Source organism: Hoeflea marina, assembly GCF_003182275.1.
GTDB lineage: Bacteria > Pseudomonadota > Alphaproteobacteria > Rhizobiales > Rhizobiaceae > Hoeflea > Hoeflea marina.
In genome coordinates this window covers 1-57,671 of record NZ_QGTR01000004.1, presented here as the reverse complement: position 1 = coordinate 57,671, position 57,671 = coordinate 1, and the positions used below count along the sequence as shown (strand labels likewise).

Sequence of the window (57,671 nt, the reverse complement as noted above, 5' to 3'; positions counted from 1 at the left end):
AACCCGGCCTTCCGGACGGGCACCGCCCGGGAGGGGCGCGATGTGAAACCGGTTGCTGAGTGATGCACCGGCGGATCATTCTGAAGGCCCTGGCCGGGTGTTGAACGTCCGCTGGGCTTCGAAGGCGCGGCGATAGGCCGGGCGCGCCTCGCCGCGGGCGAGATAGGCGGCGAGCCCCGGATGCTTGTCGAGCAGACCCGAAGATCCGAGCCTGAGCAGCACCGACACCATCATCAGGTCGCCGGCGCTGAAGCCGCCGTCGAGCCATTCGTCGTCGCCGAGCCGGGCAGAGAGCTGGCCGAGCCGGACATCGATGCGCTGGTCGATGCTGCGCAGCCGTTCTGCCGTCCAGGGTTTGTCGGATTCGAGCAGGACGGCGGTCTGGCGCTCGAGGATCGGCGGCTCGACGGTGTTGAGGGCGGCGAACATCCAGGCGATGGCACGCGCCCGGGCGGCGGCGTCGACCGGCAGCAGCCCGTTGTGGCGTTCGGCGATGTGCAGCACGATGGCGCCGGTCTCGAAGAGCACGAGATCGTCCTCCTCGTAGGTGGGGATCTGACCGAAGGGATTGAGGGCCAGATGCGCCGGCTGCCGCAAGGATGCGAAGGAGACCGGGCGCACGTCGCACGACTGTCCTGCTTCCTCCAGCGCCCAGCGGACGCGGGTGTCGCGCGCCAGTCCCTTGCCGCCGTCGGGAGAGCGGTCGAATGCTGTGATGACGGGGATCATGACGAGGCTCCCGGGGCGCGTGCTAGTGATTGATCTCGGGCTGGACGAGCCTGGCAAGTTTGTTGAGCGAGTCCTGCCAGCCGAGGTAGCAGGCGTCGGACGGGATCACGTCCGGCACGCCCTCCTGCACGATGCTGACTTCGGTTCCCATGGACACCGCCTTCAGGGTTACGGTGACCAGCATCTCGCCGGGCAGGTTCGGGTCGTCGAACCGGTCCGTATAGACCAGGCGTTCGCCGGGCACGAGTTCGACATATTCGCCGCCGAAGGAATGGCTCGCGCCGGTGGTGAAATTCCGGAACGACATCCTGTGGCTGCCGCCGACCTTCGCATCCAGTTCGTGGACCGTGCACAGATAGCCGTAGGGCGGCAGCCAGTTGGCGACGGCATCGGCCTCGAGAAAGGCGCGATAGACCTTCTCAGGCCTGGTGGTGATCATCCGGTGCAGTCTGATCGTGGTGGGCATGTGGTTTCCTCCGCGTCTGATGGCCTGTCCGAGGCCTCCGCTCCGGACCCGATAGACATACCGACCAGTTGGTATGGTGTCAATTCCTTCGTGGCCGTTGGCGACGGGGGCTGCGGCATTGGGCCTCGCGCCTGCGTCACGACCAGGCGGGGAGCGGGGCCTCGCTTTCATTGAGCGGACGAAGCAGTTCCATGACGAGGCTCCGAAACCAGATGTGCAGCGGATTCCTGCCCGACTTGCGATGCCAGGCTCCGATCATCAGCGTCGGCTCGATGGGCGTGGGAGGGACGAACAGGTCGAGGCTCGTGCCCCGAGCCAGGTTTTCGCCCAGTTGCCTGGGGACAAGAGCCACGAGATCACTTTCGCTGACTGCCCGTGCCACACCCGAGAACACCGGCAGCGTCATGAGGACGTCGCGTTTTCGACCGACCCGCGCCAGGGCGGCGTCCCCCATCGCCTCGAGGTTTCCTTCCGGAGAGAACAGCACGTGGCCCAAGCTGCAGAATATATCGAGCGGCAAGACCTGGCCTGGCCGGATTCCGCCGGCGGCGATGGCGGGGTGGCCCTTTCGTGCGATGACCGCGAAGCTCGAATGGAACGCCGGCGCCTTCTCGATCCAGTCCGGCACCTCGGTGTCGGGAATCAAGGCCAGGTCTGCCCGGTACTGCTCGAGGCTGGTGACGTAGCTGGCGGGCACAAGATCGACGAGTTGCACCTTTAGTCCGGGAGCCTCCTGCCGCAATCGCCTCGCAAGCTGTGGCATCAGGATCTCGGCAAAGAAATCACTCCCTGCAATCCGGTAGATGCCTTGCGCCTTCGCGGGCTGGAAGGCCCGCGGCGGAGACAACATGGCTTCGACGCTCCTGAGGTGAGTCCTCAGTTCCACCGCCATGGCTGCGGCGTAATCCGTGGCGACCAGCCGGTTGCCGCGGCGCACGAAAAGCTCATCGTTGAGTGCAAAGCGCAGACGCGAAAGCGCACCGGACACGGCCGATTGCGACATGGCGAGTTTCTCGCCCGCCTTGACCGTGGAACCTTCCGTCAGAAGCGCGTCCAGAATCCGCAAGAGATTGAGATCGAAGGTCGCAAAATTCATCTGGGCGATAGCTCATATGAAAACATACGATTTGCCGGAGTCCGTACCACGATTTATGTCCCCCTTCAACGAACGCGGTCTCGCGTCGTCACGTCAGGAAGGAGAAACCCATGCAATGTCCGTCAATCGACTCCGGCGACATCAAATGGCTCGGAGTGAGCTACAAGACCATTCTCTCGACAGCCGCCAGCGGAGGCGCGATGGCGATCCTGGACAGCGTCGCGCCCGTCGGCAGCGGTCCGCCGCGGCACGTGCACCAGGCCGAGGACGAGGCCTTCATCCTGCTCAGCGGTTATTGCCGGTTCTGGCTGGACGGCCAGGAGTTCACCAGGGGGCCGGGGGAAACAGTCTTTGTCCCGCGCGGCAGGGAGCACACGTTCCAGGTCGTCGGCAGCGAGCCTTCGCGTCACCTCGTCATCCTGACGCCGGGCGGATTTGAGGGCTTCTTCACGGAGATGGCGGCCGGCCAGTTCGCCATTCCCGACGACATGAAGCCCATCGAGGCGGCTGCCGTTCGGCACAATCTGACATTCACCGGTCCCCCCTTGCTCGCCGCCTGACAGCGCCGGCCGCCAGGAGGCCACCGGGGTTCGTCCCGGTGGCCGTCGGCCCCGTCGCGGGGCCGGCGGGTGCATGGCTCCGGCATCCGGATGTCCGGCGACGGACCGGTCAAGCCGGCTGGTCAGGTCGGGTTGTGCCCCATCACCACGGAGCGGTCGACCTCGCCCCTTTCCGCCGACCCGAGCGCCGCGAAGATGGCCGCGCGATCGTCAAACCGATGGACGCCGAGCCGGTGCTGGCGGCCGATGCCATGCGGCCAGTGGGCTGGTATGGCTTGGCCGATCGGCGTGGCCCAGCCGTAATCGATAAGGTGGATCTTTCCGTCGGCGACCGTCAGGTTGTCGCACTTGATGTCGTTGTGAGCGCAACCGTGCGAGGTCAGCGCCGCGAGAATGGCTTCCGCCTGCACGGGCCAGTCCGAGGGCAGGTTGCCCCGGCGCACGGGTTCGCCGACGTAATCGAGAAACAGCCGGTCGGCGGTCGCGGACCGCAAGGGTGGTGCGATGCCGCTTGCCGCCAGGCGGCGAAGCCAATCTACCTCGCGTTCGAGAATGCCGAATTCGCTGTAGGCGGCGACATGCTTCGTCACCAGTCGGCGTTCGAGGTCAATGCTGATCGAACTCAGCGCGTGTTCGTCGGCCACCACTCTGTAGCCAATGGCTCCGCTGACGCAGAATGCCACCTTCCTGTGTGCAACAGGTGTCGATGCTTCCTCACGGCGCACAACCTCCACCACCACGCCGACATCGGGATCGATGGTGGCGAGATAGCGGCCGAACAGCGGTGGATAGTCGGCGGCCACGTTTCTCATCTGGTGGCACTCGGCTTGGGCAAGAAGATCTTCTTGAGCGCCGTTGATATCAGCGGCGTGCGCGGCAGGTAGACGAGTTCCACGCCATGATAGTTTCGCACGGCCTCGAAGCGGGGATGATTGGCCCAGTCGTCGCCGACCACCAGGAAGCTTGCGCCGTAGCGGTCGATGTCGAACTCCTTCTGGTCAAGGGTCCGTTGAATGAAGACCATGTCGACGCCGGGGAACCTCCTCACCGCTTCGGCTCTTCGATCCTCGTTCTGCCAGGGGGATTTGCCCTTGACCCGGCACAGCGCGTCGGACACCACGCCGACTACCAACTGGTCACCCAGTGCGCGCGCTCTGTTCAACAGCCGCTTGTGGCCGAAATGAAACAGGTCGAATGTGCCGTAGGTCAGCACCGTGGCAAGCGGCAGCTTTTCGATGCATTTCGTGTCGATAGGTCCGAGTTCCGAGTTCTTCTTCTTGATCCGCCACTCCGGCCCGAACCGCCATTCGAGGTAGTCCTCGACGGGTGACGGAACATAGACGCCGATCTCCGGATGGCCGGGCCATGTCACCCGGGACTTGTTGCGGACCAGACGCTCCGGCTTGCGCCGAAATCCATGCTCGTTGAAATTCACGAAGACCTCCTCGTAAATTCCCGAATAGAAATAGTAGATGTCGACGATGACCCCGTCATTCGTCTCGTCGGCGAAAGCGGTCTGCATCAGCAGGCCGTTCCAGAAGGTTTCGCGGATGAGGCGAAAGCCGTTCGCCTCGAACCGGTCGACAATCTCCCGCGCATAGGCGAAGGCGGCATCCTTCCCGGCATAGGCAAGGCCGATGCGGATGTCGATATCCGTATCTCCCTCGATGAAGCCGCGTTCCCGCGCCAGTCCGAGCGCGGTACCGACGCCAATCCACCAGTCAGCCGGCACCCCGGACGCCAGGGCCCGGCTCAGAAGGCCGGCAGCCCGCTCCAGGCTGATCCGCGGATTGAAGGGATCGAGGGGCCGAATATCGAGCGGAGGCTGATGGCGGGCGACAAAATGATTCGAGATCATCTTGTGGACGTCTGCCCGTGCGGGCTCGATGAATGATTCGGGAAAAGTGTACGAATACATCGAAGGCGATCCCGAAAGTTTGGTCTCGCGAAACATCGCAAAACCCGAATGTTTTGTTCGATATCAATACCTTAAGTGGAGATCGATTTCAACAGACCAAGTGGACGGCGTTGCTGACATCCGGGATCGCTCGGCAGCTGATGGTGGTTTCGAAGCGCCTGTGTGACGGGGAACGGCAACATCACGGAATCACGGATTTCTGGGCCGCGGAATTGCCCTGCGGCGTTCACGTCGAAGCCTCCTGGTGGCTCGGGCCCATCGGCCTGTCGGCTCCAGCCGCTAGCCCCGTCCGCCCAGCCTCAGGCCCGGCGCCGGCCGCTCCTCGAGGATCTTGGAGCGGAAACGGTAGAGCGCGGCGGGGCGGCCGCCGGTGGCCGTGGTCGCCGCGCCCGTGGCTTCCACCAGCTCGGCTCCCTCGACCAGGCGGCGGAAATTCTGCTTGTGAAGATGCCGGCCGGAGATGGCCTCGACGGTCTGCTGCAGGTCGGTCAGCGTGAATTCCGGCGGCATCAGCTCGAAGATCACCGGTCTGTACTTGATTTTCGCCCTCAGCCTCTGGACCGCGGTGGCGACGATGCGGCGGTGGTCGAACCGCAGCGCGCGACCGAGCGGCGAGGCGAGACCGGTGCCGTCTGTGCGCTTGTCGGCCACCGCCTCCTCGACGAGGCCGGCCTCGTAGAGGAGTTCGTAGCGGTCGACGACGCGCTCCTCGTCCCAGGGGAAATCCTTGAGCCCGAAGGCGAGGCGGATGCGGGCGGCCCGCGGCGGCTTCATCTGGCCTGCGGCATCGGCGCCCGGCGCGGTTGCCCAGTCGATCAGCCGTGGCAGGATGATCGCGTCAAGCCTGGCCGGCCGGCCGGTGCGCCAGTCCTCCCACGGCAGCAGGTCGTACCAGTCGCGCCAGCGGGCGCCGGTGGCGGCAAGCGCTTCGGGATTGTCGGCGTCGGTGCGGGTGAGCGCAAGATAGCCGACCGAAACCAGATGGGCGCCGCCGCCCTCCGGGCCGGCGCCGCGCCGGTGGCGTCCACGGTCGCCGAATGTGTAGAGTTGCTCGACATAGCCCAGATGCAGCGCGGTCTGGGTCTCGACGCTGGCACGCAGGCCGGCCTCGAAGGTGCGATGGCGTTCGGGATCGAAGGGGCCGAAAGGCAGGCCGTCGGCGCGGCTGCCGCCGGGCGTGGCGGGCACGGTGAGGATCTGCGGCTCGCGCGCGCTGATGGCGACGATGGCCGCATTGAGGCCGATCTGCACCGGGGTGAGGGGAGCCTCGTCCATCCCGATCAGTCCGGCCCGGCGGCAGGCAGCCCGCCCGGTCGGGCAAGCCGTGGCGGCGGATCGGTCGGGGACAGCGCGACCGAGACCATGTCTCCTTCGTAGGCGTCGGCGCCGCGGCCGATGGCGCGGATGGCGCGGCGCAGCCTCCCGCCGCGGCCGAGCATATGGTCGGCGATCTCGATCAGCTTCTCGTTGGGGGTTACGAAGGGCGATGCGGCCCGCAGCCGCTCGGCCAGTTGCATCTCGTCCTGGTCGGGCTCGACCGCAAGAGCCGCGATGGCGGCGGCAGCCGGAGAACGGGATATGCCGAGCCAGCAGTGGATCAGCAGCGGCGCCTGCCGGTCCCAGTCGCGGGCAAAGCGGATCACCCGGTCGACATGGATTTCGGCGGGCGCCACCAAGCCGTCCCGCGCCTCGGCGATGTCGTTGACACCGAGGATTAGATGTCGGCTGGCGTCGATGACGCCCGGTCTGTGAAAGGTCTGATTCTCGGCCAGCAGGCTGATCATTTCGCGTGCGCCATGGCGGACGGCCGCTTCCGCGATCTGGTTGAGGCGGCAGACGACAAGATAGGGCATGCTCAGCCTCCGTTCGTGCTGCGGATTGCCTCGATGGCGGCGAAGCGGACGAGGAAGCCGCGCTCGGCGTCCACGGCCGGCAATGGCTCGATGCCGAGCGAAGCCAGGGTGATGCCGCGCGGCGCACCGAAGAAGCTGCGAGCCTCCGCATCGGTGAAGCCCGCCAGTTCGGTGGCCTCGAAATAGGCGGCGATCTGGTCGGCGCGCTTGATCAGCGTCTTGTCCTTCGCAGGGGTCCGCGGCGGCAGGCCGAAGCGGATGTGAATGGCGGATTCAAGCCGCGTCTCCACCGTCTTGTAGCCGCCGCCGACCACTGCCTTGAACGGCGAGATCATGTCGCCGATGACATATTCCGGCGCGTCGTGCAGCAGGGCCATCAGGCTCAGATCCGGAGAGCAATCGGCGATCTGGCCGATCACTGCCTCGACCAGCAGGGAATGCTGGGCCACCGAGAAGGCATGGGGCCCGCGCGTCTGGCCGTTCCAGCGCGCCACCCGCGCCAGGCCCTGGGCGATGTCGGTGATCTCGACGTCGAGCGGCGAGGGGTCCAGCAGGTCGAGCCGGCGCCCCGACAACATGCGCTGCCAGGCGCGGGGAGCTTTGTCACGGTGGGCCATGTCAGTCGTCCGCCGCGCTGCCGCGCTGTTCGAAGACCAGCCCACTCCAGGCCGGAAGGGCGAGGCTGACCACGGTGCCGTCCGCCGTCAGCGGCAGCGATTCGGCCAGCGCCTCGGCGACGCGGTCGGTCCGCACCACGGCCAGGCCGCAGCTGCCCTCGACACTGCCGAGCTGTCCCGCCGCACGCTCCCCCGCCATCACCGGGGTGCCGGCTGGCGGCAACGGCAGCGTGCTTTCGACCAGCACCAGCCTGCGGCGGGCGGTGCCGCGGTGCTGCATGCGCGAGACCACCTCCTGGCCGACAAAGCAGCCCTTGCGAAAGTCGACGCCACCGTTCCTGTCCATCAGCACGTCGTGCGGAAAGGCGTCGGCAAGCGCATAATCCTGCCCGGATTCGGCGACGCCGTGGACGATGCGGATGCGGTCCCAGGCATCGACATCCGCCTGCCGGGCGGGAACAGGGCCGTAGATGCGCACCACACCGGCCTGCTGCGGAAAGCGGGCGTCGGCCAGCGCTCCCGGCAGCGCCGCCTCGTCCCAGCCCGCCGACACGGTCAGGCTGTCGTCTCGGGAGAGAGTGACGGCGGCCCGCAGCCGGTACATGGTCAGCCGGCGGATGAAATCGTCGGCCTGGTCGGCGCGGATATCGGCCACAAAACCGCCCCCGGGGCGGCGCGAGATCAGAAAGTCGAACAGGATCTTGCCCTGCGGCGTCAGCAGCGCCGAGGGCGCGACCCGGCCTTCGGCCAGATGGTCGACATCCGATGTGACAAGCCGCTCGAGGAAGTCCCCGGCTGCGTCGCCGCCGATATGGATGACTGTGCGATGGCTGAGATGGGCGATCGGCAAGGTGGTGTCACTCCCGCTCCGGTTGGAGCCTCTACCTGGAGCGCTTCTGCTTTTCATTGAATCGCAGAGGCGCTCTACGTCTTGATTTATCGCATTGTCTACGACGAAGTGAAATTCACTTCCTCTGGAAATGCTCTGATGCATGTCGCCCGAAAGTGTGCAGCGGCTTCGGGATCACGACATGCATAATTACAAAGAGCTAAAGCGCATCGCGTGAATCTGAATTCCTGCGATGTGCTTTAGGCAGTCTCGCCATCGCGGGCAAGAGCGGTGCGGCGGCAGACTGTCAAATCCCGCGGCCGGCCCGATCGGCGCGCTCAGTCGCCGGCGAGGAAGAACTGCCACTCACCTTCGGGGCTGATGCCGAGGCGATAGAAATTGTAGCTGCCAAAGCCGAGCATGTCCTCGACGTCGCCCGCCGTGACGATGCGCAGCAGTTCGACGCGCTGCGGCGGCGTCAGCGATTCGAGCGGCATGGCGGTGAAGTAGGGCCAGACATAGAGTTCTTCCGGCGTGCCGGGATCGATGTGGACAAAGCCCGTGCCGAGGATGTCCAGCATGATGGCCAGGATTTCCTGCCCGCCGGCATCGCCCGACAGCGACCTGAGATACGCGACCGGGTCGTCGTCGGTTCCCGCCAGCGACAACCGCGTGGCGGTCGGGCCGGCGCCGAGCAGAGCCCGCAACTTCTCCGGGTCGCCCGTGGTGGCGGCCTCAATGATCAGCTGCCGCATCCGCGCCACCGGCTCGGGCAGCACGGACACGTCGGTGAGAACGTCGGGCAGGGGCGCAGCGGCATCGGGGGCGGCGGGGACAGTGACCGCCGGGTCTTCGTCGCGCGGCTCGGCGGGCGCGCGGATGACGGGGCCGGGATCCGGCAATCCGCCATCGGGGCCGATCTGCGGCTCCTCCAGCTCCGGCGCCGCCGGCTCGTCGGGGATTTCGGCATCGGGAGCGGCGTCGTCGGCGGCCGGCTTGAGTTCGCTCAGCGCGAAGGCCGGCTTGGGTGAGAGCGCCACGAGGAAGGGCAGGGAAACCAGGGCAACAAGGATCAGGCTCAGAGGCCAGGATAGGCAGACGGCCCGTGTCTGTCTGACATGCTTCGTCACGATGCCCCTCCGCGGGCGGTCTTCACTGCAAGACGCGTTCGGGTGAGAATTCGCCGGTCAGGATGCGCTCGCGCATCGAATTGATCAGCGCCTCGGCCTGATCCTCGCCCAGTGCGCGCACGGTCTCGCGCAGCGCCGTCATCATCGCCGCGTCGGCGAGAATTTCGGGCTCGATGCCGTCGGCCATGCCTTCCGCCCATGCGTCACTCTGGTGACCCAATGCGACGTGCATTTTCTCCTGGACGATCAGATCATCGATTTCGTCGGCTGTGTGCAGTGTTTGCTGGGTCATGCATACCTTCACTTCTTACCGGGACATTAACCACCCTAACACGGCTTGCGCCGTTTCGGCACGGCCGGGAGGCAAATGGAGTTAACAATTCGTCAATTTCCGTAGCGCGCGACGATTTCCGCCGCAAGTGTTGCTCCTTCGCGACGGTATCTTTCATCGGCTGCGACTGCCGCTGCCGTGCACGTCGTGTAGACCGAGGCAAAGGTGCGGTAGCCGCGGTTGAAGCCCGCCGTCAGCTTCGCATGCCGATCCGGTTCGTCAGCGGTCTCGCCGTCGAGCAGCGCCTGCATCGAGGCGCGCCACTCGGTTTCACCGCCGTTCCTGCACAGATTGCGCAGATAATCGATCGAACCGATGATCTCGGCAAGCCGCAGGAGCCGGGCATCGTAAGGCGGCGGCACGCGGGGTTCGACGACGGCCGCCGGAGCTTCCGCCTCGTCCGCCGACTGCGCCGCAACGCTGCCCGGAGCGAGCAGACTGAACGTCAGCACGCAGGCTGCGGCGGCGAATTGGCGGGCGGTCCGGACCATCATGCCAGCCCTATACAACAAAGGCTCGCGGGCGCAAATCCCTGCTTGTGGTCATGGTGTTGCGGCAGGGATCGTGGCAGCTCCAGTGCCGCTGCGGGGGAATCAGGGACGGTCATTGCGGGCGATCAGATCGAGGCATTCGATGACGCTGTCGGGCACGGGCAGGCCATCGAGTTCCTCGCGGGTGTACCAGCCGGCGGTCATCGCGTCGTCGGCGGCGATGATCTCGGCGTCTGCCGCGCCGTCGACCGCAAAGACCGTGAGCAGGAAATGACTGGCCATCGTGCCATCGGCGCGCCGGGTCGGCAGGTCGTAGGTGGCCAGCGGCCGCGGATTGGCGCCCCGAAGCCCCGTCTCCTCCTCCAGTTCTCGCAGCGCCGCCGCCTCCAGGCTCTCGCCCGGCTCCACCCGCCCGCCTGGAAAGGCATACATGTGCTGGGCCGGCGGATTGGCGCGCAGCACCAGCAGGAATCGGTCGCCGCGCCGCACCAGGGCGGAAACGGCGAGCGCCGGGCCTGCGGCGGGTTCGTCAGTGCCGGACATGTCTTGACCCTCCCCGGGTGCGGTGCCATGACAAAGCAATGTGTGGACGATTTGCCCTGACAGCAACGCCGGAAGAAGTACAGGAGCTTTTCGGTCTCGAGGAGATCGACGGCTTCCCGCCGCGCTACAACATCGCTCCGACCCAGCCGATCCTGATCATCGCCGCCGACCTGCCGCGGCGCGAGGGTGACAACCGCTCGGACCGGCGGGCGTTGCTGGCGCGCTGGGGCTTTCTGCCCGGCTGGGTCAAGGATCCGGCGGAGTTTCCGCTGCTCATCAATGCGCGCTCGGAGACGGCCATCGAAAAGGCCTCGTTCCGCGCCGCCATGCGGCATCGCCGGGTGCTGATCGCCGCATCGGGCTTCTACGAATGGCACCGGCCGCCCAAGGAACTCAGGCAGAAATCGACACCCTACTGGATCAGGCCGGCACGCCGCGGCGTCGTTGCCTTCGGCGGGCTGATCGAGACCTACGCCTCCGCCGATGGCGGCGAGATTGACACCGCGGCGGTGCTCACGGTCGGCGCCAGTGCCGGCATCGCGCCGATCCACGACCGCATGCCGGTGGTGATCCATCCACAGGATTTTGCCCGCTGGCTCGATTGCCGCACCCAGGAACCGCGCGACGTGGCCGATCTGATGAAGCCCGCGCCGGATGATTTCTTCGAGGCGATTCGGGTCTCGGACCTGGTCAATAAGGTTGCCAACACCGGTCCGGAGTTGCAAACCGAAGCGGCCGCCCCGGCCGGCGAGGCGGAGGTCGGCAGACCGAAGCCTGCCGCCCGGAAGACCGCCGACCCCGATCCACCCGCCCAGATGAAGCTGTTCTGACCCCATGACCCCCATCCTTGCCCCGGCACTCTCCGGCTTCCTGCTCGGCGGATCGCTGATTCTCGCCATCGGCGCCCAGAATGCGTTCCTGCTCAGGCAGGGGCTGCTCCGGCAGCATGTCTTCATCCTGTGCCTGATCTGCGCCGGTTCGGATGCGGCGCTTATCGCGCTCGGCACCGCCGGGCTCGGCCGGCTCATCGCGCAATCGCCGCTGCTGCTCGACGTGGTCACGCTGGGCGGCGCCGTGTTCCTGGCGGTCTATGCGGCTCTGGCTCTGAAGCGGGCGGTGCATCCCGGCGCGCTGAAGGCGGCCGGGGAAGGCGGCGGCTCGCTCAAGGCGGCCATCGCCACCTGTCTCGCCTTCACCTTCCTCAACCCGCATGTCTATCTCGACACCGTGCTGCTCGTCGGCGGCCTGTCGGCGGCGCACCAGGGGGCGGCGCGGCTGGCGTTTGCCGGCGGGGCGATGGCGGCGTCCTTCGTCTGGTTCTTCGGGCTCGGCTACGGCGCGCGACTGCTGCAGCCGCTGTTTGCGCGGCCGTCGGCCTGGCGCGTGCTCGACCTGATCATCGCCCTGGTGATGGCGGCGCTGTCGCTGTCGCTGGTGGCGCGCTTCGTTGCGGGCCACGGCTGAAGCGGCCATCTTGACCGGCCGCGGGCAACGCGCAATAAGAACAGCATGAAAACGATGCCCGGCGGTCGCGCCATTTGCATTTGCGGTAAGATTATTCGCTAGCGCTTCGCTGGCCCGGCCGTTTTCGTCTCCCATCCAGACAGACAAGACGACCCGGCCGGCGGGATCGCCAGCCATGGGAGTTTGAGATGACGGACGCCACCAAGCCGCAACTGCGCTTCTGGAACACGCTGACGCGCGCCAAGCAGGATTTCGTCCCGATCGACCGGGACAATGTGCGGATGTATGTCTGCGGCCCCACCGTCTACGACTTCGCCCATATCGGCAATGCGCGGCCTGCCATCGTCTTCGACGTGCTGTTCCGGCTCTTGCGCCATGTCTACGGCGAGAGCCACGTCACCTATGTGCGCAACATCACCGACGTCGACGACAAGATCAACGCGCGCGCGCTGCGCGACCATCCCGATCTGCCGCTCAACGAGGCGATCGCGCTTGTCACCGAGAAGACCGCCGCGCAATATTTCAAGGATGTGAAGGCGCTCGGCTGCCTCGAGCCCACCGTGCAGCCGCGGGCCACCGAGCACATCGCCGGCATGGTCAAGATGATCCAGACGCTGATCGATCGCGGCAATGCCTATCTCACGGAGGGCCGCGAAGGCCGGGAGGTCCTGTTCGCGGTGGAATCGATGCCGTCCTACGGCGCTCTGTCCAACCGCCGGCTCGAGGACCAGCAGGCCGGCGCCCGCGTCGCCGTCGAGGAGCACAAGCGCAACCCGGGCGATTTCGTGCTGTGGAAGGAATCGGCCGCCGACCAGCCGGGCTGGCTCGGCGAATTCACCGACAATGGCGCTACCGTCTCCGTCCACGGCCGCCCCGGCTGGCACATCGAATGCTCGGTGATGAGCGAGGCGCATCTCGGCGAGACCTTCGACATCCACGGCGGCGGCCTCGACCTCATCTTCCCGCACCACGAAAACGAGATCGCCCAGTCGGTCTGCGCCCATGGCGGGGCGACGATGGCCAATGTCTGGATGCACAACGGCTTCCTGCAGGTCGAGGGTCGCAAGATGTCGAAATCCGACGGCAATTTCGTCACCATCGCCGAACTGCTGGAGACCGACAAATTCGGCGGCCGCAAGTGGCCGGGCGAAGTGCTGCGGCTGGCGATGCTGATGACGCATTACCGCGAGCCGATCGATTTTAGCGTGAAGCGGCTGGAGGAGGCGGAACGACTGGTCGGCAGATGGCCGACCGACACCGCATCCGGCGGTACGGCGGATGCGACGGTCGTCGCGGCGCTTGCCGACGACATGAACACCCCGGCTGCAGTGCAGTCTCTGCACGCGCTGGGGCAGGCGGCAGCAGGCGATCCCGCTTTGCTGGCAGCATTCACGGCCAGCGCCAGTCTGCTCGGCATCACTCCGCAAGCGACCGTGATCGAAGCGGGCTTCGCCGACCGGGTGCAGCAATTGGTCGACGACCGGCTGGCCCTGATCAAGGCCAGGAACTGGGCAGACGCCGACACGCTTCGCGACGAGATCGTCGGCATGGGCATCCAGCTCATGGACGGCAAGGACCCGGTGACGGGCGAGCGGGTAACGACGTGGGAGGTCAAGCGGTGAGGGCGGAAGACAGACCCCTCCCCAACCCCTCCCCACAAGGGGGAGGGGCTATCCGGCCGCGCCATCTCGCGATCCTTCAGCACATCGTGCGGGGTAGCGCGATGCGGTCCGTACCGGCGGGAAGCATGATGTGGCCCGTACCGGTCGGCTGCACGATGGGGCCCCTGCAGAAGGGAAGCCCGGTGGAATCAAGCGGTCTTGCAGTGGGAGTTTCTCAGCGGCAGGCAGTCAATTTCTTGAGAACCCGGTCAGCCGCGAACTGGATGGTGGAGGGGGGCCGGGAGCGGGCCGCGTCGAGCCCCTCCCCCTTGTGGGGAGGGGTTGGGGAGGGGCCTTTCCTTGTTCTCGCGAGACGACGCGAAACGCCGATGGTGGGGGCTTGACCCATGCCGCACTCCAACATCCCGCCACTGACCCGGCAACGCGCCAAAAAGCTCCGCACCGGGCGGACGCGGGCAGAGGCGGCAATGTGGGACATGCTCAGGGATTTCCGGCCGCGCGGCGCCCGGTTCCGGCGCGAGACGCCAATCGGACCCTATATCGCCGATTTCGCCTGGCTGTCGAAGAAGATCGTCATCGAAGTGGATGGAGACAGCCATGAAACCGAGGCCGGGCTGCTGCATGACCGGGCACGCGACCGCTGGATGCAGGCCCAGGGCTACCGCGTGCTGCGCTTCGACAATTCCGATGTGCTCGATGCGCCCGATCATGTCTTTCTCTCCATCGAAGAAGTCATCCGGAGGTATCTGAGCGATGAATGAACAGAGCTACTCCCTCTCCGGCGGCTGCCAGTGCGGTGCCGTTCGGTTCCTTGTGAGCGGCCGGATCGGCGAGGCGTCGATCTGTCATTGCCGCATGTGCCAGAAGGCGTTCGGCGGTCACTATGCGCCGCTGGTTTCGACGCGGGGCGCCGAGCTCGTCTGGACGCGGGGCGAGCCGAAGCGCTTTGCCTCCTCGAATTTCGTGCTCCGCGGCTTCTGCGCCGACTGCGGCACCCCGCTCACCTACGAGGCGCCCGATGGCGTGGCGCTGGCGACCGGCGCCTTCGACGAGCCGGAGCGTCTGCCGCCGGTGATCCAGTTCGGCACCGAGGCGCGGCTTTCCTTTTTCGCCACGCTGCACCTATTGCCCGAGCGCGTCACCATGGACGACATCGAGGAAGCGCCGTTCCTTGACCGCCTCGTGAGTTTCCAGCACCCCGACCACGACACAGAGACCTGGCCACCGGAGGGCCGACCCCATGACTGACCTGCGCCGCCTCTATCCGGAAATCGAAGCCTTCGAATCCGGCCATCTCGATGTCGGCAACGGCCATCTGATCTACTGGGAGCGCGCCGGCACCCGCGGGACCAAGCCTGCCGTCTTCCTGCATGGCGGCCCCGGCGGCGGCTGCGGCCCGGTGCACCGGAGGCTGTTCGACCCGGCGCTCTACGACGTGCTGCTGTTCGACCAGCGCGGCTGCGGCCGCTCGACGCCGCATGCCTCACTCGAGGCCAACACCACCTGGGACCTGGTGGCCGACATCGAACGATTGAGGGAACTCGCCGGCTTCGACGAGTGGCTGGTCTTCGGCGGGTCCTGGGGCTCGACCCTGGCGTTGGCCTATGCCGAAACCCATCCGGAGCGCGTCAGCGAACTGGTGGTGCGCGGCATCTACACGCTCACCCGCGCCGAGCTCGAATGGTACTACCAGTTCGGCGTCTCGCAGATGTTCCCGGACAAGTGGGAGCGTTTCCTGGCGCCGATCCCGGAGGCCGAACGCTCCGACATGATGGCCGCCTACCGCAAGCGGCTCGTCGGCGACGATCGCGAGGCGCAGATGCAGGCGGCCCGCGCCTGGAGCCAGTGGGAGGGCGAGACCATCACGCTCCTGCCGGAGCCCGCCACCAGCGACAAGTTCCACGAGGACGAGTTCGCGCTGGCGTTTGCCCGCATCGAGAACCACTTCTTCGTCCATGCCGGCTGGCTCGAGGAAGGCCAGCTGCTGCGCGACGCGGGACGGCTCGCCGGCATCGACGGCGTCATCCTCCACGGCCGCTACGACATGCCGTGCCCGGCACACTACGCCTGGGCGCTGCACAAGGCCTGGCCGCGCGCCGAATTCCACCTCATCGAAGGCGCGGGGCATGCGTTTTCCGAGCCTGGAATCCTCGACCAGTTGATCCGGGCGACGGACCGGTTTGCGGGGAAGACCGATGCTTGAGCACTGCGGCCATACCCCCCTCTGTCACTTCGTGACATCTCCCCCGCAAGGGGGGAGAAGGGAACCCGTGAACTCCCGGCACCCACTCTCCCCCCTTGCGGGGGAGATGTCGGCGCAGCCGACAGAGGGGGGTAATCCCCGACACAGCTTCCGGACAAGATCATGAAAAAAGACCGCATCCATCTCTTCGACACCACGCTGCGCGACGGCCAGCAGACACCGGGCATCGATTTTTCCGTCGAGGACAAGATCGCCATCGCCACCATGCTCGACCGGTTCGGCATCGACTACATCGAGGGCGGCTATCCGGGCGCCAATCCGACCGACACGGCGTTCTTCGAGAAGAAGCGCACCGAAAAGGCCTGCTTCGTCGCCTTCGGCATGACCAAGCGCGCAGGCATTTCCGCTTCGAATGATCCGGGGCTGGCGGCACTGATCCAGTCGGAGAGCGACGCGGTCTGCCTGGTGGCGAAAAGCTGGGATTATCATGTGAAGGTGGCGCTCGGCTGCAGCAACGAGGAGAACCTCGAGTCGATCACCGGATCGGTCGAGGCGGTGGTCTCCGCCGGCAAGGAGGCGCTGGTCGACTGCGAGCATTTCTTCGACGGCTACAAGGCCAATCCGGACTATGCCATGGCCTGCGCGCTTGCGGCCCACGCGGCCGGCGCGCGCTGGGTGGTGCTGTGCGACACCAATGGCGGCACCCAGCCGGCCGAGATCGCCGCGATCGTCGCCGCGCTGATCGCCTCGGGCATTCCCGGCAACCGGCTCGGCATCCACGCCCACAACGACACCGGCCAGGCGGTGGCCAATTCGCTCGCCGCCGTCGAGGCCGGCGTTCGCCAGATCCAGGGCACGCTCAACGGCATCGGCGAGCGCTGCGGCAACGCCAACCTGGTCACCCTCATCCCCACGCTGATGCTCAAGCCGATCTGGTCGGACCGCTTCGAGACAGGCATCGCGCCCGACGCGCTGCAGGGACTGACCGCGCTCAGCCATTCCTTCGACGAGTTGCTCAACCGCTCGCCGCAGTCGCAGTCGCCCTATGTGGGGGTCTCGGCGTTCGCCACCAAGGCCGGCATCCACGCCTCGGCGCTGATGAAGGACCCGCGCACCTACGAGCACGTGCCGCCGGAGAGCGTCGGCAACTATCGCCGCATGATGGTCTCCGACCAGGGCGGCAAGTCGAACTTTCTCAATGTGCTCAGGCGGCGCGGCATCGAGGTGGGCAAGGACGATCCGCGTCTCGACACGCTGATCGGAATCGTCAAGGAGCGCGAGGCGATGGGCTATGCCTATGAGGGCGCCGACGCCAGCTTCGAGCTGCTCGCCCACCGCACGCTCGGCCGGGTGCCGGAGTTCTTCACCGTCACCAGTTTCCGGGTCATGGTGGAGCGCCGCTTCGACGCCAACGGCCAGCTGCGCACCGTCTCGGAAGCCGTGGTGAAGCTCACGGTCGGTGGCGTCGACATGATGTCGGTGGCCGAGGGCCATGGCCCGGTCAACGCACTCGACATCGCGCTCAGAAAGGATCTCGGCGTCTACCAGTCGGAGATCGGCGACCTGGAACTGGCCGACTACAAGGTGCGCATTCTCAATGGCGGCACCGAGGCGATCACCCGGGTGCTCATCGAATCCACCGACGGCGAGGGCGCCCGCTGGTGGACCGTGGGCGTCTCCGACAACATCATCGACGCCTCCTTCCAGGCGCTGATGGATTCGATCCTCTACAAGCTGATGAAGAACCGCAAGCTGGCGGGCCGGGTGGCGGCGGAATGAGCTGACTGGACGCAATCTAACAGGCGGAAGGTTCCGATGATCGTGCAGGCATGCCTCAACGGCGCTCGGCCAATTGATTTTCATCCGCGGCTGCCGCTGACGCCCGCAGCGATGGCCACGGATGCGGTCGCCTCCGTGGCCGCGGGGGCTGCGGAACTGCACATCCATCCGCGCGACGCGGATCTCCGCGAAAACCTCTCCGCGGTCGATGCCACCATCGCCGCGGTGCGCGCCGCCTGTCCGGGAACGCTTGTCGGCGTGTCGACCGGCGCCTGGATCGAGACCGACATCCTGCGCACCCGCGCGCTGATCTCCGGCTGGTCGGTGCTGCCCGACTACGCCTCGGTCAACCTGTCGGAAGACGACGCACCGGAGGTGATGGGTATCTTGACGTCCATCGGCGTGGGCATCGAGGCGGGGCTCGCCAGCGTCGCCGACGCCGAGCGCTTCGTCGCCTTGCCCGATCATGCAAGGGTGTTGCGCATCCTCATCGAGATCGGCGAGCAGGAGCGCGAGACGGCATTCGGCGTCGCCGAGGGCATCGCCGCGGTGCTGTCGCGCTCCGGCGTGTCGCGGTCGATCCTCGCGCACGGCTTCGACGCCACCGTCTGGGATTTCGTCCGTCTCGCCCGCGAGCGCAACTGGTCGACCCGCGTCGGCCTCGAAGACGGGCGCGTCCTGCCCGACGGCAGCCTCGCCGGGGACAACGCCGCGCTGGTCGCCGCGGCGGTGGCGATCTACCGCCAGGGCTGACCGCTTCAGGCCGGCCTGCGGACCTAGACTCCGCCGCCCGGCGGCTCGGTCGAAAGCCCCCAGTCCTCTTCCGAATACCATTCTCCGGCCACCTGCGGCGTCTTCCAGCGCAGGCTGCGGACGGCTGCGGCGCCGCCGCCGCGCCGGAGTGCCGCGCCGAGACGGGCGTGGCTTTCGTCATCGGCAAGGGGAATGGCCGCGCTCCAGACGAAGGAGACGCCCTGCAGGAAGCGGGCGGCAAGGCCCTGCGGCGTCCGGGTGACCAGCAGGTACCCGGCGCGGGCGGAATAGGTCGGCGCACTGCCCCGCGCCGGACCCGCCGGCACACCAAGCGGAAACAGCAGCCGGCCGCCGGACGCCAGCATGTCCACCCAGCGCTCCGCCGGACGGTCGACGGCGAAATTGACATAGACGATGTCGGCGGGACGCCGTGGCCAGTCGGCGCCGTTGCCCTCGAACAGCTCGACATTCGCCCAGGGGCGCAGGCAGCGGCGGGCGCGGGCGGCCATCACTGCGTCGACCTCCACCGCCACCACGCGTCCCTCCGGCCCGACCAACTCGGCGAGAATGGCGCTGTAGTAGCCGGTGCCGGCACCGATGTGGAGGGCGGTCTCGCCGGTCCGGGGGACGAGCGCGTGCAGGCCCGCGGCGTGCAGCGACGGGCTGCCGTTGTTGAGTCCCTTGTCGGCGTCGAGCGTCACCAGCACGTCGCGGTAAAGGTCAGCGGGATCGCTGCTCAGGGCGGCATGCTCCCGGCCCCCTCCGCGCAACTCCCATGGCGGAGCGCCGGTGAAATGCTCGCGCGGCACACTGGCGAAGGCTGCGAGCAGCGGCGGGTCGGCGGGGATGCCGGCTGCGGCGAGCAATTGCCCGGCGTAGCTGCTGCGGATTTCCTGCATCGATCTGTCAGCCATGCCGACCTCCGTCGATGGTGCGCTGAGACCGGACCTGGCAGCGGGCACGGCCTTCAGGACACCCGATTCTTCACCCAAATGAATTTGCCCATTCGTCGCGCTTGGGCTAGTGCTCCGGCTCAAAAAACAACAAGGCAGCACAACCCTATGGCGCAAGATACCGCCGAACCCGTCATCATCGCACCGGTGAAGCCCGCCGACCAGGACACGCTGCGCGGCTTCGGCTTCGCGCTGACAGCCTATCTGCTGTGGGGGTTCCTGCCCTTCTTCATGAAGGCGGTCGCTCATATCCCGGCCACCGAGGTGGTCGCCCACCGCATCGTCTGGTCTGTGCCGATCGCGGGCGCGGTGCTGCTTTGGCTCGGCCGCACCAACGACATCAAGGTCGCGCTGCGGACACCGCGGACGATGCTGATGGCGGTGCTGACGGCGGCACTGATCACGCTCAACTGGGGCATCTACGTCTGGGCCATCGGCGCCGACCGGACGGTGGAAACCGCGCTCGGCTACTACATCAATCCGCTGTTCTCGGTGTTTCTCGGTGCCGTGCTGCTCAAGGAGAAGCTCGATCTGGCGCAGAAGGCGGCCATCGCGCTGGCCGTGGTCGCCGTCGCCGTTCTGGCCAGCGAGGCCGGCGGCCTGCCATGGGTCTCGATCGGCCTGGCGCTGAGCTGGGGTTTCTACGCCTTCTTCCGCAAGACGCTGCCGGTGGGACCGAATCAGGGCTTCTTCCTGGAGATCCTGGTGCTGTTCGTGCCGTCGCTGGGCTACATCATCTACCTGCAGTCGACCGGCCAGGGCCATTTCGGCTCCACCGGCGCCACCGATCTGGTGTTGCTGATGGGTTGCGGCCTGGTGACGGCGGTGCCGCTCCTCATCTATGCCAATGGCGCCAAGCTGCTCCGGCTCTCGACGATCGGCATCATGCAGTACATCGCCCCCACAATCATCTTCGTCATCGCCGTCTTCGTGTTCCGCGAACCCTTCGGCCCGGCCAAGATGGTGGCCTTCGCGCTGATCTGGATTTCGCTCGCGATCTACAGCTCGTCGCTGCTGCGCCAGCACCGGGGCAGGCAGCGGCTTGCCGCCAGCGAGCGCGACGAGGCCCGGCGCGAAGAGGCGCGGAGCCGGGGCTGACGCGCGGCTTGCCGCCAGAGGCGGTTCACAGGCGGCTGATGACTTCCTTGTCGCCGTTGGCCACGGTATTGCCCGCCGCCTCGATGATGGCGGGCAGGATGGCCGAGGCCGTGTCGATGACCAGCGGCTGCACCAGATGCGCCGTGTGCACGAAGCCCTCGTCGGACATGTGACTGATGAGCGTGTTGAGCGGATTCCAGAAGCCGTCGACATTGCCGAAGACCATCGGCTTGGCGTGGCGGCCGAGCTGAGCCCATGTCATGATCTCGACGATCTCCTCCAGCGTGCCGATGCCGCCGGGCAGCGCCACGAAGGCGTCGGCGCGCTCGAACATCATGTGCTTGCGCTCGTGCATGTCCCGGGTGACGACCAGTTCGGTCAACTGCCCGAGTTCCTGGCGCGTGGCTTCCTTGTCCATCAGGAATTCGGGAATGATGCCGATGACCTTGCCGCCGTGCGCCAGCACCGCGTCGGCGACAGCGCCCATGATGCCGCGCGTGCCGCCGCCATAGACGAGGGCGATGTCGTGTTCCGCCATTGCCTTGCCGAGCACGCGCGCCGCCTCCCGATAGGCAGGGTTGCTGCCCATTCTCGAGCCGCAATAGACGCAGATGGTGCGTATTCCGTTTGTGTTCTTGACCATGGCGTGAAGAAGCATAAGCGCGACGGCGCCGTCAAGCCTGCGATTGCTGCATTGCGGTGTTCGCCGGAGCCGGCGCGGTCGAGCGGACGCCATGGCGTTCAGGAATGGCCAGGACTTTATGCGGTTCCGCGGCCTCGCCCGCCGGAAAGGCGGTCCCGGATCTCCGCATCGATAGCGGCATCCAGCGGCAGCGGCGGCTCGCACGGCAAGGCGGCGGGGAAACAGCTGCGGGAAATCATCGCGGCATCTCGACGAAGCTTGTCGATCGAGATGCAGCGGCCCTGTTCCAGCCAGCCTGCAGCATGCAGCACAAAGCCCGCCCGCGAGGAGACCGCAGCCGACAGCACCCGGCCCCCATCGGCACCGGCCTGGGCATCGTCGACCTTGGCCGAGGTGACCGCGCCGTCGGCGCGCACCGGTACGCCCAGCCGGCGGCCGAGGGCGCCGGCATGCAACTGGATCGACTGCGAGACGGGGTCGCCGAAATTCGGCAGCATGCTGCGCATGTCGAAGGGCCATGCGAGAATCCCCATGACGACGGGCGCGCCGGGCCGCCACAGCTGCGCCAGGGCCATGCCGGCCAGAACCTCGGCGTAGCCCTGGATCAGCGCGCCGGCCGCCGTGGCCGGGCCCGTCGCCCCCATCATCATGTAGGACGACACCATGCTGGCTTCGCCAGCCTCGGCGACCACGCGCAGACACTGCAGCGGGCTTTCCCAGTAGGTCAGCGGCGGCGTGCAGTTGATGAGGTGCAGGAGGTTGCATTCACGCTCGGCCGCGGGCCGGTTGACCGCCTGGGCGGTCAGGTCAATGATGTCGCGGGTGGCCGCCGCGCTGGCCACTGTTCCCATGAAGGGCTTGTCGGAAAAGCTGAGATGCGCCCGCAGCATCTGCAGCGGCCGATCGGCCTCCGCGATGTCATTGATGACGCAGATCATCTGCCCGGTGTTGCCGAGGGCCGGCGACAGATGGCACTCTGCCACCAGGCGCTCGTACAGGCCCAGCGTGCCGCGTTGCCGGACTGAGTCGTCGGCCAGCACGTCGGGCGCGCCGTACACCGGCGCGAAGACGGGGGCGCCGGCCCCGCCGACCGGGGTGTCGCGGGCGGGGTTCCTGGCGCGAAGCAGAAACCGCTCCGGGGCGCTCGCGCGGATGATGCGACGCAGTCCCGGCCCGTCCAGCCGAACGACATCCCCCTCCACCGCGCCGCCTGCCGCCTTCAGCCGCTCGATGGAGTCCGGGTCCTGAAAGCGGATGCCGATCTCGCCGAGCACACGGTCGGCCGCCTGCTCGATGGCATCGAGTGCGGAGGACTCCACCGCTGCAGGCGGCGTGAGGAACAGGTCCGCCAGCGTGGGATGGCCGGTCTCGGTGGAGAAATGCATGCGGCGCCCCCGGTTTTGCCGAAAGCCGGCCGTTTGCACAATTCCACCGGGAAGGAGGCGGCGCTGGCGCATTGTCGCCATCGGCTGCGGCATGGGCGACACGGCAGCTGGCGCCCGTCTTCCGTCGTCGCGCCGGCTGCGCATCGGGCTCTGGTTGCGCTGGCCCGCGGCGGTTTCACCGTGCTTGTGCAGCACAGCCAAAACAGCTAGTTTTCAGCGATAAATCGCAATTTGCGGGTCAGGCCCGCCGGAGAATTTTATGTCCAAAGGCACTGCTGGGTTCTTGTCGTTTCTGGCCGGTCTCGTCGCGATCGCCGCCGTCGCCTGGCTGGCGGCGCCGCATTGGTTCGGCGGAGCGGTGCAGCCGCCCGAGACGACGGCCGTGAGCACCTCCTCGGAAACCGCATCCGAAAAGCCGGCCGATGCGGCGCCGGCAGCCACGGAGATGGCCAAGGCGGACACCAAGTCCGATCGGATACAGCCGGGCCCGGTGCCGACTTTCGACGTGCTCAGGGTCGAACCCGACGGCTCGATGGTTCTCGCCGGCAAGGCCGCCGCGGGCAGCCGGATCGAGCTGATGAACGGCGATGCCGTCATCGCGTCGGAGACTGTAGGCGCGATGGGTGATTTCGCCATCATTCTCGACGAGCCGCTGCCTGCAGGCGACTATCAACTGACGCTGAGAAGCACGGCGGGCGACGGCACGACGCAGTTGTCCGAGGAAGTCGCCACCGTGGCGATTCCCGAGGGCGGGCAGGGCGAACTGCTGGCGATGGTGACCCGGCCGGGTGAGCCGAGCCGCATTCTTGCCCAGCCCACCGCGCCCGTCGAGGCTGCGACCGCGACCGAAACGGCATCCGCCGACCCCTCTGCGTCGTCCGGCGCTGCCGGGTCCGCGACTCCGGCGGCCGATGCCGCCACGGCGGCGCCCGCTGCCGGCGGGTCCGAGCCGGCGACCCAGAGCCCGGCAACGGACGCTCCCGCGGACACCGCCGCCAATCCTGCAGCGACAACCGGGGGCGACAGTGCCGCCGTCGTACTCCCCGAACTGCCGGAGACCTCGACGACGCTCGTCGGCACCGCGCCCGAAATGCCCGCGCAGACGACGGAAACTGCGTCGGCGACCACCGCTCCCGAGACGGAGTCCGACGCGCAAGCCTCCGGCACCGGAATGGCAGCGCCCGCCGCCGAGGCCGCTGCGACGGCTCCATCCGCAGCAGAGGCTGCGGCAGCGGCTCCATCCGCCGAAACGGCTTCCGCTGCCGTCACCGCCGCACCGGCCGCTGATGCGACCGTGCGTGTCGATGCGGTTGAAATCGAAGGCGACATGATCTTCATCGCCGGCTCGGCCACCGCCGGCTACACGGTGCAGGTTTCCGCCGACGGCGTGGCGATCGGCAGCTCCGTGGCGGACGCCAATGGCCGCTTCATCGTCGAGGCGAAATCGGCGCTCAGCGTCGGTGACCACACCATCAGCGCCGATTTGATCGCGCCCGATTCGACCGCCGTGGTGCTGCGCGCTTCCGTGCCGTTCACCCGGCCCGAGGGCAATGCCGTCGCCGCCGTGGCGGGCTCGGCGCAGCAGGATGCGGCCGCGGCGTCGGCCGGGTCGTTGCGGCTGCCCGAACTGGCCTCGCTCGACGGTCTGCGCAGCAACGCCTTCGGGGCGCTCACCAATTTGAGCGCCAAGCTGGCCGCGGACGCCCCCAACACGGCCGATCTGGCCGAAGCGAAGGCGGATCTGGTCAGGAAGCTCGAAACGGTCATCAGTGCACCGGTTCCCGACACCGCGTCGGCGGAAGCCCGGGCCGGGGCCGAGGCGGTTCGCGATCAGGCGAGGGTCGCGCTCGCCGCCATCGAGCCGATGGAACTCGGGGCGGACAATCTGCCGGACATGTCCGAGATGCAGGCCATGCGCGACAGCGTCGGCGATGCGATGGCCGGCCTGTCCAGGCCGGTGATGCCCTCAGCACAGGGCACGGAGACGACAGCCGCCTCCACGACCGGTCCGGCGGCGATGCCATCGCCCGATTTGCGCGATCTCGGCGGCATGCGCGAGCAGGCCTACCGGGCGCTGTCGGCCTATGGGGAGCTGCTCGAGGGCGGATCTGCCTCGGACGAGGATCTGGCCCGCGCGCGCGCCGAGGCGGTGGCGAAGCTGCAGGCGGTCATCGATGCAAACGACGCCGCCTCGCAGTCCGCCGAAACGACGATGGCAGCCGACGGCATCCAGGGGCAGGCCGCCGCCGCGCTGGCCGCGCTGCAGTCGGCAGGCGCAACCCCTGACGCGGCATCGACGCGCCAGAGCGTTGCCGCTGCGCTCGGGGCGCTCGCCACACCCTCGGACGCCATGGTCGCCGCCGTGGCCGGCCAGCCTGCCGCGAAGGCCACTGCCGCAGCATCCACGGACGGACCCGCGACGATCAATCAGGCGCCGCTGACGCAGAGCCCGCATGCGGTGATCATCCGCCGCGGCGACACGCTATGGCAGATCTCGCGCCGCACCTATGGGGAAGGCGTGCGCTACACCACGATCTATCTGGCCAACCTGTCGCAGATCCAGAATCCCGACAGGATCAAGCCTGGCCAGGTGTTCAGCGTGCCCGACAAGCCGCTTTCCAACGCCGCCGAGCTGCATCGCAAGCGGCTGGAGGAGATGAAAAAGCAGTAGGCGGACGGGAATTCAGCGCGAGGGCCGGTTGACCGGGGCTTTCCCATCGTATATCGCCGATAAACGATGAAGGCTTTTCCAACTCCCGTTCTGCAGCACGATGCCGACCTTGCCGGCAGGCTTGGCGCGCTGGCTCACCCGGTGCGGCTGACGCTGCTCAGGCATCTGGGCGAGCGCGATGCCTGCTGCGTCAAGGAACTGGTCGGCCGGGTGGGTCTGGCTCAGTCCACCGTATCGCAGCATCTCAAGGTGCTGGTGGATGCGGGGCTGGTGAGCTATCGCGCAGACAGGCAGTCCTCGCGCTACAGCCTTGAGACCGCTGCGCTCGGCGCGCTGTCCTGCGGTCTGGGCGACATCGTTCAGCATTGCTGCGGCGGGTCGTGCCCGCCGCCGGCACAGGCCTTGACATCAACGGATCTGGAATCATCGACGGCGCAGCCATTCTGCGGCCGGACAAAGGACATCTGACTTGGCTTCGAACAAGACCGTGAACTCGGACAGCGGCAATCCGCTGTCCACGTTGAAGAATCTTTGGCCCTATATGTGGCCGGCCGACCGCCCGGACCTGAAGATCCGGGTGTTGTGGGCCTTCCTGTTCCTGATTCTCGCCAAGCTGATCCTGATGCTGGTGCCCTATTTCTTCAAATGGGCCACCGATGCGCTCGATGGCGATGTCTCGGCATTGACATGGATGCCGGCAGCGCTGGCGACGCCGGTGATGCTGGTGGCCGGCTACAACATCATGCGCATCGCCCAGGGCGGGCTCAACCAGCTGCGCGACGCGCTGTTTGCCCGCGTCGGCCAGCATGCCGTCCGCCAGCTCGCGCACCGCACCTTCGTGCACATGCACCAGCTCTCGCTGCGCTTCCATCTCGAGCGGCGCACTGGCGGGCTGTCGCGGGTCATCGAGCGCGGCACCAAGGGCATCGAGGCGATTGTCCGCTTCACCATCCTCAATTCCGCGCCGACGCTGATCGAGTTTGCGCTGACGGCCGCAATCTTCGCCGTCGCCTATGGCTGGTCCTATGTCGCGGTCACCGCGATCACGCTTTGGCTCTACATCTGGTTCACGGTCAAGGCCAGCGACTGGCGCATCAACATCCGCCGCGACATGAACAACTCCGACACCGACGCCAACACCAAGGCGATCGATTCGCTGCTCAACTACGAGACGGTGAAGTATTTCGGCAACGAGGACATGGAGGCGCGCCGCTTCGATTCCTCCATGGCCACCTACGAGAAGGCCGCCACCCAGGTCTGGACCTCGCTTGGCTGGCTCAACACCGGCCAGGGCGTGATCTTCGGCCTCGGCATGATGGCGATGATGATCATGTCGGCGCTGGCCGTGCAGCGCGGCGAGCAGACGCTGGGCGATTTCGTCTTCATCAACACCATGCTGATGCAGCTCGCCGTGCCGCTCAACTTCATCGGCTTCGTCTACCGCGAGATCCGCCAGGGCCTGACCGACATCGAGCAGATGTTCGACCTGCTCGACGTCAATGCCGAGGTGGTCGACAAGCCCGAGGCGAAGCCGCTCAGGGTCAGCGACGGCGCGATCCGCTTCGAGGATGTCCGCTTCAGCTATGACGAGGCGCGACCCATCCTCAAGGGCATCTCCTTCGAGGTGCCGGCCGGCAAGACGGTGGCCATCGTCGGCCCGTCGGGCGCCGGCAAGTCGACCCTGTCGCGGCTTCTCTACCGCTTCTACGACATCCAGGAGGGCCGCATCAGCATCGACGGCCAGGACGTGCGCGATGTCACCCAGAAGAGCCTGCGCGCGGCCATCGGCATGGTGCCGCAGGACACGGTGCTGTTCAACGACACCATCGCCTACAATGTCCGCTACGGCCGCGTCGAGGCCAGCGAGGCGGAAATCCAGCAGGCCGCGGACCTGGCGCAGATCGGCCCGTTCATCCGCGAACTGCCCGACGGGTTCAAGTCGATGGTCGGCGAGCGCGGGCTGAAGCTCTCGGGCGGCGAAAAGCAGCGCGTGGCCATTGCGCGCACCATCCTCAAGGCGCCGCCGATCCTGATCCTCGACGAGGCCACCTCGGCGCTGGACACCGCGACCGAGCAGGAGATCCAGGCATCGCTCGATTTCGTGTCCAAGGGCCGCACCACGCTCGTCATCGCCCACCGGCTGTCGACCGTGGTCAGCGCCGACGAGATCATCGTGCTGAAGGACGGCGTCATCGCCGAGCGCGGCCGCCACGCCGACCTGCTGGAGCAGAAGGGCCTCTATGCCTCGATGTGGGATCGCCAGCGCGAGGCCACCCAGGCCGAGGAGCAGCTCAAGCGGATGCGCGAGGACGACAGCCTGGGCATCGTCACCCGCCGCCGCACGCCGGAAGTGCTCTGAAGCGCCGTCATCGGCGACTTCCGGCCGGATCGGCGACTGCCTGGCGCCTGGCCGGGGCAGGGGCCGGCCGGCGTTGCCTGCCGGGACGTTTCGCGCTACAGCAGCGGCCAACCGAATTGAGATCCGCGACGCGGGACCCGACGGTCCCAAGGCCGGTTCCGACTGGAGCGGCGCGTGGGCGGCCGGACCTCCGGCCATGGCGCGCGGCAGCAAAGGATTGATCAGCATGAGCATACTCCACAGCGTCCGCAATTCGCTGGTTCCCATCCACCGCGAGGGCTACAAGTTCATCGCCATCTTCGCGGCTGTCTCCGTGCTGCTCGGCTTTCTCGCCGAACCGCTGTTCTGGATCGGCATGGTGCTCACGGCCTGGTGCGCCTATTTCTTCCGCGATCCCGAACGCATGACCCCGCTCGACGAGGATCTGGTGATCTCGCCCGCCGATGGCCGCGTCTCCTCGATCGTGCGCATGATGCCGCCGGCCGATCTCGGTCTCGGCAACGAGGAGATGCTGCGTATCTCCGTGTTCATGAATGTCTTCAACTGCCATGTGAACCGGGCGCCGATGGCGGGGTCGATCAGCTCGATCGTCTATGCCAAGGGCGCCTTCCTCAATGCGGAGCTCGACAAGGCCTCGACCGACAACGAACGCAACGGGCTGGTGATTTCCACCAGCCACGGCGACATCGGCGTGGTGCAGATCGCCGGCCTGGTGGCCCGACGGATTCTGTGCTGGGCCCGGCCCGGCGAGCATCTCGCCGCCGGCGAGCGCTTCGGCCTGATCCGCTTCGGCTCGCGGCTCGACGTGTTCCTGCCCGCGGCCGCGCGGCCGATGGTCAGTGTCGGCCAGACCGCGATCGCCGGCGAGACAACGCTGGCCGAATTCGGCTCCGCCAAGGGCGCCGTGGTCAGCCGCCGCGACTGAGCGGTCAATTCAACCTCGCTTTTTGCCGGGCCGCCACTATCATCGCGGTTCGCTCACCGTGTCGCCGTCCGGCAATGGGCCGGACAGCCCCGATCCAGTGCTCCCAGGGAGATCGCCCATGGAAACCCCGTTTCCGCCCTACGAACCCAACGGCCCGAACGACGAGGGCAGGGGGCCGCGGCTGCGCGAGATCCCGATCCGGATGCTCATCCCCAACCTGATCACGGTGCTGGCGATCTGCGCCGGTCTCACCGGCATCAGGCTCGCCTTCGAGAACCGGTTCGAACTGGCCGTCGCCATGGTGCTGATCGCGGCCTTCCTCGACGGCATAGACGGTCGTGTGGCGCGTTTGCTCAAGGCTTCGTCGAAATTCGGCGCGCAGATGGATTCGCTGGCCGACATCGTCAATTTCGGCGTCGCGCCGGCGCTGGTGCTCTATGTCTTCGTCCTCGACCAGGCCCGCTCCTTCGGCTGGATCGCCGCCATCGTCTTCGTCGTGGCGGCGGGGCTGCGGCTCGCGCGCTTCAACGTGATTTCCGAATCCTCCTCCAAGGCCGCCTGGGAGGGCAGCTATTTCGTCGGCGTTCCCGCACCCGCCGGCGCGCTGCTGGTGCTGCTGCCGGTCTATCTCGGCTTTCTCGGCGTCCCGATCGACAAGCTGACCGCGTTTCTTTCGGCCGGCTACACCATGGCCATCGGTTTCCTGCTGGTGAGCCGCCTGCCGGTCTATTCCGGCAAGGGCATCGGCGTGCGGGTGCGCCGCGACCTGGTGATGCCGGTGATCCTGATTGCCGTGGTCTATGTCTCTCTGCTGATGAGCTTCACCTGGGAAACGCTGACGCTGACGGCGCTCGGCTATCTGGCCACACTGCCCTTCGGGGCGATGGCGTGGTCGAAGCAGTACGGACCCAATGCCAAGGGGGGGGCGAAACCGGATCCGGTCGACGAGCAGGACCCGTTTCACTGAGCGTGGGTGGTTCGGACTTTCCGAGGAGCGCTGCCGGAATGAGTGGAGCGGCGCGTGCTCCCCTCATGCCTGCCGTCACTCCGGGCTGCGGTAATCCAGAAAGCGGTTTTCGCGCACCTTGAACAGCTTGCCGCTGACGGTCATGTCCGGGTGGCAGAGCGGCACCAGCCTGGCCGCCACGTCGGCGGGCTTGGGCAGCGTGGCCGGATCCTCGCCGGGCACCGCCTGGGCGCGCATGGCGGTGCGGGTGGCGCCAGGATCGATCGAATTGACGCAGAGCGGCGTCTGGCTCATCTCGTCGGCCCAGACGCGGACCAACGCCTCGACGGCGGCCTTGGAGGCAGCGTAGGGGCCCCAGAAGGCGCGCGCCGAGTGAGCCGCACCCGAGGACAGCACCAGCGCGCGACCGGCGTCGGACTTTGTCAGCAGCGGCTCGAGCGAGCGTATCAGCCGCCAGGTCGAGGTCACGTTGACAGTCATCACCTTCTCGAAGGTCTTGGCCTCGACATGGCCAAGCGGCGAAATCGTGCCGAGCACGCCGGCATTGGCCACCAGAATGTCGAGCCTGCCCCAGCGCTCGTTGATCGCCGCGCCGAGCCGGTCGATGGCCGGCATGTCGGTCAGATCCATCGGCACCAGCGTGGCGGGCAGCCCGCCGGCCGCCTTGATGGCGTCGTCGAGTTCCTCGAGGCCGCCCACGGTACGGGCCACGGCAACGACCTGCGCGCCTTCGGCGGCGAGCGCCAGCGCCGTGGCATAGCCGATGCCGCGGGAGGCGCCGGTGATGAGCGCGATGCGTCCTTCAAGCGATGCCATGCGGATTATCCGTTGTTGGCCAGCAGCGACAGGCTGCGGACATTGCCCATGTCGCCCTGGTCGGTGAGCGTCGTCGGATACTCGCCGGTGAAGCAGGCATCGCAGAACTGCGGGCATTCATTGTTGCGCGCGGGTTCGCGCACGGCGCGGTAGAGCCCGTCGATGGGCAGAAACCCGAGGCTGTCGACGCGGATGAAATCGGCCATCTGCTCCACCGACATGCGCGAGGCGAGCAGCTTGGATTTCTCCGGCGTGTCGACGCCGTAGAAGCAGGACGACATGGTCGGCGGCGAGGCGATGCGCATGTGCACCTCGCGGGCGCCGGCTTCGCGGACCATCTGCACGATCTTCTGGCTTGTGGTGCCCCGCACGATGGAATCATCGACGAGAACCACGCGCTTGCCCTCGATCATCGCCCGGTTGGCGTTGTGCTTGAGCTTGACGCCCATGTGCCGGATCGAGGCAGACGGCGCGATGAAGGTGCGGCCGACATAATGGTTGCGGATGATGCCGAGCTCGAAGGGCAGATTGGAGACCTGGGCAAAGCCGATGGCCGCCGGCGTGCCGGAATCGGGCACCGGGATCACCAGGTCTGCGTCGCAGGGGCTTTCCCGCGCCAGTTCCTCGCCGATGCGCTTGCGCACCTCGTAGACATTGCGGCCCTCGATGATCGAATCGGGACGGGCGAAATAGACATATTCGAAGATGCAGAGCTTCGGCGGCTGCTTCTCGAAGGGGAAATGACTCTCGATGCCCTGTTCGGTGATGACCACCACCTCGCCCGGCGCCACGTCGCGCACGAAGCGGGCGCCGATGATGTCGAGCGCGCAGGTTTCCGAGGCCAGGATATAGGCGCCGTCGAGATCGCCGATGCACAGCGGCCTGATGCCCAGCGGATCGCGGGCGCCGATCATCTTCTTCTCCGACAGGCCGACAAAGGAATAGGCGCCCTCGATGCGGGAGAGCGCATCGATGAATTTCGGCACGATGCGCGTCTTCTCGCTGGTGGCGATCAGGTGCAGGATGGTCTCGGTGTCGGATGTCGAGGAGAAGATCGAGCCGCGCTTCTGCAGTTCGCGCTGCACGGTGAGCGCGTTGGTGATGTTGCCGTTGTGGGCGATGGCGAAGCCGCCGCCGGCAAACTCGGCGAAGAAGGGCTGCACGTTGCGCAGGCCTTCGCCGCCGGTGGTGGAATAGCGGGTGTGGCCGATGGCGCGGTTGCCGGGAATGCGGTCCATCACCGAGCGCTTGGTGAAGGTGTCGCCGATCAGCCCGATGTGGCGCTCGACCGAGAACTGCTTGCCGTCGAAGGCGACGATGCCGGCGGCCTCCTGGCCGCGGTGCTGGAGGGCGTGCAGGCCCAGCGTGACCACGGCGGCGGCTTCCTCCTTGCCGAATATGCCGAACACACCGCATTCGTCATGGAAACAATCAGCCTCATTGTCGACCGGCGGCATGCCATCTTCGATCATCGGATTCAGACCTTTTTTGCTTCAGGTTCTGTCCGGACACGGTCCGGGCAGTCAGTACATCAGCCGTTCGTCGCCGGCACTTCCTCGGCCGGGGTCGGGGCCTCGTCGGAGTTGCCCAGACCCTTGAGCCGGTCGAGGATGGTCGCATCGGCATCGTCGGGCAGCATGTTGACCAGCTTGGCGCCGAGCGAATCGAGCAGCGGCTTGGACTTCGCATTCGAAACCCATTCGGGCTGCTTGGGTGCGGCGACCAGCCAGTTGAAGAACAGCATGGCCACCACGACCAGAAGCACGCCGCGTGCCGCGCCGAAGACGAAGCCCAGCGTCCGGTCCAGCGCGCCGATGCGGCTGTCGATGATGAAATCGGCAATCCTCATGGTGATATAGGACACGATGATCAGGGCGACAAGGAAGATGACGGCGGCCGAGCCGATCAGGGCGATCTTTTCCGAGCTGGTGTATTTCAGCGCGAAGGGCAGCAGATAGGGATAGAGGAAATAGGCTGCCGCGGCGGCTGCAGCCCAGGAGGCAACCGCCAGCACTTCGCGCGAGAAGCCGCGCACCATGGCGAGCACCGCTGAGAAGAGGGTGACGCCAAGGACGATACCGTCAAGAATGGTAATGGGCATGAATTCGGTTTCCGTTCCGGATACGGTCTGCCTGGCGCACGCTGCGGCCCGGGCAGAACCGGGAAATCAATTGTCGTCGTCTTCCCCCGCGGTCAGTTCGGCGGCTTTCGAACCGGCGATCCTGGCCACAAGATCAGGCAGGGATTCCACCTCCGTCCAGGTCGCTCCCCGGGAGGCGGGAAGGTCCGCTGATCCCTTCGGCAGGACGGCGCTGTTGAACCCCAGCTTCTCGGCTTCCTTGAGCCTCAGTCCCGTTTGCGCAACCGGTCTGACTGCGCCCGACAGGCTGACTTCGCCGAAATAGACGCAATCGGCGGGAAGGGCAAGTCCGGCGAGCGACGAAACCAGTGCAGCGGCCACAGCCATGTCGGCTGCGGGCTCCGAAATCCGGTAACCACCGGCAATGTTGAGGTAAACATCGTGGCTGCCGAGCCGGACGCCGCAATGGGCCTCGAGCACGGCCAGAATCATCGACAGCCGCGCCGAATCCCAGCCGACCACGGCGCGGCGCGGCGTGCCGAGTGCCGACGGCGCCACCAGCGCCTGGACTTCCACCAGAATCGGCCGCGTGCCCTCGATACCGGCAAAGACGGCGGCGCCCGGCGACTTGGCGTTGCGCTCGCCCAGGAACAGCTCAGAGGGATTGGCGACCTCGCGCAGGCCCTTGTCGGACATCTCGAAGACGCCGATCTCGTCGGTGGGGCCGAAGCGGTTCTTCACCGTCCTGAGGATGCGGTAGTGATGGCCGCGGTCGCCCTCGAAATAGAGCACCGCATCGACCATGTGCTCGACCACGCGTGGACCCGCGATCTGGCCGTCCTTGGTGACATGGCCGACCAGGACCATGGCGGTGCCGGTCTGCTTGGCGAAGCGGATCATGGCGTGCACGCCGGTGCGCACCTGGGTGACGCTGCCCGGCGCGGACCCCGCCATCTCGCTCCACAAAGTCTGGATCGAATCGATGATGACGAAATCCGGCCGCTTGCCGTCGGCGAGCGTCGCCAGGATGTCCTCGACATTGGTCTCGGCGGCGAGCAGCACGTCGGAATCGGCCGCGCCCAGCCGCTGCGCGCGCAGCCGGATCTGCGCCGTGGCCTCCTCGCCGGAGACATAGATGACGCGCTGGCCCTGCCGGGAGAGGGCGGCGGCGGCCTGCATCAGCAGCGTCGACTTGCCGATGCCGGGATCGCCGCCGACCAGCACCGCCGAGCCGCGCACGAAGCCGCCGCCGGTGGCGCGGTCAAGTTCGGAAATGCCGGTGGCAACGCGGGGGGCTTCCTCGATTTCGCCGGACAAAGTGGCCAGCGCCACCGGGCGGCCCTTGCGCATGGCCGTGCCCGGCCCGCCGCCGATGCCGCCGTTGCCGTCATCCTCGATGATGGTGTTCCAGGCGCCGCAGCCGTCGCACTTGCCGGCCCAGCGCGCATGCACGGTGCCGCAGCTCTGGCAGATGAACTGGGTTCGGGTCTTGGCCAAGGATCGGGTTCCTGATTCCGGGTTCGAGTGGAGGATTTGTCAGGCATGTGGATCAATGTCCACCCCGGGCACGCCTCGGACAAGGCGCGGCGATCGTCGGTTCGGGCGAATGTCGGTCGAGGCACTCACGACCGCTTCCCTCAGGCGAAGCGGTCGATCAGCAATTTGGCCGTCTTCATGATCTCCACCACCACCAGCGCATTTCCCACGCTTGTCATGGCATGTTGGCGCAGATAGCGCACCGCTTCTCGCAGTCCCGGCTTGTCGTCCCGGTTGGCAGTCGCATGCGTGGACAATCCGGCCTCCCGTGGTGGCGACCCTGGCAGCAGCAATCAAGGCAGGAATATAGACCTGCAGCCAGTCGTTTTCAAACCCGGCCTTGGTACCACTCGTCGCCAGCAGGATGCAGGCCACAAAGCAAACGGCCGGGACACCGAGCAGCAGCCAGATGTCCGTGTCGTCGTTCTGCTTCTTCGACAGCAGGGCCACGAAGCCGGTGCCGTAGGCGAGCACCACGACTTCGATCCAGGCCGGACGGAGACAGTGGTCGAAGAAATGCGTCGAGACATCGCCGCTGACCACATCGATCAGGGCGAACGTCAGCCCGGCTCCCACCAGAACCGGGACAAACGGAAGAACTCCGCCCAGGATTCGCCGTCTTGCCTGCATGGGTCATCATCCGGGCCGGTGTGGCAGGATCGTTGCCTCTGCCCGCTGAAATTGCAGGCGGGTGGGTTAATCGCGATACTCCCGCGCGCTGCGCCGTCCCATGGCGGTCAGCAGTTCGTAGCCGATGGTGCCGGCGGCACGGGCGGCGTCGTCAAGCGCGATGGCGGGACCGAAGAGCTCGATCCAGGATCCCGGCTCGACGGCGCCGGGCGCCAGGTCGGTCACATCGAACATGGTCAGGTCCATGGTGACGCGGCCGAGCACGGGCACCCTTTCCCCTGCGATGATGCCGTGGGCGCCGGGCAGGCCGGTGCCGCGCAGCGGCACGCCGCTGCCGGAGCCCGAGCGGTGAAAGCCGTCGGCATAGCCGATGCCGCAGACGGCGATGCGGCTGTCGCGGCCGAGCCGGGCGGTGGCGCCGTAGCTGACGCTGTCGCCGGCGCGGGCCTCGCGCAGCACCAGCACGCGGGTCTTGAGCGTCGCCACCACCGCCATCGGGTTGGGCGTGTCGTTGACCGATTCGCCGCCATAGAGCGCGATGCCCGGCCGGGTGAGATCGAACAGCGCATCGGCGCCGAGATGGATGCCGGCGGAATTGGCCAGACTTGCCTCGGCCTGCGGGAAATGGGCGCGCGCGGCGGCAAAGGCGGCGATCTGGGCGGCGTTGAGCGGGTGGGCGGGCGTGTCGGCGCAGGCGAAATGGCTCATCACCAGCACTGGCCGGAACGACGGGTCGGCCGCCAGTCCCGCCGCTTCGGCCGGCGTCACGCCGAGCCGGTTCATGCCGGTGTCGACATGCAACGCGCAGGCTCGGCCGGCCCCGGCGGATCGCCACAGCGCCACCTGGTGCATCGAATTGAGGACCGGGATCAGGTCATGCGCCACCAGAAGGGCCATGGCCCCGTCGAAGGCGCCGTTGAGCACATGGATGCGTGCCTCGGGGAGGGCACGGCGCAGGGCGGCGCCCTCGTTGGCGTCGGCCACGAAGAAATCCCTGCATCCCTCGCGCTCGAGCCGGCCTGCCACCGGGATCATGCCGGTTCCGTAGCCGTCCGCCTTGACCGCGGCGCCGCAGCGCGCCCTGCCGGATCTGGCCGCCATCTGTCGCCAGTTGGCGGCGAGCGCGCCGAGATCGATCGCCAGCCGCGTCGTGGCGGCGGCCGGCATCAGGGAGGGCGGGCGATCCGTCACGGGCGGCTCAATGCTCGTCGTGGGAGAACTGGTCGTAGGATGTGTCGGCCAGGTCGGTGAAGCGGGTGAACTGCGACTGGAAGGCGAGCTGCACGGTGCCGGTGGGGCCGTGGCGCTGCTTGGCGATGATCACGTCGGCGGTGCCGCGCACCTTGGTCATCTTGTCTTCCCAGGCCAGGTATTCCGGCGTCTTGATGTCGGCGGCCACTTCCTCGGCGGTGCGGCGCGGCTCCATGTTGTTGACGTAGTATTCCTCGCGGAACACGAACAGCACGACGTCGGCGTCCTGCTCGATCGAGCCCGATTCACGCAGGTCGGAGAGCTGCGGGCGCTTGTCCTCGCGGCTTTCGACCTGGCGCGAGAGCTGCGACAGGGCAATGATGGGAACGTGAAGCTCCTTGCCGAGCGCCTTGAGACCGGTGGTGATCTGGGTGATTTCCTGCACCCGGTTGTCGCTCGACTTGCCCGAGCCGGTCATCAGCTGGATATAGTCGATGACCAGCACGTCGAGGCCGCGCTGCCGCTTGAGCCGCCGGGCCCGCGCCGACAGCTGCGCGATCGAGATGCCGCCGGTCTGGTCGATGAACAGCGGGATCTTCTGCATCATCTGCGAGCAGCCGACGAGCTTCTCGAAGTCCGCCTCGGTGATGTCGCCGCGGCGGATCTTCGACGACGGGATCTCGGTCTGCTCGGAAATGATGCGGGTGGCGAGCTGCTCGGAGCTCATTTCCAGCGAATAGAAGCCGACGACGCCGCCGTTCTTGGCCTTCATGGAGCCGTCGGCCTGGACTTCCGGCTCGTAGGCGGCGGCGATGTTGAAGGCGATGTTGGTGGCAAGCGACGTCTTGCCCATGCCGGGGCGTCCGGCAAGCACGATCAAGTCGGAATGCTGCAGGCCGCCCATGCGGGCGTCGAGCGAGGTGATGCCGGTGGAAATGCCCGACAGCCCGCCGTCGCGCTGGTAGGCCGCGCCCGCCATGTCGATGGCCAGCGACACCGCGTCGTTGAAGGACTGGAAGCCGCCGTCGTAGCGGCCGTTCTCGGCGAGCTCGAACAGGCGGCGCTCGGCGTCCTCGATCTGGGTCTGCGGCGGCATGTCGAGCGGCGCGTCGAAAGCGATGTTGACCATGTCCTCGCCGATGCCGATCAGCGCCCGGCGCAGCGCCAGGTCGTAGATGGCGCGGCCATAGTCCTCGGCATTGATGATGTTGACGGCCTCGGAGGCGAGACGGGCGAGATACTGCGCCACGGTCATGTCGCCGACCTTGCCGTCGGCGGGCAGGAAGGTCTTGATGGTCACCGGGTTGGCGGTCTTGCCCATGCGGATGATGTCGCCGCCGACCTCGTAGATCTTGCGGTGCAGCGGCTCCTGGTAGTGTTCGGGCTTGAGAAAGTCCGACACCCGGTAGAAGGCGTCGTTGTTGACGAGGATGGCGCCGAGCAGCGCCTGCTCGGCCTCGATGTTGGACGGCGCCTCGCGAAACAGCGGGGTCTTTTCGGCCCGGGCCGGAACTGTGTCGAATTTGCGCGCCGCGTCGTTCATCGGTGGGTCAGCTTTCCTGTCCGGTGGTCCGGATGTCTGTCTATCTGGTTCGGGACCCGACCTTTATCCAAGTCAGGCGATCCTGTCCGGCCAAAAAACCGCGGCTGCGCGTTCATGCGCATCATCCACAGCCTGTGGATAAGTGCGCGCATCAGCGATGGGTTTCGGCTTGACCTCATTCTAGCACGATTCGGGCGGACGGATGTCGCTCACGGCACCAGGTGGACCGGAGGAATTGCGGAATACGGTCTGACCACGGCGTCGAGTGCCCGATCGCGACGGACTGACTTCGAGAGCCTTCAGTATCCCCACAACCCGGCAAGGTCGCGGCCGATCAGTTCTCCCGCCAGCGCGACCTCCGGGGCAAACAGCGTCCTGAGCTCGCCTTTCAGCTCTTCGGAGATTTCCGTCTCGAAGCCTTCGGCGCGATTCTGCCAGTGGGTCTGGTCCGTGGTGACGCCGAGGAAATCCTTTAGCTGCTGCTCCCACACGCCCTTGCCCGCCGCAGGGGTCGGGCCGGTCAGGTCCTCGTAGATCAGCACCAGGATCCGGTCGCGGGGAAAGCACCGGTAATAGCGGCTGAGATGGCTGCCATAGAGGGAATGACGGATGTTCATGGCGGCTGAGTACCAGGTGTTCTCGGCGGGGCTGTGCCCGCCGATTTCGGCCAGGCCGCGCTTCACATAGGACTCGATGTCCAGCGCAAGGTCGGGGCCCAGCGACGTGTCGACCACGCTTTTCATATGCCTGTACTGCGACACCACGCGGCTGACCGGCTCCCTGAGCGTGGCGATGATCCGTGCGTCGGGATTGTAGGACCTTATGCGCTCGGGCATCTGCTCGTTGGAAAGATAGACCGGCGTGATGTCGGCGAGATAGTGCTGCTCGACGGTCGCCTTGGCGAAGGACATGTCGTAGCGTTCCGCGGTGACGCTCGTGTCGATGCCGAAGCCGTTGAGTTCCTTTTCTTCGGGGACAAAGACCTCCTGCGACGCCTGGAGCATGCGCGCCAGGCTGCTGGTCGCGGTCCTCGGCGCGCCGATGCCGATCAGGTTTGCCTGTCTCGAACCGGTCCCCTTTGGCATCTGCTGTCATTCTCCGAAAAATGTGAGGGCATGGCGGCGAAGATCTTCCTGTTGATGCGCCAGGGAGTTCATTGTCGAGTGCGGATCATGCCACTATGGTGTCCCCGATCATAATGTCAAAGAGGCAAGATCATTGGTGACAGAGGCACGGTCCGCCGATGTCCCAGCCGAGGCAAATGGAGAACCGGTTTTTCGTCGCATTTGCGCTCGTGATGTCCTGGTGGCTTTGCTTCTTGGGACGATGGCCTTCGTAATCTACAACGCGAATCTCCGCTCCATCAGTGCAGCGGACAGCTATGCGGCGCGATATCTGCCGTTTTCGATCTGGCAGAATCATGACCTGTCGCTTGATCCGATCCTCCCGATGGTGGCGCAGGGGCGCAAACCGCCGCCAACGCTGGAGAAGGGCGACACCGCGCACTGGATCGTGAAGGTGGCGGGCGACCGATACGTGTCGAAATTTCCCGTCGTCGTACCGGTGGTTCTTGCCCCCCTCTATCTTCCGGCTGTTATCTATCTGAACCGGTCCGGCTTCGACCCGCTGCTGTTCGACCAGGTAGCCCGCATCATGGAAAAGCTCTGCGCTTCCCTGATGGCGGCGCTGTCCGTCGGCTTGCTCTATCTGCTGCTGAGGCGGCGGACCGATCGCGGATGGGCAGTCATTCTGAGCCTGGTCTATGCCTTCGGGACGACGACCTGGGTCATCAGCAGCCAGGCGCTGTGGATGCATGGTCTCGCGCAATTGCTGATCGTGGCCACGATGCTGCTGCTCACCGGACCGGGCACGATGCCGAGGATCATCCTCGCAGGTTTCCTGTGCGCGCTGATCGCCGCCAACCGCCAGCCGGACGCCATTCTGGCCGCGGGTTTGGGCATCTATGGATTGTGGTGGGCCGGCAGGAGGGTGCCGCTGTTTGTCCTCTCGGGCCTGGTTCCGGTCCTGTTGAGCGTTGCCTACAATCTGGTGGTTGTGGGCAATGTTGCCGGCGCCTACGCGGTTCATGTCCCTGCCGAGAATTTCAACGACAACTTCCTGGAGGGTGTGGCGGGCCTGCTCGTCAGTCCGACGCGCGGCCTGTTTGTCTTCTCGCCGTTCCTGCTGTTCATTGCGATCTTCGTTCGGCGGATCGCGCGTGAGCCCTCCGGACGGGGACTGACGGCGGCGGTCGGCTGTGCCGCCCTCGTGCAGCTGCTTCTCTACGCCATGATCGACTGGCGACAGGGCATGTCCTGGGGGCCGCGCTGGCTGACCGACATGCTGCCCATGCTGATGTGGATGCTGCCGCCCGTGGTGACATCGCTGTCGCGGATCGGCCGCGCCGCGTTTGCGGTCGCGTCCCTGGCGGCCATCCTGGTGCAGGGCATCGGCGCCTTCTGGTACACCGGAGTCTCGGAAATGCCGATCATCTCCGCCGCGGGTCCTGACCGGATGCGGCCTGCCTGGGACATTCGCAACGCCGCCTTCATCGCGGAACTGCGCCATCCGCGGGTGCAACCCGACCTCAATGTCGGTCTGCGCGGCAGCATCGATGTGTCCATTGTCCTGCCCGTTGCGCAGGGCGCCGGCGGCGAGGCCGGCAGGCAGATCGAGGTCCAGGGCTGGGCGCTGACCAACAATCACTCTCCAAGCGATGTCGCCGTCCTCATCGATGGCCGGCAGGTCGCGGGAAGCTCGACGTTCTTCTCGCGCCCCGATGTCGAGGCCGCGCTGGGAGAGACGAGCCCGGCGGGGTGGGCCGTCACCGCCCGGCTCGACGGGCTCGGCCCGGGGGACCATATTCTGGCGGTGCTGGTCCGCGCCACGGAGGGAGGAGAGCCGCGGCTGCTCGGGCAGACAACTTTCGTCCTCGAGCCTCGGCCGGAGGCAATCGAGCCTGTGACCGATCTGCCGAGTGCGGCGCGGCGCGCCAGCCAGGTGCTTTCGAGTGGCCAACAGGCGGACGGCTCCTGGTTGACCGTCTACACCGGCGGTACCCGTTTCGAAGAGCCGCGCCTGGAACTCAACACCTATCTCAATGCCATCATGCTCGACGTCGCCGGACCCGTGGCCGAGGCGGCGGGTCTCGAGGACATGCTGGCGAAAACCCGCGGGTTCCTGTCCGGCCAGATCGAGCAGACCGGCCTAGTCCGGTATCACGGACGCCCCGACGCCGCCACCATCGGCAGGCTCGGCTGCGTGATCACACCCGATTCGGACGACACCGCCCTGGCATGGCGGGTGACAGACGGAGGCAGCGCGGGCCAGCTCGCGTCCGTGCTCGCCACCCTGAAGCAGTACCGGAGACCGGACGGACTTTACAGGACATGGCTTGCGCCGCGGGACCAGTACCGGTGCCTGGATCCGGGACAGGACCCCAATCCGGCGGATGTCGGAATCCAGATGCATATATTCCAGTTTCTGGACCAGGTGGACCAGCCGGCAGCCCATGCCCTGTGCCGGGCGCTGTCCGCCAAGGCCGGCGACGACGACATCTGGGTCTATTACGCCGGTGCGCCGGTGATGGTGATCCTGCGGCTCGCCGACCTCGAGAAGGCCGGTTGCCTGCCGCAGTTTCCGCAGGCGCGCCTGCGCACGGACGTTGCCGGCCAGTACATCTGGGTGCGGGTCGCGGGCGAAATCCGAAGGATCGAAGCCGGCGAAGTCTCACATGAAGCCTACCGACAAACGGCGAGGCTGCTGGAAGACATTGCCGAAGATGATTTTTCCCTGCTAAGCCGGAGCCCACCGCTTCTCTATCACAACGACCTGAGCGCAACCGTCCGGCGTTTCTACTGGTCCCAGGATATCGGCTATGCCCTCTGGTTACGGCTCTATTTCGAGAACGAGCGCACGCTCTCGGCGCTTCCGTGCGATTCGGCCGGCGCTGGTGGGAAGTGCGGCGGAAAATGATGCTGATCGCCGGTGAGATGCGCCGTCGGGCGACAAAGACCCTGTCGCGCTGGCTCTCCTGCATCCGCTTCGATGAAGTGGCGGCGCTTCAGGCAACGCCGTTCATCGGCGCGGTGCTGGCGATCGGCGCCTTTTCGGCGAGCCACGTCTTCGCCCTTGCGCTGCTGATCGCCGGCAATGTCTGCCTGGTTGCCCATGTCTTCGTTCTCAACGACTGGGCCGGAACCGACGGCGATCTCATGGATCCCGACAGGGCGGGCCGCACATTTGCCTCCAGGGGGGTGACGACCGCGGAAGCCGGCTATGTGGCGGCGGCATTGCTCGCGGCCAGTCTGGTCTTCTTCGCGCTCATCAGCGCGACGGCCCTGGGTCTGGCGATCGCCATTGCCGGGCTGAGCGTCGCCTATTCCGGACCGATCCTGGGTCTCAAGGGCGTTCCGCTGTTCAATTCCGGCCTGCATCTCCTTGGCGGGCTCACGCATTTTCTGCTCGGTTACGCGGCATTCGGCCCGATCGATGCGCGGGGCGTGCTGGTGGGCTGCTTTTTCGGCTTGGTGTTCACCGCGGGCCATTTCACCCATGAGGCACGCGATCATGATGTGGATCTGGTCAACGGCATTCGCACCAACGCAGTGGCATTCGGCAAGACCCGGAGCTTCATGGCCGGGCTTGTCCTCTTCATCGCGTCCTATTGCTTCATCGCCGCGCTGGCTGCGCTCGGCTATGTCCCGTTGCCGCTCGTTCTCGCCGCTGCGTTCATTCCGCCGCATCTGTGGGCGTCCCGCCGCGCCGTTCGGACCGGACTGACCCCCGACAGCCTGCGCCGGCTGCAGCGGCTCTACCGGGCATTCTTCGCCATCATCGGCATCGACATGATCGTGACGGTGGCCTTCTTCTGACCGCTCCTGGCCGTTTCCAGCGCCATAGCCCCTGACGGCTTCGAGGTTTCATGCTTTCCATCATCATGCCTGTCTACAATGAAGCCGAGACGCTGCCACACGCCTTGGCGCTGGTGAGCCAGTCCCTGCCGGGCGTGGCGAAGGAAATCATCATCGTCGACGACGGCTCCACCGACGGCGGCCGCGAGTGGCTGCAGGCCAATTTTCCGACCGGCCTTCGCCAGGCCGCGTCCATGGCGGTCGATGCCGCTGGAAACCTCGTCTTTGCCGACGAGCCGTCGCTGGCCCCCGTTACCGTGCGGCTGTTGCATCACCGGTCCAACAGCGGCAAGGGCGCGGCGCTGCAGACCGGACTGGCTGCCGCGACGGGAGACGTCATCGTCATCCAGGACGCCGACCTGGAATACGATCCCGCCGATTGGACGGTGATGCATGACCTTGTCGTCCAGCGCCGGGTCGCCGATGTCGTCTACGGCTCCCGGTTCTACGGCAGGCCGCATCGGTCGCTCTATTTTCACCACTATCTCGCCAACCGCTTCATCTCGCTGATGTTCAATCTTCTCTACAACCAGACGCTCACCGACATCGAGTGCTGCTACAAGATGTTCACGCGCGACGTGCTCGACCAGTTGCATCTGACCTGCAACGATTTCGGCTGTGAAATCCAGATCAGCGCCCAGATAGCGCGCGCGGGGCGCTGGCGCATCTACGAGACCGGCATCAGCTATTTCGGCCGCACCTACGAGGAAGGCAAGAAGATCGGCTGGCAGGACGGCGTCAAGGCAATCTGGTATCTCCTCCGCTTCAGGATGTTCAACTGACTGCCGGCCGGGGATCGCCATGGTCCGGTCGCGCTCTGCCAGACCCTCAGGTCATGCGTCAGGCAGGCGGGATGAGCCCTTCCGGCTGTCGGCGGACCGCATCCTGTCAGCCGGATTCGGGATGCGGACGGCGACGCCGCCGGGTCATCGCGGGGAAGCCGGGCTGAACTTCTTCAACTCTGCCTCGAGTGTGCTCGCGTACTCCTCCGCGCGTGTGCGTGCGCGCTCCAGTCCACGGGCGTATTCGGCGGTGGCTTCGCTGGCCTCCCGAAGTTGCGCCAATGCCTGCTCCAGCGAGGTCGCGTAGCGCGCGGCCTCCCTGGCCGCTCCCGAGCGCTCTTCCAGCGCGGCCTGCAGGCTCTTGATATATCGGCCGGCTTCTGCGCTCGCGGCATTGCTGCCGCTGGCCATCATGGCCCCGGCGACGCTTCGCTCCAGGGCCGCCTGCAGTCGTGTCTGGTCCAGGCTCAGGTTCAACCGGGTCTGCTCCAGCTCGCTGCCGATCAGATAGTCGGAAAGCGCCGACAGGGTCGAACACGGCAACGTGTCGATCGTCGAGGCAATGACGCGCGCGTTGCTGTAGGCCCGGGTCGAACGCAGCATGCTGCCGGCGCGTATCCGGTACCAGAGCAGGGCTTCAGGCAGGCTGACGATGCGAAAGCCGGACGTGGCGATGCGAAGGTGCATCTGCCAGTCCTCGTAGCTGACGCCATGGATCTCGTGGAAGCCGCCGACCGTCTCGAAGACACGGGTTCTGTAGATGGCCGAACTGTCTCCGTAACAGTTGTGAATGGAACCGAGAAGCGTCGGCCCCGCCGAGAAATACTGCTCGGTTCCGTTGCCATGCGCCGCCGCATCGGGCGGTCCGGACTCGTCGGAGAAATGCTTGAGGCCGAAGGTCACCACGTCGGCGCCGGATATTCGAACGGCCCTGCGGAGGGTGCGCACCATGTCCGGAAATGCCACATTGTCGTCATCGAGCAGGATGACGAATTCGGTCGTCGCCGCTCTGATGCCTGCGTTGCGCGCGGCGCCGAGGTACAGGTTCTCCTGCCGGACCAGTTTCAGTCCGAGCGACCGGTACCGCTCCTCGATCGTGTCCAGATATTTCCGCGCCGCCTCGCTCCTGCTGCCATCGTCGACCACGACAACGCAAAACCCCTTCTCGCTCTGTTGCAACAGCCCCTGCAGGCATTGCTCGATCAGCTCCGGCTGCTCGTGATGGGTGATGATGACCGTCGTGTCGGTGGGCCCGGCGGGAGGAGGGGGATCAATCACGGCCCCGCAATCCGCCTTCAGGAGCTGCTGGAGGATCCCGTGCCAACCGCCGTCGCCACCCGCGCTGTCCTTGAGTGAGAGCACCATCTTCGGGTTCCATCCAAGATCGGTCATCCACTGGCTGCTCGCCGGATGCGGCAGAATGATCGAATCGGCGAGCTCGGCGGTGGTCCTTTCCAGGTGTTCGATGCCGATCTTGACGAGGTCCGACAGGAATTCGCCATTGCACCGTCTGAGCCAGCCGGAGCCTCCCGTGGCCAGGACAGCCAGCGACACGTCGGCGAAAGCCAGTCCGGCATGCTTTGCGATCGCGCTGGCATGGCCCAGGCCGCCCCGGTCCTGGAAGACGATCGCCTCGAAATGCTCTGCACGAAGCTGCCGGAACACCTGGATTGCAGGAGCCAGGAAGGACGGCTGGATCGAAGGTCCCGCAAGGTCGACTGTCTCGACGGCAAAACAATGGCGTGCGGCGAAGGCCTCGAAGGCTGCCGCATCCGCGGTGCTCAAGACGCCGATGTCGAGGATGGCAACGTCGATGTCGGCGGCGACTGCGGTTTCGAGGACGGCCCTTGCGGGTCCTGCCGCGTGGGCCGGCTTCCAGTACTGCTCGCCGACAAGGCACAGCTTCCTTCGGCCCGTGCCCCGGCGCATGAGGCGCAGGCGGGGAGGTTCGGACGCTGGCTGCTCGAAAGGGTGCTGAATCTGGCTGTGCACATCGTCGAAGGACTGCCTCACCGCGGCAAGGACGACAGGGTCGGGGACGCGGCCTTCAGCGGCCGCGCGCAGTTCTGAATAGACCGGCGCGATCCATGCCGACCACACGCCCTGGCGGGACTCAAGGTCTTCTGCCTCGCAGTGGTGGCGGAGAGCGGGTGCCAGGAACCTGTCGACTTCAGGGGCCGCCTCCGCAATGGATGTCGGCCACGCGATGGCGAGCTCGTGACCCAGGCGGGACGCCACCGATCTCCAGTCGCCGAGCAGGGCTGAATAGTCGGAGAACGCCCTGTCGACGCTGCGCGAATAGTCCTCGGCCGCGAGATTGTAGCGCAACCACAGCAGGCCCCCGCGCACCAATGGCCAGGCCTGGCGGTCTCCTGCCAGGCCTTGCCGCCGCGCCAGCGAGAGTGCGGCCTCTGCCGGATTGCGTGACATGACGACGGTGACACAACGGATATCAAGCTGCGCCAGCGCCGCGCGCCACAGCGGAAACACCAGCGAGATGCGCGGGTCCTTGAGCACGAAAAGCGGTTCGTCGCCGTATTCATCGACGATGAGAGCTGCCAGCCTGGCGACGAATGCCTGGGCCACGGGCGTCTGCAGCCATTCGCGTGTGGGACCATGGACATCGTTGACCGACGATTGTGCCAGATCCAGGATCTGGTCGTTGATCCGGATCGCGGCCTCCGGTTCCCAATGGCCGGTCTCGTTTCCTGGTCCCGCCGCAAACAGGTTGCGCGGCAGGGCCGCGCCGAGGAGGCTGAGCATACGCGTCAGCGCGGATGTGCCACTGCGATGCGCGCCCAGGACGACGATGGCGGTTCTGCTGGTCATAAGATCTCCCGGAATGAGGGCTTCGCGCTCGCCCGCGATTGAACGTCGGCACCAGTGCGGGATATGTTCCTGATCGGTGCTGGGGGAAGGCGTCGAACCGACGGCAACGCCAAGATCCCAATTATTCTTCGCCGTGTGCTGGCGGAACCGGCTATGACGTTCGGTTCAGACTTACACCTGTTCATTGCGGCACGACCAAGACCGGAGACCGAAGAGATGCACGACGACCTGCAAGAGACGAACCCCGGTGACGGTGACAGGGCAGAGGCGATGGTCTCACTGGTGCGCCACTGGCATCACAAGTTCGAGGTGTTCCCCGGCGTGATCACGCCTGGCAGCTACGATCCCATGTTCCTGCTGGAAAAGCTCCAACTCCCCGACGACCTGACCGGAATGCGGGCATTGGATATCGGCCCGTCGGACGGCTTCTTCTCGATGCATCTGGCACGTCGCGGCGCGCAGGTGACTGCGGTTGATTATCGGGCGAAGAACACCCATGGCTTTGGAGTGATGGAGCAGCTCACCGGCCTCGAGTTCGACTACAGGCAGATGAATTTGTACGACGTTTCCGCCGCCGAGATCGGCCAGTTTGATCTCGTGCTTTTCCTGGGCGTCTTCTACCATCTGCCGGACATGATGCGTGCGCTCAACCTTCTTTCTCAGCTTTGCCGTGCCCGCCTTCTCGTCGAGACGCAGTTTGAGCCAGACCTGATGCCTGGCGTGGCGGTTGCGCGCTACTACGAAGCAGGGACGCTTGCCGACGACATCACCAATTTCTGGGTTCCCAACAAGGAATGCCTCTTTGCCATGCTGCGTGACACCGGCTTTCAGGTCGACCGGGACGACAGCTGGGGCAAGCGTATGCTGGTGGACGCTTCCCTGAGTCCGCTGCAAAGGACGAAGAAGATGGACCTTGCCTATGGACTGGTGCCGGGTTGACGGCAGTGCGGCAAGGCTCACCGCTGGCCTCGACGGGACAGGGTGCAGTCCCATGTGTGGATGTTCCATTGTCGTCCTCCGATAGGTTCGGACCGCATCAGCCCCTTCGGGAATTCCGGTGGCCCTGGATGTCTCCATACCGTTTTGCAATCAGTTTCCCGACCGCCTCGGGGCTGTGGGTCAGCGCCATGTAGAGTCGGGCGCGCTCGCCCGCGGCTGCGATCGCCTCGGCGTTGTCGGCCAGTTGCGCCATGATGCGGGCGGCTTCATCGATGTCGGGATCCGCCCAGGTCTGCCCCTCGATGAAGTAGGGATATTGCTCGGGTTCCACGCCGATCAATTTGTAGGGGACCGGGAATCCTGTCTGGCTGCTCAGGAAGTCCGTGCTTCCGGAAAAGTCGGTTGCCACGACCGCCTTGCCCATGGCCATGGCTTCGGCAATCCCCAATCCGAACCCCTCAGAACGGTGCAGCGAGACGAACACGTCGCATGATTTCGTCAGGCAGTAGGTCTCGGCGCGCGTGAGAACCTCGTCGATCAGCAGGATCCTCTTGTCGGCCTGCGCAAGGCTGCGGATCGAATTGAGAATCCCCCGCTTGAGCGGGCTGGTGCCCATGGTCTTGATGACCAGCGAGACGCGCCGGTTGCGGTCCTGGCCGAACGCCTGCAGATAGGCCTGCACCACCGCATCGGGATTTTTACGATCCGGGTAGGAGGAAAAATCGAACGCAAACAGAAACGCAGTCGAGTCATCCGGAATCTGAAAGCGCTTGCGGTTCGCCGTGACGCTGGAGGGAATGGAAATGGCCACCGGGATGTGCACCACGGGGCGGTACGAGCCGGCGACGAAGGCATCGCGGACGAAGGTGGTCGGGGCCCAGATCTCGTCCACCTGCTTCAGGCTCGCCAGCCATTGCGCAGGGATCAGCGGCAGTTCCCAGAACGGCCGGACGATGTTGTATCTGTTCCTGAGGCACCCCGGGCCGACCCCGTGAATGGTTGAGCCCAGCATGTCGGCGTTGACGCAAAAGACATTCACGATCCTGGAAGGGCGCTCCGTGATCCGGTGCGTCAGGGTTTCGTCCCGGTGCGACGAGCGCACCTGGTCGTCAAAATTTGTGACATCGTAGTCGATGTTCGCCGACTCGATCGATCGCGCCAGCGCGCGCATGGCCTCGCCCACGCCTGTTTCCGAAAGCGGGTAACCGATGAGGGAAAATCCCGGCGCAAGGGCGGTATGGGTCGCTGCATCGGTATCGGAGGGCCAGGCCCGCCTGAACATGGCATCAAGGAATTGCTTTCTCCTGGCCGGTGGCATCATCCGGTAGAGCCAGCGGATATGCGGCTGCGCCCTGACGAGAGTTCGATAGGCGAGGCGGGCGATCCGGGATGCAAGAGCAGACGCAGTCCTGGTGGAAGCAACCGGTCCTGCAGGAGCAACGGCATCAGTCGCCCCGAGCCGATCAATCCTTCTGGCGACCGTGTCAACGAATCTGGACGGAATCCCTGCCGACATTGCGCCGCCGGATACCAACCAGTCGGCATAATTGATCTGCGACTGCGCGTCATGCAGGGGAAAAAAGGGTTGCAGGTCGGGCCTTGATTCCCAGAGCGCATGCGCGAGCTGCGTGACCACGCCGCCAGGATTGGGCGCGATGGCCGCCGGGTGGTCGAGACTGTCGGGCAACAGGACGAAAGGATCGCCTTCGAAGGGCTCGAGCTTCTCGCGAAAGAGGATCCGTGCCACAGCCGGGATGTCGGTGCCATCGGCAAACCTCCCGAAGCCATAGGGCACTGGCGGCGACCTGCCTGAACCATGGGCATCCAGCTGATCATGGTAGTCGGAGAACAGGTCTGCCAGTTCCCTGGTCGACGTGGGCTTCCACCGCTGCTGATGCTTGGAGAGCACGCTCCGGTCGCCGGGCGTGATCCCGCTGAAATGGAAGAAGGCAAGTGGCGAGCCGTTGATCTCGTATCTGCCATCGGCGCGCGCGATCGTGCGCGAATCGAGGTTCCAGTAGGCCACGTTGTAGGCGGGGTCGCGCAGGATGTGCGTGTCCGGACAATAGGCGGGCCACAGGTCCATGAACTTCTGGTCGACGAAGATCCCGTCCCCGATCCGGTTGGAGACGCACTCCGTGCGCAGCCGCGTCTCCCACCATTCCAGCAGGGCTGACGTTTTCGCTGTATTCGTGAGAGCCAAAAATCCAAGATTGTATATTCCTGCCCTCATGAATGTGAGGTCGTTCGGGCTCTCCGCGTGCAGGTTGGGCTCCAGCGCATGCGGCGTCAGGATCGAGGAGGCGCCGTTGTCGAACGCTTCGATGATCTCGTCGAAGCGGCGGTAGGCGAAGATGTCGGGGTCGAGATAGATGACGCGGTCATACCCTTCCGCGAACAGCCGCCGGAACACGGTCGGCTTGATGGCCGTGTTCAACTCCATGACATCATAGCGAAAACTGAAAGACCGGGGGTCGGGGAGATTGAGCTCCTCGAAGTAGACATGGCTGTCGAATTCGGGGAATGCGTCCGCTTCGATGCCTTCCCTGCTTGTGTCGGCGATCACCAGGATGCGGGTGAAATCCGGATGATGACGCGCAAGGGATGCGGCGAGCGTCCTGGAGTAGGGGAGGTAGTTCCATGATGAAATCGTGAAGAACGCGCTCCTCATTTTTCCGAATCTTTCTTTGCCTTTGCCCTGAAACGTTGTCATAGCGCATGTGACTGTGAATCCAAATTCGCTTGGCTGGATACCATCTGTGACAAGAAAGACCGCATTGATTACGGGCGCCACGGGACAGGATGGCGCCTATCTGGCAAAGCTGCTGCTCGGGAAGGGATACCGCGTGGTATGCGCCATGCGTCGCACGTCCGGCATCGGCACCTGGCGCCTGCAGTATCTGCAGGTTCTCGACGATGTGGAATTCGTCTCGATGGAACTGACCGAGGATTCAAATGTGCGGGCGGTGCTGGAGACGGTCAGGCCCGACGAGATCTACAATCTGGCGGCCCAAAGCTTCGTCGGCGATTCGTTCTCCCAACCCCTCTACACCACCCAGGTGACGGCGGTCGGCGCCCTGCGATTGCTCGAGGGCGTCAGGACGGTGATCCCCACGGCCAGGTTCTACCAGGCCTCGACCTCGGAGATGTTCGGCAAGGCGCAGCAGGTCCCGCAGACCGAGAAGACCCCCTTCTATCCGCGCAGCCCCTATGGAGTGGCCAAGCTGTTTGCCCATTGGAGCGTCGTCAACTATCGCGAAGCCTATGGGCTGCACTGCTGCAGCGGCATTCTCTTCAATCATGAATCGCCGCTCAGGGGCGCGGAGTTTCTGCCCCGCAAGGTGACGCTCGGGATGGCGAAATACGCGCTGAGGGGCGAGGGTCCGCTGCGGGTCGGCAACCTCGAGGCGAGGCGGGACTGGGGCCACGCAAACGACTATGTCGATGCGATGTGGCGGATGCTGCAAACCGACGCCGGCATGGATTTCGTCGTGGCGACGGGCCGGACCCATACCGTGCGTGATTTCATCGCCTTGGCCGCGAAAGCCTGCGGCATCTCGCTCGACTGGCTGGGAACGGGACTCGAGGAGCGGGCCCTGGACCGGGCCAGCGGCAAGACAGTCGTCAGCATCGATCCGGCCTTCTACAGACCCGCGGAGGTCGATCTCCTCATCGGCGATCCGTCCCTGGCGGATCGTGTTCTCGGCTGGCGGCCCACCGTCCAGCTGGAGGATCTGGTCGCCGAGATGGTGGACGTGGACATGCGCAGGGTCGCTTCCAACCACGTCTCGGGCGTATAGCACCAGCCGGGAAGGGCCCGAAGCCGATCGCGGGCGACGGCTCCACCGGTCTTGCGGGAGGCGGTTTGCCGCCAGAGCATTTGCAGGGAAAGTGATTTTCACCTCGTCGCAGGACGGTGCGACGAATCCCCGGAGCGCGTCGCCGGATCGATGAACACCAATGCGCTCCGGGCAGCCTGCACAAGCCGGCCGGCCGACATGGCGCGTGCGCCGCCGGCCAGGCATTGCGGCATAGACGGCATTCCGCGGCCGTCCGGCCGGTCATCGCCTGGGGATGGCCGGCCGCGCCATCAGCCTCACCGCATGCGCAACAGGTGCTCGCCCTCAAACGCGATGTGGCGGCGCATGGCCTCGAAGAAGCCGCGCAGCATGTAGCCGATGGCCTCGATGTTGATGCCGGTCTTGCCGGCGCCGAGATCCTGCAGCGCCTCGGTCAGTTCCTCGGCGAAGCATTCGTCCTCGCAATGCTCGAAGCGCAGGCGGTTGAGCGTGGCGGCTATGTCGGGATCGCCGCCGCGCTGGCTCGCCACCAGCGGAAACACCACCTCCTCCTCGAAGCGGTGCAGGCCCTGGATCATCGGGCCGAGCGCGCGCGCCGCATAGATGCACTTCTGGCGGTTGACCTGGGCGGGGAGCGAATCGGCGATTTCCTCCAGCCGGTCGCACAGCGCCAGCTGGTCGAGATGCGCCTTGCGCAGCGCCGCGATCGGGTCCTGGCCCGCCGCGAGCCTGATTGTTGCGTCGTCGCTCATCTGCCGGAACCCGCTCCTCTGTTGCCGCCGTTGCCGGCGTCGTTCTCGTGGCTGAGAGATTATGAGGGGAGAAGGAAAGCGTCCTTGACCTGGATCAAGGCGGGTCTTGCCGGTCTCTGCAAATTGGGGGCTGCCCTGCGCAAGGGGTGCGGTCTGCCGTGGGGGCGGGTCGCGACGTTCGCGCAGCGGAGTGTCCGATACCCCTGGGGGAATACCACCATGAAATACGCATTCGAAACAATCGCCGTGGGCATCGGTGCCTTTGTGGCATTGCTCGGCGCGGCTTTCGCCAAGGATGACCTGTTTGAGGCCCATATGTGGATCCTCTTCTTCGTCCTTCTGTGCGCAACCGTGCTGCTGCTGCGGCGCATCCAGTTCTCGCCCGTCGAGGGCCCTTCGGCGGATGCCGAATCGGGCTACTTCGACGAGGTCGTCCGCTACGGCACCATCGCCACCGTGTTCTGGGGGGTGGTCGGCTTCCTGGTGGGCGTCGTGGTCGCCCTGCAGCTCGCCTTTCCCGACCTCAACATCGAGCCCTGGTTCAATTTCGGCCGGATGCGGCCGCTGCACACCTCCGCGGTGGTCTTCGCCTTCGGCGGCAATGCGCTGATCATGACCTCGTTCTACGTCGTGCAGCGCACGTCGCGGGCACGGCTGTTCGGCGGCGATCTGGCCTGGTTCGTGTTCTGGGGCTACCAGCTGTTCATCGTCATGGCGGCCACCGGCTACCTGCTGGGCATCACCCAGAGCCGCGAATATGCCGAGCCGGAATGGTATGTCGATCTGTGGCTGACCGCCGTCTGGGTGGCCTATCTGATTGTCTTCCTCGGCACGCTGCTCAAGCGCAAGGAACCCCACATCTACGTGGCCAACTGGTTCTATCTCGCCTTCATCGTCACCATCGCCATGCTGCACATCGTCAACAACCTGGCCATGCCGGTGTCGTTCCTGGGCTCGAAGAGCTATTCGCTGTTCTCCGGCGTGCAGGACGCGCTGACGCAGTGGTGGTACGGCCACAATGCGGTGGGCTTCTTCCTCACCGCCGGCTTCCTCGGCATGATGTACTACTTCATCCCGAAGCAGGCGGGCCGCCCGGTCTATTCCTACCGGCTCTCCATCATCCACTTCTGGTCGCTGATCTTCCTCTACATCTGGGCCGGTCCGCACCACCTGCACTACACCGCGCTGCCCGACTGGGCGCAGACGCTGGGCATGGTGTTCTCGATCATGCTGTGGATGCCCTCCTGGGGCGGCATGATCAACGGCCTGATGACGCTCTCGGGCGCCTGGGACAAGATCCGCACCGACCCGATCATCCGCATGATGGTGATCGCCGTGGCCTTCTACGGCATGTCCACCTTCGAAGGCCCGATGATGTCGATCAAGGCGGTCAACTCGCTCTCCCACTACACCGACTGGACCATCGGCCACGTGCATTCCGGCGCGCTCGGCTGGGTCGGCATGATCACCTTCGGCGCCATCTACTATCTGACGCCGAAACTGTGGGGCCGCGAGCGGCTGTATTCGCTGAGGCTCGTCAACTGGCACTTCTGGCTCGCCACCCTCGGCATCGTCGTCTACGCCGCCGTCATGTGGGTTGCCGGCATCCAGCAGGGCCTGATGTGGCGCGAGTACAACGATCAGGGCTTCCTGGTCTACTCCTTCGCCGAATCCGTGGCCGCCATGAAGCCCTACTACATCCTGCGCGCGCTCGGCGGCCTGATGTATCTCACGGGCGGCATCATCATGGCCTGGAACGTCACCATGACCATCCTCGGCCATCAGCGCAACGAGGCCGCGATCCCCGGATCGCTGCCCGCCCTGCAGCCAGCAGAATAGGAGGCACGACCAATGTCCCTGCTAGACAAACACGGAATAATCGAACGCAACGCGACGCTTCTGCTGGTGGCCTCGCTCCTGGTGGTCTCGGTCGGCGGCATCGTCGAGATCGCGCCCTTGTTCTATCTCGAAAACACCATCGAGAAGGTGGACGGGATGCGTCCCTATTCACCGCTGGAACTGGCCGGTCGCGACATCTACATCCGCGAGGGCTGCTACACCTGCCACAGCCAGATGATCCGTCCGTTCCGCGACGAAGTGGAGCGCTACGGTCACTACAGCCTGGCTGCGGAATCGATGTATGACCACTCGTTCCAGTGGGGCTCGAAGCGGACGGGGCCGGACCTCGCCCGCGTCGGCTCCCGCTACTCGAACGAATGGCACGTCCAGCATCTCACCGAGCCGCGCTCGGTGGTGCCGGAATCGGTGATGCCGAGCTACTCGTTCCTGGCCAATGCGCCGCTCAGGATCGAGAACGTCACCGCCAGCCTCAAGGCAAGCCGGATGGTCGGCGTGCCCTACAGCGACGAGATGATCGAGAACGCCGAGGCCGACATCCTGGCCCAGGCCAATCCGGATGCCGACACGTCCGGCGTCGAGGCCCGCTATCCGAAGCTGGTGCTGGGCGATTTCGACGGCAGTCCGGCGGCGCTGACCGAGATGGACGCGCTGATTTCCTACCTGCAGATGCTTGGCACGTTGGTCGATTTCTCGACCTACGACGAAGCATCCGGCTATCGCTGAGGAGGCGGCAATGGAAACCTACACAGCCATGCGCCACTTCGCCGACAGCTGGGGACTCGTCTTCATGCTGGCCGTCTTCTGCGGCGTCATTCTCTTCACCCTCCGGCCGGGCGGCAAGAAGGCCGCCGACGAGGCCTCCCAAATCCCGCTGAAGGAGGACTGAAACATGTCCGAAAAACACATCGACGAAGTCTCCGGCGTCAAGACCACCGGCCATGTCTGGGACGGCATCCGCGAGCTGGACAACCCCATGCCGCGCTGGTGGCTGTGGACCTTCTACCTCTGCATCATCTGGGCGGCGGGCTATGCCATTGCCTATCCGGCCATTCCGCTGATCAACGGCGCCAGCAAGGGGCTGCTCGGCTATTCGAGCCGTGCCGACGTGGTTGCGGAGCTGGCAAACGCCAAATCGGCCCAGAGCGTCTATCTCGACAAGGTGGCGGCGACGCCGCTCGACCAGATCTCGGCCGATCCGGAACTCTTGCGCTTTGCCATCGCCGGCGGGGCCGCGGCCTTCAAGGTCAACTGCATCCAGTGCCACGGCTCGGGCGCGCAGGGCTCGGCCGGCTACCCCAACCTCAACGATGACGACTGGCTCTGGGGCGGAACGGTGGACCAGATCTTCGCCACCATCTCGCACGGCATCCGCTTTGCCGGCGACGACGACACCCGCATCTCGGAAATGCCCGCCTTCAGCGACATTCTCGAACCGGCCGAGGTCCGCCAGGCCGCCGCCTATGTGGTGAGCCTCACCGGCACCGCCGCGGATCCGGCGATGGCGGACGCCGGCAAGCAGGTCTTCGCCGACAACTGCGTGGCCTGCCACGGCGAGAACGCCGAGGGCAACCAGGACCTCGGAGCCCCCCATCTCGGCGACGCCATCTGGTTCTACGGCAACAGCGAGGCCCATATCGCGGCCCAGATCGCCAAGCCAAGGCACGGCGTCATGCCGGCCTGGCTCGGCCGCCTCGGCGAACCCACGGTCAAGGAACTCGCCGTCTTCGTCCACTCGCTGGGCGGCGGGCAGTAGGGGCTGAGGCAGTCACGGAGGCAAGCAGCAACCCCGTCGGTGCGAGCCGGCGGGGTTTTTCGTGGGGGGGAGCGGTAGATTTAGGGTGGAAGGCTGGTCGTTCGTGCGCCGTCTAACGGCTGCTTTGCCCTCGGGGCGACCAAGAACGAAGTTATCGGCAACGGCTAAGCTCGAAAGGGAATAGGCTCTGTCGCGGAATTTACTGAAATGTCGTTACTGGAACCCGAGTATGCCTGTCCATTTTTCGGCTATTGCCATTGACGTGGAGGGCCGAGCCATCATGATGAATAATGCGCGTGAATGCCGACAGTACCTGGAAATTTAGTTGACTCAGCATTCAAACACCAAAATACCTATGCTGTAAGGTAGCATCGCGGTCAAGATATCTAGGCAAACTGGTATGGCTAATAAAATCGGTTATGAGTTCGCGCTTGAGCTTAATGAGGTCGCGGTGGTGGGCTCGAAGCTGAGAGCCGCCGTGGACCAACACAATTTCTTGCCGGATGATTTTCCTAGAGAACAGGTGAATTTTCTCGTGCTGGCTCTGCAGGGGTTATCCAATGGCTCACTAGAGGGAGCGAAACTTCCTTTGGAGCATGCATCGGTACGACTTTCGGAGATAAGGAGGCGCTATTTTTTCCATCAAGACTTAAATTCTGATTCTGATTCTGATGATGTAGTATCATTTCCTGTTTTAGAGCGCGGGGATTCTCTAGATGCTACGTTCTCACAATTGCTGTCTGCGATTTCAACAGCACTTGACGCTTATCGGGAGCAGTCTAGAACCGGCTTTGAGAGTTTGAATACGGATGAATACACGGAAATACTTCCTGGGATCGAAATGTCGACGATGGAAGATCGAGATGTATACAAGCAAATATCAAAATTTGATGATCTTTCTAGATATGCTCGCGAACCCAACTGGATCCAGAGTGTCCAAGTGCAGGAAGTTGCGCGTTCGACCGCTGATGCAAGGAATGCTTTAGCATCAACAAAAGCGGAAGCAAGCTCACAATTCATTATAAGGGGATGGATTAAGAAACTTGCCGGTCTTTCGGCTAATTCTCTCGTTATACTTCGGAGGTTACTCGATGGCGTGGCAGTCGGATCGGGGGTCGCATTAGAGTTTTATATTCGATATAAGAAGACAGTTTCAAGAGTTCGTGATGTGATAATACAGGATGCTCAAGAATGGCTTTCGTTCTTGTCATCAAAGATCGAGAATGCGGAGACGGCTTTAAGAAGATACGCCGATGATCGTGACCGGAAGAATTATGGCATGATTGGTGACGTAATAAGTGGGCGTCGGACTGTCATCAACGAAGATAAGCTTCCCTTCGCGATTACGCCTGACGAACGTCAATTGCCGCGACGCGGGACAATGGTTGAATTTGACATAGATGCTTCGAAAGGCCCCCCACTTGCCAAGAACATTAGGGCAACGACAAGATTTCTAATTGTAAACGATCAACTTATGACTCCGGAGCAGGCGAAAGCTCCAATTCTAGAAAGGATTTTGTATGTTTTAGCTACGCGCAAGAACGATATGATACCGATAAGGCAGTTAGAGCGCCGGATTACATCTAAAAGTGTCAATCCACTGCCTACCGAATTCTGGAAAATATTGGGTTACGGCGATTTTATTGGATATTTGGCATCGACTGGAAAGTTATTTCTGTATCCCCCGAATGAAAATGCGAGTCACGCTAGTCTCAGCCCTATTGCTACTGAGAATATTACCCCGCCTTTGGTGAGGGATTGGGCAGTAAGAGAGTTGCTTCGAGAAGGCGCGCCGATAAGAATTGGGGATATGGCTCTGAGGGCGGCCAAGACTTATTCTGGCGGGAAGGTGCCCGTTCGATTGCAGGTGGGGGTACGGCGGTTCTCAAATATATTCGACAATGATCCACGTTTTCAGCTGAAGGATGGGCAAATATATATGTCAGAGACGACAGTTTGACGAAATTTAATGTCTTTCTGTCGATCATACTATAAATGTCTATATTTCGATTGCGGTAGGTTGATCAACGGATCGGATGTCCGTTCCGTCTGAAATATTGTCCCGGGTGGTTAACCCAAATGCTCTAGATTGGATCAAATTAGCCATTAGAAGTCTATGGCGCTTAGACTTGGATTCGCGCTTGTTAATCTTGAATTTGAGCCGCAGATTTTACGAATAACAGCAAATACCACTTTCTCTCGCTGCCATCCCCCGTAATTTCCATGCCGGAATCGCGCTTTCCCGCCGGCTGCCCTCAGCCTCCCCTTGCGCGAACCTGCCGTGCCGCGCCCATACTTGTTCGCGGGCATTCGGCCTGATTTTGCACATCGCCCCCCAACCACAAACGGCAGGCCATCTTCATGACCTGCCGTAGCGTCTCACGCCTTCGCGTCGATCCACTCAGAATCGTTTTCCAGCCCGTCCTCCCAGAAGGAACCTGCCCGGTTCGAATTCGCTGTCGTCGGTGTCGCGGGCCTTGACCCACTGGTCGCAGCTCTCGGTGTTGGTGCCCTGGGCCCACAGCAGCTTGACGGATGCCGGGGGACAGTTTGCTTCGGCTGCGGACCGGGCCATCGGGCACAGCGCAGGAAGCAAACTGGCCCCCACGGGTCCCCCGCCTCGCGGACGCTCGTCTGCTGGATGCCGGCTCGGGGGCCGGCATGACGGAGGAGGGGATGGTCGCAGCCTCCGCCGGGCTCTCCCCGGCGCCTCCGATCCGGTCCCCCGTTCCTTCATTCTGAGTGGCCACACGGCGCCACCCTTCAGCCTCATCCTTGTACGTTGCCGAAGGTGTATGATTGTCTCCAGCGGCGGAGGTGCGTGTCATCCCCGAACCTTGAGTTCGTACCTCAGCGAGTGCC

General features: G+C 65.2%; 52 protein-coding genes. 25 read left to right on the top strand and 27 right to left on the bottom strand.

All coding sequences use genetic code 11. From position 1 onward, the window contains the following. Positions 1–75 precede the first annotated feature (75 nt). From DFR52_RS15645 to DFR52_RS15635, 3 genes are all read right to left on the bottom strand, one after another. On the bottom strand, positions 76–729 hold the full coding sequence (locus DFR52_RS15645; RefSeq protein WP_110032945.1) for a glutathione S-transferase family protein: 654 nt from the start codon (positions 727–729) through the stop codon (positions 76–78). Positions 730–751: 22 nt separating this feature from the next. Further along, positions 752–1,195 carry an SRPBCC family protein gene (locus DFR52_RS15640; protein WP_110032944.1) on the bottom strand — a complete coding sequence of 148 codons (444 nt, stop codon included), beginning with the start codon at positions 1,193–1,195 and terminating at the stop codon, positions 752–754. Between the two features lie 136 nt (positions 1,196–1,331). Beyond that, a complete protein-coding gene (locus DFR52_RS15635; protein ID WP_110032943.1) occupies positions 1,332–2,291 on the bottom strand; it encodes a LysR family transcriptional regulator in 960 nt (319 codons plus the stop codon). A gap of 110 nt (positions 2,292–2,401) precedes the next feature. On the opposite strand from DFR52_RS15635, the gene DFR52_RS15630 reads away from it, so the two are divergent. Next, complete coding sequence (locus DFR52_RS15630) at positions 2,402–2,851, top strand: cupin domain-containing protein (protein WP_110032942.1); 450 nt, start codon at positions 2,402–2,404, stop codon at positions 2,849–2,851. A 122-nt stretch (positions 2,852–2,973) separates the two neighbouring features. Here the strand turns inward: DFR52_RS15630 and DFR52_RS15625 are convergent, their stop codons facing one another. From DFR52_RS15625 to DFR52_RS15580, 10 genes are all read right to left on the bottom strand, one after another. After that, positions 2,974–3,654, bottom strand: coding sequence for a BUD32 family EKC/KEOPS complex subunit (locus DFR52_RS15625; RefSeq protein WP_110032941.1), 681 nt, complete (start codon positions 3,652–3,654; stop codon positions 2,974–2,976). Between the two features lie 5 nt (positions 3,655–3,659). Then, positions 3,660–4,769, bottom strand: coding sequence for an FAD synthase family protein (locus DFR52_RS24725; protein ID WP_210205854.1), 1,110 nt, complete (start codon positions 4,767–4,769; stop codon positions 3,660–3,662). A 279-nt stretch (positions 4,770–5,048) separates the two neighbouring features. Continuing rightward, positions 5,049–6,044: an NUDIX hydrolase gene (locus DFR52_RS15615; RefSeq protein ID WP_110032940.1), complete on the bottom strand. Its 996-nt coding sequence runs from the start codon at positions 6,042–6,044 to the stop codon at positions 5,049–5,051. 5 nt (positions 6,045–6,049) lie between these two features. Next, on the bottom strand, positions 6,050–6,622 hold the full coding sequence (locus DFR52_RS15610) for a tyrosine phosphatase family protein (protein WP_245415369.1): 573 nt from the start codon (positions 6,620–6,622) through the stop codon (positions 6,050–6,052). Positions 6,623–6,624: 2 nt separating this feature from the next. Next, the gene (locus DFR52_RS15605) at positions 6,625–7,239 is read right to left on the bottom strand and encodes an HD domain-containing protein (protein WP_110032939.1); all 615 of its coding nucleotides are present in this window, start codon (positions 7,237–7,239) and stop codon (positions 6,625–6,627) included. Position 7,240: 1 nt separating this feature from the next. Beyond that, the gene (gene ygfZ, locus DFR52_RS15600; RefSeq protein ID WP_110032938.1) at positions 7,241–8,089 is read right to left on the bottom strand and encodes a CAF17-like 4Fe-4S cluster assembly/insertion protein YgfZ; all 849 of its coding nucleotides are present in this window, start codon (positions 8,087–8,089) and stop codon (positions 7,241–7,243) included. A 317-nt stretch (positions 8,090–8,406) separates the two neighbouring features. Next, entirely contained in the window at positions 8,407–9,198 is a 792-nt protein-coding gene (locus DFR52_RS15595) for a hypothetical protein (protein ID WP_245415368.1), read from the bottom strand. Positions 9,199–9,220: 22 nt separating this feature from the next. Next, positions 9,221–9,490 (bottom strand): hypothetical protein, encoded by a 270-nt coding sequence (locus tag DFR52_RS15590; protein ID WP_110032937.1) that lies wholly within the window; start codon positions 9,488–9,490, stop codon positions 9,221–9,223. A 92-nt stretch (positions 9,491–9,582) separates the two neighbouring features. Next, on the bottom strand, positions 9,583–10,020 hold the full coding sequence (locus DFR52_RS15585) for a TIGR02301 family protein (protein ID WP_110033408.1): 438 nt from the start codon (positions 10,018–10,020) through the stop codon (positions 9,583–9,585). Between the two features lie 102 nt (positions 10,021–10,122). Continuing rightward, positions 10,123–10,563 (bottom strand): NUDIX hydrolase, encoded by a 441-nt coding sequence (locus DFR52_RS15580; protein ID WP_110032936.1) that lies wholly within the window; start codon positions 10,561–10,563, stop codon positions 10,123–10,125. Between the two features lie 38 nt (positions 10,564–10,601). Between DFR52_RS15580 and DFR52_RS15575 the strand changes: the two genes are divergently transcribed. The 8 genes from DFR52_RS15575 (at position 10,602) to DFR52_RS15540 (ending at position 18,384) form a co-directional block, all read left to right on the top strand. Further along, the gene (locus DFR52_RS15575) at positions 10,602–11,393 is read left to right on the top strand and encodes an SOS response-associated peptidase (RefSeq protein ID WP_110032935.1); all 792 of its coding nucleotides are present in this window, start codon (positions 10,602–10,604) and stop codon (positions 11,391–11,393) included. A 13-nt stretch (positions 11,394–11,406) separates the two neighbouring features. After that, positions 11,407–12,027 (top strand): LysE/ArgO family amino acid transporter, encoded by a 621-nt coding sequence (locus DFR52_RS15570; protein ID WP_210205865.1) that lies wholly within the window; start codon positions 11,407–11,409, stop codon positions 12,025–12,027. Positions 12,028–12,215: 188 nt separating this feature from the next. Continuing rightward, a complete protein-coding gene (cysS, locus tag DFR52_RS15565; protein WP_110032933.1) occupies positions 12,216–13,649 on the top strand; it encodes a cysteine--tRNA ligase in 1,434 nt (477 codons plus the stop codon). 386 nt (positions 13,650–14,035) lie between these two features. Further along, positions 14,036–14,410: an endonuclease domain-containing protein gene (locus DFR52_RS15560; RefSeq protein WP_110032932.1), complete on the top strand. Its 375-nt coding sequence runs from the start codon at positions 14,036–14,038 to the stop codon at positions 14,408–14,410. Beyond that, positions 14,403–14,897, top strand: a complete 495-nt coding sequence (locus DFR52_RS15555) for a GFA family protein (RefSeq protein ID WP_110032931.1) — start codon at positions 14,403–14,405, stop codon at positions 14,895–14,897. The genes DFR52_RS15560 and DFR52_RS15555 overlap by 8 nt, the downstream gene beginning before the upstream one ends. Beyond that, positions 14,890–15,852, top strand: coding sequence for a prolyl aminopeptidase (gene pip / locus DFR52_RS15550; RefSeq protein WP_110032930.1), 963 nt, complete (start codon positions 14,890–14,892; stop codon positions 15,850–15,852). Before DFR52_RS15555 ends, pip begins: the two co-directional genes overlap by 8 nt. 162 nt (positions 15,853–16,014) lie before the next feature. Continuing rightward, entirely contained in the window at positions 16,015–17,631 is a 1,617-nt protein-coding gene (gene cimA / locus DFR52_RS15545; RefSeq protein ID WP_110032929.1) for a citramalate synthase, read from the top strand. 36 nt (positions 17,632–17,667) lie between these two features. After that, a complete protein-coding gene (locus tag DFR52_RS15540; RefSeq protein ID WP_110032928.1) occupies positions 17,668–18,384 on the top strand; it encodes a 3-keto-5-aminohexanoate cleavage protein in 717 nt (238 codons plus the stop codon). Positions 18,385–18,407: 23 nt separating this feature from the next. On the opposite strand, the gene DFR52_RS15535 is transcribed toward DFR52_RS15540, so the two are convergent. Further along, positions 18,408–19,298 (bottom strand): protein-L-isoaspartate O-methyltransferase family protein, encoded by an 891-nt coding sequence (locus DFR52_RS15535; protein WP_110032927.1) that lies wholly within the window; start codon positions 19,296–19,298, stop codon positions 18,408–18,410. A gap of 147 nt (positions 19,299–19,445) precedes the next feature. Between DFR52_RS15535 and rarD the strand changes: the two genes are divergently transcribed. Continuing rightward, entirely contained in the window at positions 19,446–20,435 is a 990-nt protein-coding gene (rarD, locus tag DFR52_RS15530) for an EamA family transporter RarD (RefSeq protein WP_110032926.1), read from the top strand. 25 nt (positions 20,436–20,460) lie between these two features. On the opposite strand, the gene DFR52_RS15525 is transcribed toward rarD, so the two are convergent. Beyond that, positions 20,461–21,078 carry an LOG family protein gene (locus tag DFR52_RS15525; protein WP_110033407.1) on the bottom strand — a complete coding sequence of 206 codons (618 nt, stop codon included), beginning with the start codon at positions 21,076–21,078 and terminating at the stop codon, positions 20,461–20,463. 116 nt (positions 21,079–21,194) lie between these two features. Further along, the gene (locus DFR52_RS15520) at positions 21,195–22,463 is read right to left on the bottom strand and encodes a trimethylamine methyltransferase family protein (RefSeq protein WP_158284976.1); all 1,269 of its coding nucleotides are present in this window, start codon (positions 22,461–22,463) and stop codon (positions 21,195–21,197) included. Between the two features lie 259 nt (positions 22,464–22,722). Between DFR52_RS15520 and DFR52_RS15515 the strand changes: the two genes are divergently transcribed. From DFR52_RS15515 to pssA, 5 genes are all read left to right on the top strand, one after another. Further along, positions 22,723–25,134: a LysM peptidoglycan-binding domain-containing protein gene (locus DFR52_RS15515; protein WP_110032924.1), complete on the top strand. Its 2,412-nt coding sequence runs from the start codon at positions 22,723–22,725 to the stop codon at positions 25,132–25,134. A 66-nt stretch (positions 25,135–25,200) separates the two neighbouring features. Next, positions 25,201–25,602, top strand: a complete 402-nt coding sequence (locus tag DFR52_RS24910) for an ArsR/SmtB family transcription factor (RefSeq protein WP_110032923.1) — start codon at positions 25,201–25,203, stop codon at positions 25,600–25,602. A gap of 1 nt (position 25,603) precedes the next feature. Next, a complete protein-coding gene (locus DFR52_RS15505) occupies positions 25,604–27,493 on the top strand; it encodes an ABCB family ABC transporter ATP-binding protein/permease (protein WP_110032922.1) in 1,890 nt (629 codons plus the stop codon). Positions 27,494–27,719: 226 nt separating this feature from the next. Beyond that, positions 27,720–28,418 carry a phosphatidylserine decarboxylase gene (locus DFR52_RS15500; protein ID WP_110033406.1) on the top strand — a complete coding sequence of 233 codons (699 nt, stop codon included), beginning with the start codon at positions 27,720–27,722 and terminating at the stop codon, positions 28,416–28,418. A 118-nt stretch (positions 28,419–28,536) separates the two neighbouring features. Continuing rightward, the gene (gene pssA / locus DFR52_RS15495; protein WP_110032921.1) at positions 28,537–29,385 is read left to right on the top strand and encodes a CDP-diacylglycerol--serine O-phosphatidyltransferase; all 849 of its coding nucleotides are present in this window, start codon (positions 28,537–28,539) and stop codon (positions 29,383–29,385) included. Positions 29,386–29,460: 75 nt separating this feature from the next. Here the strand turns inward: pssA and DFR52_RS15490 are convergent, their stop codons facing one another. The 8 genes from DFR52_RS15490 to DFR52_RS15460 all read right to left on the bottom strand — a co-directional run bounded on the left by DFR52_RS15490 (position 29,461) and on the right by DFR52_RS15460 (position 38,266). Beyond that, positions 29,461–30,201 (bottom strand): SDR family NAD(P)-dependent oxidoreductase, encoded by a 741-nt coding sequence (locus DFR52_RS15490; RefSeq protein WP_110032920.1) that lies wholly within the window; start codon positions 30,199–30,201, stop codon positions 29,461–29,463. A 5-nt stretch (positions 30,202–30,206) separates the two neighbouring features. Continuing rightward, a complete protein-coding gene (gene purF / locus DFR52_RS15485; RefSeq protein WP_170132293.1) occupies positions 30,207–31,673 on the bottom strand; it encodes an amidophosphoribosyltransferase in 1,467 nt (488 codons plus the stop codon). A 59-nt stretch (positions 31,674–31,732) separates the two neighbouring features. Next, positions 31,733–32,302, bottom strand: a complete 570-nt coding sequence (locus tag DFR52_RS15480; RefSeq protein ID WP_110032919.1) for a CvpA family protein — start codon at positions 32,300–32,302, stop codon at positions 31,733–31,735. A gap of 66 nt (positions 32,303–32,368) precedes the next feature. Beyond that, positions 32,369–33,778, bottom strand: coding sequence for a DNA repair protein RadA (gene radA / locus DFR52_RS15475; protein ID WP_110032918.1), 1,410 nt, complete (start codon positions 33,776–33,778; stop codon positions 32,369–32,371). Between the two features lie 39 nt (positions 33,779–33,817). Then, the gene (locus tag DFR52_RS24310; RefSeq protein WP_146215620.1) at positions 33,818–34,447 is read right to left on the bottom strand and encodes a hypothetical protein; all 630 of its coding nucleotides are present in this window, start codon (positions 34,445–34,447) and stop codon (positions 33,818–33,820) included. Positions 34,448–34,513: 66 nt separating this feature from the next. Beyond that, on the bottom strand, positions 34,514–35,614 hold the full coding sequence (gene alr / locus DFR52_RS15470; RefSeq protein WP_110032917.1) for an alanine racemase: 1,101 nt from the start codon (positions 35,612–35,614) through the stop codon (positions 34,514–34,516). Between the two features lie 31 nt (positions 35,615–35,645). Next, the gene (locus DFR52_RS15465) at positions 35,646–37,181 is read right to left on the bottom strand and encodes a replicative DNA helicase (RefSeq protein ID WP_110032916.1); all 1,536 of its coding nucleotides are present in this window, start codon (positions 37,179–37,181) and stop codon (positions 35,646–35,648) included. A 299-nt stretch (positions 37,182–37,480) separates the two neighbouring features. After that, complete coding sequence (locus tag DFR52_RS15460) at positions 37,481–38,266, bottom strand: sulfotransferase family protein (RefSeq protein WP_110032915.1); 786 nt, start codon at positions 38,264–38,266, stop codon at positions 37,481–37,483. Positions 38,267–38,486: 220 nt separating this feature from the next. On the opposite strand from DFR52_RS15460, the gene DFR52_RS24525 reads away from it, so the two are divergent. From DFR52_RS24525 to DFR52_RS15445, 3 genes are read left to right on the top strand one after another with little or no spacing between them, the layout of a single operon-like run. Further along, positions 38,487–41,156, top strand: coding sequence for a hypothetical protein (locus DFR52_RS24525; protein WP_158284975.1), 2,670 nt, complete (start codon positions 38,487–38,489; stop codon positions 41,154–41,156). Beyond that, on the top strand, positions 41,153–42,055 hold the full coding sequence (locus tag DFR52_RS15450; RefSeq protein WP_110032914.1) for a UbiA family prenyltransferase: 903 nt from the start codon (positions 41,153–41,155) through the stop codon (positions 42,053–42,055). The genes DFR52_RS24525 and DFR52_RS15450 overlap by 4 nt, the downstream gene beginning before the upstream one ends. A gap of 50 nt (positions 42,056–42,105) precedes the next feature. After that, the gene (locus DFR52_RS15445; RefSeq protein WP_110032913.1) at positions 42,106–42,876 is read left to right on the top strand and encodes a glycosyltransferase family 2 protein; all 771 of its coding nucleotides are present in this window, start codon (positions 42,106–42,108) and stop codon (positions 42,874–42,876) included. A 144-nt stretch (positions 42,877–43,020) separates the two neighbouring features. Here the strand turns inward: DFR52_RS15445 and DFR52_RS15440 are convergent, their stop codons facing one another. After that, positions 43,021–45,705 carry a glycosyltransferase gene (locus tag DFR52_RS15440; RefSeq protein WP_110032912.1) on the bottom strand — a complete coding sequence of 895 codons (2,685 nt, stop codon included), beginning with the start codon at positions 45,703–45,705 and terminating at the stop codon, positions 43,021–43,023. Positions 45,706–45,921: 216 nt separating this feature from the next. Here DFR52_RS15440 and DFR52_RS15435 point away from each other — a divergent pair, with 216 nt between their 5' ends. Next, positions 45,922–46,644 carry a class I SAM-dependent methyltransferase gene (locus DFR52_RS15435; protein WP_158284974.1) on the top strand — a complete coding sequence of 241 codons (723 nt, stop codon included), beginning with the start codon at positions 45,922–45,924 and terminating at the stop codon, positions 46,642–46,644. Between the two features lie 97 nt (positions 46,645–46,741). Here DFR52_RS15435 and DFR52_RS15430 read toward each other — a convergent pair whose 3' ends face one another. Beyond that, on the bottom strand, positions 46,742–49,438 hold the full coding sequence (locus tag DFR52_RS15430) for a glycosyltransferase (protein ID WP_146215619.1): 2,697 nt from the start codon (positions 49,436–49,438) through the stop codon (positions 46,742–46,744). Between DFR52_RS15430 and gmd the strand changes: the two genes are divergently transcribed. Then, positions 49,404–50,444, top strand: coding sequence for a GDP-mannose 4,6-dehydratase (gmd, locus tag DFR52_RS15425; protein ID WP_110032909.1), 1,041 nt, complete (start codon positions 49,404–49,406; stop codon positions 50,442–50,444). The two genes, DFR52_RS15430 and gmd, sit on opposite strands and share 35 nt — an antisense overlap. 296 nt (positions 50,445–50,740) lie before the next feature. Here gmd and DFR52_RS15420 read toward each other — a convergent pair whose 3' ends face one another. Continuing rightward, positions 50,741–51,196 (bottom strand): hemerythrin domain-containing protein, encoded by a 456-nt coding sequence (locus DFR52_RS15420; protein WP_110032908.1) that lies wholly within the window; start codon positions 51,194–51,196, stop codon positions 50,741–50,743. Positions 51,197–51,415: 219 nt separating this feature from the next. On the opposite strand from DFR52_RS15420, the gene ccoN reads away from it, so the two are divergent. From ccoN to DFR52_RS24305, 5 genes are all read left to right on the top strand, one after another. Beyond that, complete coding sequence (gene ccoN / locus DFR52_RS15415) at positions 51,416–53,035, top strand: cytochrome-c oxidase, cbb3-type subunit I (RefSeq protein ID WP_110032907.1); 1,620 nt, start codon at positions 51,416–51,418, stop codon at positions 53,033–53,035. A gap of 12 nt (positions 53,036–53,047) precedes the next feature. Further along, the gene (gene ccoO, locus DFR52_RS15410) at positions 53,048–53,779 is read left to right on the top strand and encodes a cytochrome-c oxidase, cbb3-type subunit II (RefSeq protein ID WP_110032906.1); all 732 of its coding nucleotides are present in this window, start codon (positions 53,048–53,050) and stop codon (positions 53,777–53,779) included. Between the two features lie 10 nt (positions 53,780–53,789). Then, positions 53,790–53,942, top strand: coding sequence for a cbb3-type cytochrome c oxidase subunit 3 (locus DFR52_RS15405; protein ID WP_110032905.1), 153 nt, complete (start codon positions 53,790–53,792; stop codon positions 53,940–53,942). A gap of 3 nt (positions 53,943–53,945) precedes the next feature. Beyond that, positions 53,946–54,809: a cytochrome-c oxidase, cbb3-type subunit III gene (gene ccoP / locus DFR52_RS15400; RefSeq protein WP_110032904.1), complete on the top strand. Its 864-nt coding sequence runs from the start codon at positions 53,946–53,948 to the stop codon at positions 54,807–54,809. A gap of 400 nt (positions 54,810–55,209) precedes the next feature. Next, positions 55,210–56,769 (top strand): hypothetical protein, encoded by a 1,560-nt coding sequence (locus DFR52_RS24305; protein WP_146215618.1) that lies wholly within the window; start codon positions 55,210–55,212, stop codon positions 56,767–56,769. Positions 56,770–57,671: the final 902 nt, after the last annotated feature.

Coding starts and splice junctions, on each gene's coding strand:
- DFR52_RS15535 (WP_110032927.1), bottom strand. CDS start 19,298: ATGGCTGACAGATCGATGCAGGAAATCCGCAGCAGCTACGCCGGGCAA.
- DFR52_RS15405 (WP_110032905.1), top strand. CDS start 53,790: ATGGAAACCTACACAGCCATGCGCCACTTCGCCGACAGCTGGGGACTC.
- DFR52_RS15585 (WP_110033408.1), bottom strand. CDS start 10,020: ATGGTCCGGACCGCCCGCCAATTCGCCGCCGCAGCCTGCGTGCTGACG.
- DFR52_RS15450 (WP_110032914.1), top strand. CDS start 41,153: ATGATGCTGATCGCCGGTGAGATGCGCCGTCGGGCGACAAAGACCCTG.
- DFR52_RS15525 (WP_110033407.1), bottom strand. CDS start 21,078: ATGGTCAAGAACACAAACGGAATACGCACCATCTGCGTCTATTGCGGC.
- DFR52_RS15500 (WP_110033406.1), top strand. CDS start 27,720: ATGAGCATACTCCACAGCGTCCGCAATTCGCTGGTTCCCATCCACCGC.
- DFR52_RS15555 (WP_110032931.1), top strand. CDS start 14,403: ATGAATGAACAGAGCTACTCCCTCTCCGGCGGCTGCCAGTGCGGTGCC.
- DFR52_RS15635 (WP_110032943.1), bottom strand. CDS start 2,291: ATGAATTTTGCGACCTTCGATCTCAATCTCTTGCGGATTCTGGACGCG.
- alr (WP_110032917.1), bottom strand. CDS start 35,614: ATGCCGGCCGCCGCCACGACGCGGCTGGCGATCGATCTCGGCGCGCTC.
- DFR52_RS15435 (WP_158284974.1), top strand. CDS start 45,922: ATGCACGACGACCTGCAAGAGACGAACCCCGGTGACGGTGACAGGGCA.
- DFR52_RS15520 (WP_158284976.1), bottom strand. CDS start 22,463: ATGCATTTCTCCACCGAGACCGGCCATCCCACGCTGGCGGACCTGTTC.
- DFR52_RS15440 (WP_110032912.1), bottom strand. CDS start 45,705: ATGACCAGCAGAACCGCCATCGTCGTCCTGGGCGCGCATCGCAGTGGC.
- DFR52_RS15420 (WP_110032908.1), bottom strand. CDS start 51,196: ATGAGCGACGACGCAACAATCAGGCTCGCGGCGGGCCAGGACCCGATC.
- ccoO (WP_110032906.1), top strand. CDS start 53,048: ATGTCCCTGCTAGACAAACACGGAATAATCGAACGCAACGCGACGCTT.
- pip (WP_110032930.1), top strand. CDS start 14,890: ATGACTGACCTGCGCCGCCTCTATCCGGAAATCGAAGCCTTCGAATCC.
- DFR52_RS24725 (WP_210205854.1), bottom strand. CDS start 4,769: ATGTATTCGTACACTTTTCCCGAATCATTCATCGAGCCCGCACGGGCA.
- DFR52_RS15460 (WP_110032915.1), bottom strand. CDS start 38,266: ATGCCAAAGGGGACCGGTTCGAGACAGGCAAACCTGATCGGCATCGGC.
- DFR52_RS15640 (WP_110032944.1), bottom strand. CDS start 1,195: ATGCCCACCACGATCAGACTGCACCGGATGATCACCACCAGGCCTGAG.
- DFR52_RS15540 (WP_110032928.1), top strand. CDS start 17,668: ATGATCGTGCAGGCATGCCTCAACGGCGCTCGGCCAATTGATTTTCAT.
- DFR52_RS15615 (WP_110032940.1), bottom strand. CDS start 6,044: ATGGACGAGGCTCCCCTCACCCCGGTGCAGATCGGCCTCAATGCGGCC.
- DFR52_RS15515 (WP_110032924.1), top strand. CDS start 22,723: ATGTCCAAAGGCACTGCTGGGTTCTTGTCGTTTCTGGCCGGTCTCGTC.
- cysS (WP_110032933.1), top strand. CDS start 12,216: ATGACGGACGCCACCAAGCCGCAACTGCGCTTCTGGAACACGCTGACG.
- DFR52_RS15590 (WP_110032937.1), bottom strand. CDS start 9,490: ATGACCCAGCAAACACTGCACACAGCCGACGAAATCGATGATCTGATC.
- DFR52_RS15575 (WP_110032935.1), top strand. CDS start 10,602: ATGTGTGGACGATTTGCCCTGACAGCAACGCCGGAAGAAGTACAGGAG.
- purF (WP_170132293.1), bottom strand. CDS start 31,673: ATGATCGAAGATGGCATGCCGCCGGTCGACAATGAGGCTGATTGTTTC.
- DFR52_RS15645 (WP_110032945.1), bottom strand. CDS start 729: ATGATCCCCGTCATCACAGCATTCGACCGCTCTCCCGACGGCGGCAAG.
- DFR52_RS15490 (WP_110032920.1), bottom strand. CDS start 30,201: ATGGCATCGCTTGAAGGACGCATCGCGCTCATCACCGGCGCCTCCCGC.
- DFR52_RS15630 (WP_110032942.1), top strand. CDS start 2,402: ATGCAATGTCCGTCAATCGACTCCGGCGACATCAAATGGCTCGGAGTG.
- ccoN (WP_110032907.1), top strand. CDS start 51,416: ATGAAATACGCATTCGAAACAATCGCCGTGGGCATCGGTGCCTTTGTG.
- DFR52_RS15445 (WP_110032913.1), top strand. CDS start 42,106: ATGCTTTCCATCATCATGCCTGTCTACAATGAAGCCGAGACGCTGCCA.
- DFR52_RS15610 (WP_245415369.1), bottom strand. CDS start 6,622: ATGCCCTATCTTGTCGTCTGCCGCCTCAACCAGATCGCGGAAGCGGCC.
- pssA (WP_110032921.1), top strand. CDS start 28,537: ATGGAAACCCCGTTTCCGCCCTACGAACCCAACGGCCCGAACGACGAG.
- rarD (WP_110032926.1), top strand. CDS start 19,446: ATGGCGCAAGATACCGCCGAACCCGTCATCATCGCACCGGTGAAGCCC.
- cimA (WP_110032929.1), top strand. CDS start 16,015: ATGAAAAAAGACCGCATCCATCTCTTCGACACCACGCTGCGCGACGGC.
- DFR52_RS24310 (WP_146215620.1), bottom strand. CDS start 34,447: ATGCAGGCAAGACGGCGAATCCTGGGCGGAGTTCTTCCGTTTGTCCCG.
- DFR52_RS15605 (WP_110032939.1), bottom strand. CDS start 7,239: ATGGCCCACCGTGACAAAGCTCCCCGCGCCTGGCAGCGCATGTTGTCG.
- DFR52_RS24305 (WP_146215618.1), top strand. CDS start 55,210: ATGGCTAATAAAATCGGTTATGAGTTCGCGCTTGAGCTTAATGAGGTC.
- DFR52_RS15560 (WP_110032932.1), top strand. CDS start 14,036: ATGCCGCACTCCAACATCCCGCCACTGACCCGGCAACGCGCCAAAAAG.
- DFR52_RS15465 (WP_110032916.1), bottom strand. CDS start 37,181: ATGAACGACGCGGCGCGCAAATTCGACACAGTTCCGGCCCGGGCCGAA.
- ccoP (WP_110032904.1), top strand. CDS start 53,946: ATGTCCGAAAAACACATCGACGAAGTCTCCGGCGTCAAGACCACCGGC.
- DFR52_RS15580 (WP_110032936.1), bottom strand. CDS start 10,563: ATGTCCGGCACTGACGAACCCGCCGCAGGCCCGGCGCTCGCCGTTTCC.
- DFR52_RS24910 (WP_110032923.1), top strand. CDS start 25,201: ATGAAGGCTTTTCCAACTCCCGTTCTGCAGCACGATGCCGACCTTGCC.
- DFR52_RS15480 (WP_110032919.1), bottom strand. CDS start 32,302: ATGCCCATTACCATTCTTGACGGTATCGTCCTTGGCGTCACCCTCTTC.